This window comes from Acinetobacter sp. YH12132, from assembly GCF_013418645.1.
GTDB lineage: Bacteria > Pseudomonadota > Gammaproteobacteria > Pseudomonadales > Moraxellaceae > Acinetobacter > Acinetobacter indicus.
The window spans coordinates 173,015-229,760 of sequence record NZ_VPBR01000005.1; the positions used below are offsets into that span (position 1 = coordinate 173,015).

Annotated in this window: 59 protein-coding genes (1 of these 59 only partly in view); 31 read left to right on the forward strand and 28 right to left on the reverse strand. The window is 48.0% G+C overall.

The features are described from left to right. Positions 1–123 carry the start of a macro domain-containing protein gene (locus FTU67_RS07825; RefSeq protein WP_016659595.1) on the reverse strand. 369 nt of this gene lie to the left of the window's left edge, so 123 of the gene's 492 nt are visible here — the first part of the coding sequence; its start codon is at positions 121–123; the stop codon falls past the left edge of the window. A gap of 428 nt (positions 124–551) precedes the next feature. Here FTU67_RS07825 and FTU67_RS07830 point away from each other — a divergent pair, with 428 nt between their 5' ends. Continuing rightward, on the forward strand, positions 552–731 hold the full coding sequence (locus FTU67_RS07830) for a hypothetical protein (RefSeq protein WP_104472119.1): 180 nt from the start codon (positions 552–554) through the stop codon (positions 729–731). Between the two features lie 13 nt (positions 732–744). Here the strand turns inward: FTU67_RS07830 and ptsP are convergent, their stop codons facing one another. Both ptsP and FTU67_RS07840 read right to left on the reverse strand, forming a co-directional pair. Beyond that, the gene (ptsP, locus tag FTU67_RS07835) at positions 745–3,042 is read right to left on the reverse strand and encodes a phosphoenolpyruvate--protein phosphotransferase (protein WP_005182028.1); all 2,298 of its coding nucleotides are present in this window, start codon (positions 3,040–3,042) and stop codon (positions 745–747) included. Between the two features lie 85 nt (positions 3,043–3,127). Then, a complete protein-coding gene (locus tag FTU67_RS07840) occupies positions 3,128–3,610 on the reverse strand; it encodes an RNA pyrophosphohydrolase (RefSeq protein WP_005182032.1) in 483 nt (160 codons plus the stop codon). Positions 3,611–3,793: 183 nt separating this feature from the next. On the opposite strand from FTU67_RS07840, the gene FTU67_RS07845 reads away from it, so the two are divergent. Then, complete coding sequence (locus tag FTU67_RS07845; RefSeq protein ID WP_005182034.1) at positions 3,794–4,453, forward strand: HAD family phosphatase; 660 nt, start codon at positions 3,794–3,796, stop codon at positions 4,451–4,453. 183 nt (positions 4,454–4,636) lie between these two features. Further along, a complete protein-coding gene (locus tag FTU67_RS07850; protein ID WP_005182035.1) occupies positions 4,637–4,885 on the forward strand; it encodes a DUF2789 family protein in 249 nt (82 codons plus the stop codon). 76 nt (positions 4,886–4,961) lie between these two features. On the opposite strand, the gene ovoA is transcribed toward FTU67_RS07850, so the two are convergent. The 3 genes from ovoA to FTU67_RS07865 form a co-directional block, all read right to left on the reverse strand. Then, the gene (gene ovoA / locus FTU67_RS07855; protein ID WP_180061618.1) at positions 4,962–7,136 is read right to left on the reverse strand and encodes a 5-histidylcysteine sulfoxide synthase; all 2,175 of its coding nucleotides are present in this window, start codon (positions 7,134–7,136) and stop codon (positions 4,962–4,964) included. A 136-nt stretch (positions 7,137–7,272) separates the two neighbouring features. Then, positions 7,273–8,139, reverse strand: a complete 867-nt coding sequence (locus FTU67_RS07860) for a LysR family transcriptional regulator (protein WP_005182039.1) — start codon at positions 8,137–8,139, stop codon at positions 7,273–7,275. Between the two features lie 205 nt (positions 8,140–8,344). After that, positions 8,345–8,581 carry a DUF2061 domain-containing protein gene (locus FTU67_RS07865; protein ID WP_005182043.1) on the reverse strand — a complete coding sequence of 79 codons (237 nt, stop codon included), beginning with the start codon at positions 8,579–8,581 and terminating at the stop codon, positions 8,345–8,347. Between the two features lie 257 nt (positions 8,582–8,838). Between FTU67_RS07865 and leuC the strand changes: the two genes are divergently transcribed. The 4 genes from leuC (at position 8,839) to leuB (ending at position 12,783) form a co-directional block, all read left to right on the forward strand. Beyond that, a complete protein-coding gene (gene leuC / locus FTU67_RS07870; RefSeq protein WP_180061619.1) occupies positions 8,839–10,272 on the forward strand; it encodes a 3-isopropylmalate dehydratase large subunit in 1,434 nt (477 codons plus the stop codon). A 75-nt stretch (positions 10,273–10,347) separates the two neighbouring features. Further along, complete coding sequence (leuD, locus tag FTU67_RS07875; RefSeq protein ID WP_045795487.1) at positions 10,348–10,998, forward strand: 3-isopropylmalate dehydratase small subunit; 651 nt, start codon at positions 10,348–10,350, stop codon at positions 10,996–10,998. A 101-nt stretch (positions 10,999–11,099) separates the two neighbouring features. Beyond that, positions 11,100–11,663, forward strand: a complete 564-nt coding sequence (locus FTU67_RS07880; protein WP_016659592.1) for a hypothetical protein — start codon at positions 11,100–11,102, stop codon at positions 11,661–11,663. Between the two features lie 40 nt (positions 11,664–11,703). Next, positions 11,704–12,783, forward strand: a complete 1,080-nt coding sequence (gene leuB, locus FTU67_RS07885) for a 3-isopropylmalate dehydrogenase (protein ID WP_005182055.1) — start codon at positions 11,704–11,706, stop codon at positions 12,781–12,783. An 80-nt stretch (positions 12,784–12,863) separates the two neighbouring features. On the opposite strand, the gene FTU67_RS07890 is transcribed toward leuB, so the two are convergent. Then, the gene (locus FTU67_RS07890; RefSeq protein WP_075167248.1) at positions 12,864–13,259 is read right to left on the reverse strand and encodes a hypothetical protein; all 396 of its coding nucleotides are present in this window, start codon (positions 13,257–13,259) and stop codon (positions 12,864–12,866) included. A gap of 163 nt (positions 13,260–13,422) precedes the next feature. Continuing rightward, positions 13,423–13,644, reverse strand: coding sequence for a translation initiation factor IF-1 (gene infA, locus FTU67_RS07895; protein ID WP_001284370.1), 222 nt, complete (start codon positions 13,642–13,644; stop codon positions 13,423–13,425). Between the two features lie 230 nt (positions 13,645–13,874). Between infA and FTU67_RS07900 the strand changes: the two genes are divergently transcribed. Beyond that, complete coding sequence (locus tag FTU67_RS07900; protein WP_104470737.1) at positions 13,875–14,882, forward strand: AraC family transcriptional regulator; 1,008 nt, start codon at positions 13,875–13,877, stop codon at positions 14,880–14,882. A 140-nt stretch (positions 14,883–15,022) separates the two neighbouring features. Here FTU67_RS07900 and truA read toward each other — a convergent pair whose 3' ends face one another. The 5 genes from truA to asd form a co-directional block, all read right to left on the reverse strand. Next, positions 15,023–15,820: a tRNA pseudouridine(38-40) synthase TruA gene (gene truA / locus FTU67_RS07905; RefSeq protein WP_016659589.1), complete on the reverse strand. Its 798-nt coding sequence runs from the start codon at positions 15,818–15,820 to the stop codon at positions 15,023–15,025. 18 nt (positions 15,821–15,838) lie between these two features. Continuing rightward, complete coding sequence (locus FTU67_RS07910; RefSeq protein ID WP_104489936.1) at positions 15,839–16,807, reverse strand: asparaginase domain-containing protein; 969 nt, start codon at positions 16,805–16,807, stop codon at positions 15,839–15,841. A gap of 46 nt (positions 16,808–16,853) precedes the next feature. Next, a complete protein-coding gene (locus FTU67_RS07915) occupies positions 16,854–18,287 on the reverse strand; it encodes a fimbrial protein FimV (RefSeq protein WP_180061620.1) in 1,434 nt (477 codons plus the stop codon). 65 nt (positions 18,288–18,352) lie between these two features. Next, positions 18,353–19,765 carry a FimV family protein gene (locus FTU67_RS07920; RefSeq protein WP_171502416.1) on the reverse strand — a complete coding sequence of 471 codons (1,413 nt, stop codon included), beginning with the start codon at positions 19,763–19,765 and terminating at the stop codon, positions 18,353–18,355. A gap of 125 nt (positions 19,766–19,890) precedes the next feature. Continuing rightward, positions 19,891–21,009, reverse strand: a complete 1,119-nt coding sequence (asd, locus tag FTU67_RS07925; RefSeq protein WP_005182074.1) for an aspartate-semialdehyde dehydrogenase — start codon at positions 21,007–21,009, stop codon at positions 19,891–19,893. 194 nt (positions 21,010–21,203) lie between these two features. Here asd and FTU67_RS07930 point away from each other — a divergent pair, with 194 nt between their 5' ends. Beyond that, positions 21,204–22,331, forward strand: coding sequence for an endonuclease/exonuclease/phosphatase family protein (locus FTU67_RS07930; protein WP_016659584.1), 1,128 nt, complete (start codon positions 21,204–21,206; stop codon positions 22,329–22,331). Between the two features lie 339 nt (positions 22,332–22,670). Here FTU67_RS07930 and lpxL read toward each other — a convergent pair whose 3' ends face one another. Continuing rightward, complete coding sequence (gene lpxL, locus FTU67_RS07935) at positions 22,671–23,606, reverse strand: LpxL/LpxP family Kdo(2)-lipid IV(A) lauroyl/palmitoleoyl acyltransferase (protein ID WP_016659582.1); 936 nt, start codon at positions 23,604–23,606, stop codon at positions 22,671–22,673. Between the two features lie 100 nt (positions 23,607–23,706). Continuing rightward, positions 23,707–25,617 (reverse strand): ATP-binding cassette domain-containing protein, encoded by a 1,911-nt coding sequence (locus tag FTU67_RS07940; protein ID WP_075174964.1) that lies wholly within the window; start codon positions 25,615–25,617, stop codon positions 23,707–23,709. Positions 25,618–25,652: 35 nt separating this feature from the next. On the opposite strand from FTU67_RS07940, the gene FTU67_RS07945 reads away from it, so the two are divergent. From FTU67_RS07945 to FTU67_RS08000, 12 genes are all read left to right on the forward strand, one after another. Then, a complete protein-coding gene (locus tag FTU67_RS07945) occupies positions 25,653–25,898 on the forward strand; it encodes a SlyX family protein (RefSeq protein WP_005182087.1) in 246 nt (81 codons plus the stop codon). 220 nt (positions 25,899–26,118) lie between these two features. Further along, positions 26,119–27,141: a hypothetical protein gene (locus FTU67_RS07950; protein WP_005182088.1), complete on the forward strand. Its 1,023-nt coding sequence runs from the start codon at positions 26,119–26,121 to the stop codon at positions 27,139–27,141. A 70-nt stretch (positions 27,142–27,211) separates the two neighbouring features. After that, a complete protein-coding gene (locus FTU67_RS07955) occupies positions 27,212–27,661 on the forward strand; it encodes an ammonium transporter (protein WP_005182089.1) in 450 nt (149 codons plus the stop codon). A gap of 33 nt (positions 27,662–27,694) precedes the next feature. Then, positions 27,695–30,331: a type I DNA topoisomerase gene (gene topA, locus FTU67_RS07960; protein WP_005182090.1), complete on the forward strand. Its 2,637-nt coding sequence runs from the start codon at positions 27,695–27,697 to the stop codon at positions 30,329–30,331. Positions 30,332–30,424: 93 nt separating this feature from the next. Next, positions 30,425–31,228, forward strand: coding sequence for an NYN domain-containing protein (locus FTU67_RS07965; protein ID WP_005182091.1), 804 nt, complete (start codon positions 30,425–30,427; stop codon positions 31,226–31,228). Positions 31,229–31,232: 4 nt separating this feature from the next. After that, the gene (locus tag FTU67_RS07970; protein WP_180061621.1) at positions 31,233–31,991 is read left to right on the forward strand and encodes a hypothetical protein; all 759 of its coding nucleotides are present in this window, start codon (positions 31,233–31,235) and stop codon (positions 31,989–31,991) included. A 56-nt stretch (positions 31,992–32,047) separates the two neighbouring features. Then, entirely contained in the window at positions 32,048–33,187 is a 1,140-nt protein-coding gene (locus FTU67_RS07975; protein ID WP_180061622.1) for a glycerate kinase, read from the forward strand. A 44-nt stretch (positions 33,188–33,231) separates the two neighbouring features. After that, positions 33,232–33,588, forward strand: a complete 357-nt coding sequence (locus FTU67_RS07980; protein WP_252725356.1) for a hypothetical protein — start codon at positions 33,232–33,234, stop codon at positions 33,586–33,588. A 68-nt stretch (positions 33,589–33,656) separates the two neighbouring features. Next, a complete protein-coding gene (locus FTU67_RS07985; protein WP_168399964.1) occupies positions 33,657–35,648 on the forward strand; it encodes an ATP-dependent helicase in 1,992 nt (663 codons plus the stop codon). 92 nt (positions 35,649–35,740) lie between these two features. Then, positions 35,741–35,992: an RNA-binding protein gene (locus FTU67_RS07990; protein WP_005182105.1), complete on the forward strand. Its 252-nt coding sequence runs from the start codon at positions 35,741–35,743 to the stop codon at positions 35,990–35,992. 178 nt (positions 35,993–36,170) lie between these two features. Further along, complete coding sequence (locus FTU67_RS07995) at positions 36,171–36,674, forward strand: DUF6586 family protein (RefSeq protein WP_180006785.1); 504 nt, start codon at positions 36,171–36,173, stop codon at positions 36,672–36,674. 102 nt (positions 36,675–36,776) lie between these two features. After that, on the forward strand, positions 36,777–37,055 hold the full coding sequence (locus FTU67_RS08000; protein WP_005182110.1) for a hypothetical protein: 279 nt from the start codon (positions 36,777–36,779) through the stop codon (positions 37,053–37,055). A 60-nt stretch (positions 37,056–37,115) separates the two neighbouring features. Here the strand turns inward: FTU67_RS08000 and FTU67_RS08005 are convergent, their stop codons facing one another. The 4 genes from FTU67_RS08005 to FTU67_RS08020 form a co-directional block, all read right to left on the reverse strand. After that, positions 37,116–38,834, reverse strand: a complete 1,719-nt coding sequence (locus FTU67_RS08005; protein ID WP_075167257.1) for a cation:proton antiporter — start codon at positions 38,832–38,834, stop codon at positions 37,116–37,118. 147 nt (positions 38,835–38,981) lie between these two features. Continuing rightward, positions 38,982–39,137, reverse strand: a complete 156-nt coding sequence (gene rpmG, locus FTU67_RS08010) for a 50S ribosomal protein L33 (RefSeq protein WP_003654787.1) — start codon at positions 39,135–39,137, stop codon at positions 38,982–38,984. A 16-nt stretch (positions 39,138–39,153) separates the two neighbouring features. Next, on the reverse strand, positions 39,154–39,390 hold the full coding sequence (gene rpmB, locus FTU67_RS08015; protein WP_000048256.1) for a 50S ribosomal protein L28: 237 nt from the start codon (positions 39,388–39,390) through the stop codon (positions 39,154–39,156). Between the two features lie 164 nt (positions 39,391–39,554). Beyond that, positions 39,555–41,018, reverse strand: a complete 1,464-nt coding sequence (locus FTU67_RS08020; protein WP_005182115.1) for a coniferyl aldehyde dehydrogenase — start codon at positions 41,016–41,018, stop codon at positions 39,555–39,557. 115 nt (positions 41,019–41,133) lie between these two features. On the opposite strand from FTU67_RS08020, the gene FTU67_RS08025 reads away from it, so the two are divergent. The 7 genes from FTU67_RS08025 (at position 41,134) to yddG (ending at position 46,784) form a co-directional block, all read left to right on the forward strand. Next, complete coding sequence (locus tag FTU67_RS08025; RefSeq protein ID WP_005182118.1) at positions 41,134–41,844, forward strand: TetR/AcrR family transcriptional regulator; 711 nt, start codon at positions 41,134–41,136, stop codon at positions 41,842–41,844. A gap of 70 nt (positions 41,845–41,914) precedes the next feature. Then, a complete protein-coding gene (purU, locus tag FTU67_RS08030) occupies positions 41,915–42,781 on the forward strand; it encodes a formyltetrahydrofolate deformylase (RefSeq protein WP_005182122.1) in 867 nt (288 codons plus the stop codon). Between the two features lie 206 nt (positions 42,782–42,987). Further along, the gene (locus FTU67_RS08035; protein WP_016659573.1) at positions 42,988–43,773 is read left to right on the forward strand and encodes an energy transducer TonB; all 786 of its coding nucleotides are present in this window, start codon (positions 42,988–42,990) and stop codon (positions 43,771–43,773) included. A 20-nt stretch (positions 43,774–43,793) separates the two neighbouring features. Further along, positions 43,794–44,417 carry a MotA/TolQ/ExbB proton channel family protein gene (locus FTU67_RS08040; RefSeq protein ID WP_005182127.1) on the forward strand — a complete coding sequence of 208 codons (624 nt, stop codon included), beginning with the start codon at positions 43,794–43,796 and terminating at the stop codon, positions 44,415–44,417. After that, on the forward strand, positions 44,417–44,821 hold the full coding sequence (locus FTU67_RS08045; RefSeq protein ID WP_005182129.1) for a biopolymer transporter ExbD: 405 nt from the start codon (positions 44,417–44,419) through the stop codon (positions 44,819–44,821). Before FTU67_RS08040 ends, FTU67_RS08045 begins: the two co-directional genes overlap by 1 nt. Before the next feature lie 158 nt (positions 44,822–44,979). Beyond that, positions 44,980–45,894, forward strand: coding sequence for a DMT family transporter (locus tag FTU67_RS08050; RefSeq protein WP_127799009.1), 915 nt, complete (start codon positions 44,980–44,982; stop codon positions 45,892–45,894). Then, complete coding sequence (gene yddG / locus FTU67_RS08055) at positions 45,894–46,784, forward strand: aromatic amino acid DMT transporter YddG (RefSeq protein ID WP_160241633.1); 891 nt, start codon at positions 45,894–45,896, stop codon at positions 46,782–46,784. Before FTU67_RS08050 ends, yddG begins: the two co-directional genes overlap by 1 nt. A gap of 43 nt (positions 46,785–46,827) precedes the next feature. On the opposite strand, the gene FTU67_RS08060 is transcribed toward yddG, so the two are convergent. After that, a complete protein-coding gene (locus FTU67_RS08060) occupies positions 46,828–48,075 on the reverse strand; it encodes a YihY family inner membrane protein (RefSeq protein WP_005182132.1) in 1,248 nt (415 codons plus the stop codon). Positions 48,076–48,187: 112 nt separating this feature from the next. On the opposite strand from FTU67_RS08060, the gene wrbA reads away from it, so the two are divergent. Next, positions 48,188–48,784 carry an NAD(P)H:quinone oxidoreductase gene (gene wrbA / locus FTU67_RS08065; protein WP_016659569.1) on the forward strand — a complete coding sequence of 199 codons (597 nt, stop codon included), beginning with the start codon at positions 48,188–48,190 and terminating at the stop codon, positions 48,782–48,784. 287 nt (positions 48,785–49,071) lie between these two features. Further along, the gene (locus FTU67_RS08070; protein ID WP_016659568.1) at positions 49,072–49,263 is read left to right on the forward strand and encodes a hypothetical protein; all 192 of its coding nucleotides are present in this window, start codon (positions 49,072–49,074) and stop codon (positions 49,261–49,263) included. Positions 49,264–49,331: 68 nt separating this feature from the next. Here the strand turns inward: FTU67_RS08070 and FTU67_RS08075 are convergent, their stop codons facing one another. The 4 genes from FTU67_RS08075 to FTU67_RS08090 form a co-directional block, all read right to left on the reverse strand. Next, entirely contained in the window at positions 49,332–49,727 is a 396-nt protein-coding gene (locus FTU67_RS08075) for a hypothetical protein (protein WP_016659567.1), read from the reverse strand. 217 nt (positions 49,728–49,944) lie between these two features. Continuing rightward, complete coding sequence (locus tag FTU67_RS08080) at positions 49,945–50,520, reverse strand: xanthine phosphoribosyltransferase (protein ID WP_005182137.1); 576 nt, start codon at positions 50,518–50,520, stop codon at positions 49,945–49,947. A gap of 89 nt (positions 50,521–50,609) precedes the next feature. Beyond that, positions 50,610–51,323: a DUF3108 domain-containing protein gene (locus tag FTU67_RS08085; RefSeq protein ID WP_005182145.1), complete on the reverse strand. Its 714-nt coding sequence runs from the start codon at positions 51,321–51,323 to the stop codon at positions 50,610–50,612. A 153-nt stretch (positions 51,324–51,476) separates the two neighbouring features. Then, positions 51,477–52,160 (reverse strand): hypothetical protein, encoded by a 684-nt coding sequence (locus FTU67_RS08090; protein WP_016659565.1) that lies wholly within the window; start codon positions 52,158–52,160, stop codon positions 51,477–51,479. A 239-nt stretch (positions 52,161–52,399) separates the two neighbouring features. Between FTU67_RS08090 and FTU67_RS08095 the strand changes: the two genes are divergently transcribed. Beyond that, entirely contained in the window at positions 52,400–53,278 is an 879-nt protein-coding gene (locus FTU67_RS08095) for an energy transducer TonB (RefSeq protein WP_180006786.1), read from the forward strand. On the opposite strand, the gene FTU67_RS08100 is transcribed toward FTU67_RS08095, so the two are convergent. From FTU67_RS08100 to miaB, 4 genes are all read right to left on the reverse strand, one after another. Then, positions 53,275–53,565, reverse strand: coding sequence for an antibiotic biosynthesis monooxygenase (locus tag FTU67_RS08100; protein ID WP_163169943.1), 291 nt, complete (start codon positions 53,563–53,565; stop codon positions 53,275–53,277). The two genes, FTU67_RS08095 and FTU67_RS08100, sit on opposite strands and share 4 nt — an antisense overlap. Before the next feature lie 88 nt (positions 53,566–53,653). Then, a complete protein-coding gene (gene ybeY, locus FTU67_RS08105) occupies positions 53,654–54,136 on the reverse strand; it encodes an rRNA maturation RNase YbeY (RefSeq protein WP_005182166.1) in 483 nt (160 codons plus the stop codon). Positions 54,137–54,155: 19 nt separating this feature from the next. Next, the gene (locus FTU67_RS08110; RefSeq protein ID WP_016659561.1) at positions 54,156–55,229 is read right to left on the reverse strand and encodes a PhoH family protein; all 1,074 of its coding nucleotides are present in this window, start codon (positions 55,227–55,229) and stop codon (positions 54,156–54,158) included. Positions 55,230–55,270: 41 nt separating this feature from the next. Then, a complete protein-coding gene (gene miaB / locus FTU67_RS08115; protein ID WP_005182171.1) occupies positions 55,271–56,725 on the reverse strand; it encodes a tRNA (N6-isopentenyl adenosine(37)-C2)-methylthiotransferase MiaB in 1,455 nt (484 codons plus the stop codon). Positions 56,726–56,746 lie beyond the last annotated feature (21 nt).

Below are 56,746 nucleotides of genomic sequence, written 5' to 3' on the forward strand. Positions count from 1 at the left end.
CGCCGGCCAGTGTTCGCGCAGACTTAAAGCCAGTCCGGTGGCAAAGTTATCATTTGGGGCAACACCGTGGGCAATGGCACGGGCTTGGCTCAATAAAATATCTCCAGAAACTTCATAAATCATACTGTGAACTCCTGTTTTGGAATAGGCTGTTTGAATTGATCTTCTAGCTTCATCTTAGCCTATCAGGAAGTTTTTTCTAGCGTGCTATATAACTGCTAAGTCTTTGCAAAATAATAAAAAATATAAGATTTTGTGGTATAATTATAGGGGCAGAGCAGCTGAATCTACTTTCATTTTTTGACTGAAGAATGTTCAGAAAAACACTGCAAAATTTTTCTATACCGTTTCTTTTATTGTTACATGACTGTCGCAAAATTGCTGCTGAATTGTCCAAAAAAATGTATGATTGACTCCCCATTCCAAAGGGATGTCGACGGGAAACAAAACGCAGTTTTAAGGCTAAAATGCGCTTGAATTTTGCGCAAATGTACCCATCAATACAGCGCAGGAACACCTGCATTCAAATCATGAACCGGAAGGATAAAGTGATGGCAAAGAAAAAACAGCCAGAAGTGATTCAGCATAACTTCGTGGCCAAATATATGCATGAGGTCAACAAGAGCCAGGTTTTTGTCGACCGGAAAAAGAATGCCAAACGCGGCTATAGCAAACACAAACAAGGGCGATATTCTGATGATTATCGCCCTTATTCATTCTGTCTGGTTTAAATAAAAATATAGCTTAAGCGCCAACAATCCGGGTAGAGGCCTTGACCATATCGCCCAGACCATGGGTTTTAAAATAATATTCCATCCAGCTTTTCACCATCAGCGAATTATTCATTTTCAGCACCCGTTCCAGCTGCTCCTGTGCTTCGCTCATCGGCACATGGCAAATCGCTTTACGCACGCGCAGAATGTTACTCGAACTCATCGACAGGGTATTAAAGCCCATCGCCATCAACAGCACCGCAGATAGCGGATCACCGGCCATTTCACCACAAATGCTGACCGGTTTATCGTACTTGTGACATTCCTTGACCAGACGGGTCAGCGCGCGCAGCACCGACGGGTGAAAATGCGAATAGACGTTGGCCACGCGTGGATTATTACGGTCTACCGCCAGCAGATACTGGGTCAGGTCATTGGAGCCGACCGAGAAGAAATCGACCAGTTCGGCAAATTCATCAATCTGTAGCAGCACACTGGGCACTTCTACCATAATCCCGATACGCGGCTTGTTGATCTTGACCTGTTCTTCTTCCTGTACCGCATGCCAGTCACGATCCAGCAGATACAGCGCTTCTTCAACTTCATTGACGCTGGTGACCATCGGCAGCAGGATGTGCAGATTGTTCAGGCCGATACTGGCTTTGAGCATGGCGCGAATTTGCGAAGAAAAAATTTCCGGATGATCGAGGGTGAAGCGAATCCCGCGCCAGCCTAGTGCCGAGTTTTCTTCTTCAATCGAGAAATACGGCAGGTCTTTGTCTGCGCCAATATCCAGGGTACGCATTACCACCGGTTTATTGGCAAAGTGGCTCAGCTGCTGGCGGTAAATGGCACGCTGTTCTTCTTCGCCCGGGAAACGATCCCGCAGCATAAACGGAATTTCAGAGCGGTATAGGCCGACCCCTTTGGCACCACGTTGTACCCCGCGTACCACATCAATCATCAGACCGGTATTGACATACAGTTTGACCGTCACGCCGTCTGGGGTAACGGCGTCCTTGGTTTCATACTGTTTCAGGTCTTTGGCAATCAGTTCTTCTTCTTTCTGAATTTCTTTATAGCGGGTGCGTAAACGCCGTGGCGGATTAATAAACACCCGGCCCTGATGCGCATCGACAATCATTTCTACGTCATCGAGGGTGTTGATCGGCAGTTCAGTCACCCCGACCACGGTTGGAATACCCAGTGCGCGCGCGACAATCACCATATGTGAGTTCATGGCGCCTTCGGTGGTGACAATTGCGGCAATTTTATCGACCGGTAATTCCACCAGTGCCGCGGTCGAGATTTCTTCACCAATCAGAATACTTTCATCGGTCAGTTCGCGGTGGCTGGCATCGGCTTCCTGCAAATAGGCCAGAATACGCCGGCCGAGATCTTTTAAGTCGGAAACCCGTTCACGCAGGTAGTCATCTTCCATCTGGGCAAACTGGGCAATGTGGCTGTCAATGACAATCCGCACCGCACCTTGTGCCCAATTGCCATCCCGAATCAGTTCTTTAATTTCCGCCGGCAGGGCATTTTCATCCAGCATACGCAGGAACACGCTAAACAGGGCGCGTTCTTCGGCCATCAGCGCATCCTGCATTTTGTCATCCAGCGCCTGAATTTCCTGACGCACGGCATCCAGCGCAGTGTCGAGCAGTTTCAGTTCTTCGCTGATGTCATCGGCTTCACGGTCAGGTACCGCCGCCAAATCTGCTGGTGGATAGAGAATGACCGCGCGGCCAAGCGCAATCCCGCCCGAGCCGGAAACGCCCTGGAAGGTTTTGTAGGCCGGCAGATTGCTGGGTTTACGAAAGACATCAATATTGCCAACGGCATGCGCATGCGCAATCACGCCAGAGAGCTGGGCGCAGAGCGTGACCAGAAAGGATTCAGCCGCTTCGCTAAAGTCCTGACATTCCTTGTTCTGCACCACCAGTACGCCCATGACCTTACGACGGTACATGACCGGTACGCCGAGGAAGGAATTATAAATTTCTTCGCCGGTTTCCGGTAAATACAGGAAGCGTTCATGTTTCGGTGCATCGTCCAGGTTGACGATTTCTTCACGCTGGCCGACCAGCCCCACCAGACCTTCACCGGTATGCAGAGACACATGGCCGACCGCTTCAGGATTCAAGCCCTTAGAGGCCATCAGCAGATAACGCTGGTTGCGCTCGTCAAGCAGGTAAATGGAGCAGACATCGACATGCATAGCTTCAGCAACCTGATTGACCATAATGTCGAGCGATTCATGCAAACTGGTGGACGCATTAATTTCCTGCACAATGCGTCTTAGGGTATCCAGTTGCATATTCGACATAAAGTCTGCTCCAAATCAGCGTTCCAGTTCTGTTCTCTTTATAGCAAGAGTCGTTTAAAAAATCTGCATGATCATACAGCTTTTTTCAGGCTTTCTTAGATGGCAATTGATGACATAATTCCACCATCGCCTTGCGGTACACATCGCGTTTGAAATTCACGACCTGACCCAGTGGGTACCAGTAACTGACCCACTGCCATTGATCAAACTCGGGCGGATCGGACAGGTTGAGCTGAATCAACTGGGCCGAGGCCGTGAGTTTGAGTAAAAACCATTTCTGTTTTTGACCAATACATACCGGATCGGAATCGGGCCGGATGTAACGGTGCGGCAAACGGTAACGCAGCCAACCTTTCGTTTGTGCGATAATTTGAACGTGTTCGGGCAGTAAGCCAACTTCTTCTCTCAGCTCACGATAAAGTGCCTGCTCAGGGGTTTCTCCATGCTGGATACCTCCTTGTGGAAATTGCCATGCATTGTGTCCAATGCGTTTTGCCCATAAAACCTGTCCAAAGTCGTTTGCCAAAATGATCCCGACATTGGGTCGGAAACCTTCTGAGTCGATCATTTGGCTACCTAAATATTCTGTAAATTATGCCTTTGCTCCCGGGGATTTTTATTTCTGTATCCAACACGAAAAAAAGCAAAGTTTAAAAATGTTAAAATTGCTATGATCTTAACGAATTTCTATCGACTAGCGGAGATAGATTTACAAATTTTTTCTTAAATTTCAGTTTTTACGAGTATTTTCATGAAATTGGCGCTATTTGATCTCGATCACACCTTGTTAAATACAGATTCGGATCATTCCTGGGGTGAGTTTTTAGTCAATGAAGGTCTGGTCGATCCGGTTCATCACCGCGCCATGAATGACAAATTTTATGAAGATTACAAAGCTGGCCAGCTTGACCCGATTGCCTATAACGAATTTGTATTCGAATTTCTGACCCAGCACGAGTCACACTACCTGACCGAACTGCATGAGTTGTTTATGCAAAAAGTGATTCGTCCACAAATGCGCCCGGAAGGTTTTAAGGCGATTCAGCGTCATCGTGAGGCCGGACATGCACTGGTCGGCATTACCGCGACTTCGGATTTTATTACTGCGCCAATTTTCCGTGAATTTGGCATTAGCGAAATCATTGCCACCAATGCCGAAGTGGTCGATGGCAAATATACCGGTAAAGTGATCAATACCGCCTGTTATCAGCAGGGCAAACTGGTACGTCTGGAACAGTGGCTGGCCGGACGTGAGGTGACCGAATCCTGGGCTTATTCAGATTCAATCAATGACCGTTTCTTGCTAGAATATGCAGACCACGCCATTGCGGTGAATCCGGATGATCGTCTGCGGGCCTTGGCGGTCGAGCAGGGCTGGGAGATTCAGGACTGGTCGATTGCTGCTGAATAAAAGCGCAGTTTATCTACACCAAGATCAGCAGACAGGGCCGCTATAACTGGCCCTGTTTTTGGTCTGTGCTGGTTGTCATCTATCTTGCAAATTTATGAAAAGGTGATTTTTTTTTAACAGCACTAGGATTTGCAGTTTTATATGCTATGGTGAAGACAAGAACAACAACAGGGAGATTCACGCATGCGCCAAACCCGACCAAGAATGACCAATCTGTTTGAACAACTGGGCCTGGACTCCAGCGAACAGGCGATTCAAGATTTTATCGGCCAGCATCAACTGGCGGCGGAAATTCATATTATGGATGCAGAATTCTGGAGTGATGGTCAACGTCAGTTTTTAGCTGAAAAAATTGCCTCGGATGGGGAGTGGGCCATTACGGTTGACCAGCTAAATGAAGCGCTGCATGAAGACTCTGTGCCTCGCCGTTAAATCGTTCGTTCAAATCTCCAGATCATCAGGCCAAATCCGGAATTTGGCCTGATCCCTCACTTTCTTTTCTATCCATTTAGGCAATCCGTTCCCAGAAGCTGACCTGCGCATAGGTATGCTGAAACTTGCGCTGGGTTTCCCGAATCACAAAAGGGATGTCCTGCGGTTCAGTCATTAAACGGAAATGCGGCTCTAGCAAGGCTGTTAAGCCATCCAGACTGCTCCAGTTTTCGCCATCTTTTTTAAAGCCACCCAGCCATTCACTGCGGACAGTGTGTTCTTCCATCCAGGTATAGGGTGAGCTGAGCATCAGAATGCCGCCCATATTCAGCCGTGTATGAATCTGGCTTAAAAACTGCGCCGGATGATGCAGCCGGTCAATTAAGTTGGCTGCCAGAATAAAATCATAGCCTCTGAAAATCGCTTTAAGATTACAGGCATCACCCTGGTAAAACTGGACTTTGTCCCGGACCTCCGCCAGTCCAAGCTGGGCTAAATCACAGGCATGATAATCCACCAGTTCACCTTCGGTGCAGATACTGTAATGCAGGGTTTCGCCCTGTGCCAGTTTGACGCCGTTCTGGATAAAGCGCGCTGAAAAATCAATCCCGACCACTTCATCAAAATAGCGGGCCAGTTCAAAGCTGGCGCGGCCGGTAGCACAGCCAATATCCAGTGCTTTACGGCGTGGTCTGTCGGCCAGCTGGGTCAGGGCCAGTTGCACCAGTGTCTGGGCAAAATTGGCTACGCCAAAATATTCACGGCCATACTGAAATTCCAGATATTCAGACACCAGCCGGTCGGTTTCATATTGTGATTGAATGGCCAGCGGCTCCTGATCAGAAACCACATAACGGAAACCGGCATGCTGGAAAAAATGCCGGCGAAAGGCATAGCGTGAGGCCAGTTCGGCTTCATTGCCGGCAGAAATCCAGGAACCGCCTTTGAGCAGATTATGCCGGCCATCAAAGGTCGGGGTGCTGAAATCATCATAAATCGGATGCACCACAAAACCGGGAAATGGATAAATCGGGGTTTCGGTCCATTGCCAGACATTGCCGCGCAGGTCATAAAAATCGCCATGCGGGAAGGTATTGACCGGACAGGAGGAAGCACCATAGGCCAGCGCCAGATTGGCAGGTGCAGACGGCTCATTTACGCCAGCCAGCTGTACCAGCCGATACCATTCCTCTTCGGTGGGCAGTCGTACTGGCTGACCAGTTTGCTTCGCTTTCCAGTGGCAAAAGGCTTTGGCCTCATGATAATTCACCTCCGCCGGCCAGTCCCACGGCATTGGTACTTCTTCGGTCAGCAGCCGGAGTGACCAGTCCGGCCCGTGTTTACGCCAGAAGGGCGGATATTCGGCCTGGGCAAAGCTGCGCCATTGCCAGCCTTCATCTTCCCAATAGTTTGTGTTCTGATAGCCGGCATCTTCAACAAAGGCCAGAAATTCCTGATTGCTGACCAGATAGCGGCTGGCCGCAAACGCCGCTACCTCTGCCTGATATTGGCCATATTCATTGTCCCAGCCGTAAACCGGGTCGTGCCGCTCCTTACCGAGCTGTACCCGGCCGGCTGCCACTGGAAGCAACGCATTCTCTGGTGCGGTGTTAGTCAGGATATTTGGCCGCCATGGTGGCTGTGTCTGGACATAGTCAAGGGCATGCTGGCGAATCAGCACGGAGGAGGTTTCCAGATGAATCCGCTCGTGTTCAATGCCCATCAGAATCGACCACCACGAATGCTGCCAGTCAATTGGCGTGCTTAGCGGTGCCTTTTCAATAATTTCCAGCACCGTGGCACGCACCTGATCGCGGTAGTGTTTGACCTGCGCGGGTGTCGGCCAGTCATAACGGCTGTCATCCAGGTCATCCCAGCTCATCTCATCCACACCCACCGCAAAGATGGATTCAAAATGTGGATTGATACGCTGTTCAATCAGTTTGCTGAGCAGCAGTTTGTTGATGAAAAATGTCGCGGTATGGCCATAGTAAAAAATCAGCGGATGGCGCAGCGCAATCGGCTTGTGATAAAAGGCCTCATCGCCGTTGAGGCAGCTAAACAATGATTCATAACAGTCAAAGGTTTGCAGAAAATACTGCTTGAGGGTGGCACGTAGCGTATCGGCCTGCATAACATCCAGCCGTGGACTGGGCTGTAAAGGCGGTGCACTGCCGGCTAGGCGCTGCTGGAGCGCCTGGGCTGAACTGAACGAAGGGGAATAGGCAAGCGGGGAAGTGGTCTGGTTCATCACTCTGCTCCTGCATCATTTTTATAAAGATCCTGGTGTCTTGTGCGGGCACCTTGTCTTTTCAAATTACGCCAATTTGGAGCAGCGTGCTGTTTTGTTCAGTAACTGTACAGAAGGATGCGACCGGTCGATGAACCTAGTCCGGCTGCTGCATAAAGTTAACCAGCGCCTGCGCCGCTTTGGACTGTGTGCGTCCCGGATGCCAGACCATGCCCAGCTGGCGGTTCATTTCCAGATTAATATCCAGCTGTTGCAAGTCCTGATTAATCAGGGTTTTCGGTAACACTGACCAGCCCAGTCCAATCGACACCAGCATGCGGATGGATTCCAGCGGGTTATTGCTCATGGTGATCTTCGGCTTCACGCCCTGTTTTTCAAACTCGGCCAGGGTAATCTGGCTGGTATAGGTCTGTGCTGCTGGTAGCAGGCTCGGGAACTGGGTTAAATCTTCCAGTTTCAGTCTTTTCTGCTGGGCCAGAGGATGAAAAGGCGCAGCCACAAACACCAGCGGATCATTCCAGATGGTGACATATTGCAGCCGGTCATCACCTTGCGGTGGCAGGGTTAAAAAGGCCAGTTCCAGATCACCGGCCAGCACCTGTTCATGCGCCTGTTCCGAATCGACAAAATGCACATCTAAGGTGACATCGGGGAAATCTTGGACATAGCGACGCAAATGATCGGGCAGATGATGCAGGCCAATATGATGACTGGTGCCAATTTTCAGGCGACCCTGCACCTGGCCCTGTTCATGGCTTAAAGTATGATGAATATCGCCCAGTTCATTTAGCCAGTTTTTGACTTTGGGTAACAGCGAATGCGCAGCATGGGTTGCCTGCACGCCACGGCCGGCCGATTCAAACAGCTTGACCCCAAAATATTCTTCCAGGCTGTGAATGCGTTTGGTGACTGCGGGCTGGGTAATAAACAGCTGATCGGCGGCCAGAGAAATCGAACCGGTTTCCATGACTTTTACAAAAGCTTCAAATGCTGCAAGATTCATCGCAATCACCTATAAAGATTTTTTATGCTTAAAATTATTATTTAGAAATTTTTAGAATTAATCAAAGATTATTTTTCTATAAATTGAAGTTCAACAACCATAACTTGAATATAAATATTTTAAAAACAGTCATTTAAGTTATATTAAAATAAAAAAGATCATCCTGAAGATGATCTTTTGGGAGGAACACCGGGCGAAAAATAGGCTAGGCGGTGATTTCCTCTGTGCCGTCTTGTGCTTTCTTTTCCCACATGCGTTCATGAATAAAATAGGCCACCGCCTGTACTGTTGGTTCCAATAAGCTTAAGGTAATGGCCATCCACAGACTGCCGGTAACGAAATAGCCGACAAGCATGGCCACCGTAATGTGCATCACATAGTAGCTAAAAGTCTTTTTAAACATTCGCTGGTTGTTTGCGACAAAGTTTTGAATATGCGCCATGATGATGTTCCTCGTATCTACAATTCAGTGCTGATAACATCATCATAGTCAGTACGAATTAATTTGTAAAAACGAATATTTTGTAAAATTCAATCGGAAAATTGAATTTTTAATCAGATGTTAATCTGAGCAAAAATCAATTATATTTATTCCATAAAGTTTTTTAATTGATAAAAATGATAAATTAGATTTATGTAATTGTGTGGTTATAATCGAAATTAATGACAGAATTACCCAGTCCAGTGGAGCACATCGACATGGCAGGCGAAACCCAAAAAGCAAAAACATTATATGACAAATTGTGGGATGACCACTTGGTAAAACAGCGTGATGATCGTTCGGCTTTATTGTACATCGACCGTCATTTGTTGCATGAAGTCACCTCTCCACAGGCCTTTGAAGGTTTGCAACTGGCTGGCCGTCAGCCATGGCGTTTAAGTGCCAATATTGCGACTCCGGACCATAACGTACCGACCTCGAAAAAAGAGCGTGAGCAGGGCGTAGCGGGTATTGAAGATGATACTTCGCGTATTCAGGTGCAAACCTTAGACGATAACTGTAAGACTTTTAATATCGTTGAATTTGATATTAACGATATCCGTCAGGGGATTGCTCACGTGGTTGGACCAGAGCAGGGTTTAACCTTGCCGGGAATGACGGTGGTATGTGGCGACTCGCATACCGCGACCCATGGTGCCTTTGGCTGTTTGGCACACGGGATCGGAACTTCAGAAGTTGAGCACGTGTTGGCCACGCAATGTTTAATTCAGAAGAAAATGAAAAACATGCTGGTACGCGTAGATGGTCAGTTGGGTCAGGGCGTGACCCCGAAAGATGTGGTGCTGGCGATTATTGCCAAAATCGGTACAGCAGGCGGTACGGGCCATGCCATTGAATTTGGCGGTCAGGTGTTCCGTGATATGTCGATTGAAGGCCGTATGACCGTGTGTAACATGGCAATTGAAGCCGGTGCACGTGTCGGTATGGTCGCGGTTGATGAAAAAACCATTGAATATGTAAAAGACCGTCCTTATGCACCAAAAGGCGAGCAATGGGATCAGGCTGTGGCGTACTGGAATACCTTACATTCCGATGCCGATGCGCACTTTGATACTGTCGTGGTATTACAGGGCGAAGAGATTGAACCACAAGTGTCTTGGGGTACTTCACCTGAAATGGTCATTCCGGTTTCTCAGGCAGTACCAACTTTGGAACAGGCCAAAGATGAGGTACAACGCAATGACTGGACCCGTGCTTATCAATATATGGGCTTAACTGCTGGTCAGGCTTTGGCTGATATCCAATTAGATCGTGTTTTTATTGGTTCATGCACCAACTCGCGTATTGAAGATATCCGTGCTGCGGCAGATGTGATCAAAGGCCGTAAAGTGGCGCCAAGCATTAAACAGGCGATGGTGGTACCGGGTTCTGGTTTGGTCAAACAGCAGGCGGAAGCAGAAGGTTTGGACAAGGTCTTCCTTGAAGCCGGTTTTGAATGGCGTGAACCAGGCTGCTCGATGTGTCTGGCCATGAATGCCGACAAGTTACAGCCAGGCGAGCACTGTGCATCGACCTCAAACCGTAACTTTGAAGGTCGTCAGGGCAATGGCGGTCGTACCCATCTGGTCAGCCCGGCCATGGCAGCGGCAGCGGCAATTGCCGGTCACTTTGTGGATGTTCGTTCATTCTAAGTTTAAGCCCTCATCCCAGGCCGCTCCTTGCTGGAGCGGATGTGAGAGAGACTACGGATTCATTGGAACATAAATATGAAAGCTTATACCGTTGAACAGGGTATCGTTGCACCTTTAGACCGTGCCAATGTCGATACCGATTTAATTATTCCAAAACAGTTCTTGAAATCAATCAAACGTACCGGTTTCGGTGACAACCTGTTTGATGAATTGCGTTATTTAGATGAAGGCTATCCGGGTCAGGACAATTCAATCCGTCCTAAAAACCCAGATTTTGTCTTGAACCAGCCGCGTTATCAGGGCGCCAGCATTTTAATTTCACGTGCCAACTTTGGTTGCGGTTCCAGCCGCGAGCATGCGCCGTGGGCTTTAAGTGAATACGGCTTGCGTACAGTCATTGCCCCAAGTTTTGCGGATATCTTCTTTAATAACTGCTTTAAAAACGGCATGTTACCGGTGATTTTAACCGAAGCGCAGGTTGATCAGCTGTTTAAGGAATGTGCAGCCAATGAAGGTTATCAGTTAACTATTGACCTTGAAGCACAGGAAGTCCGTACGCCAAACGGTGAAGCGTTCAAGTTTGAAGTTGATCCATTCCGCAAGCATTGCCTGTTAAACGGTCTGGATGATATTGGTTTGACCTTGCAAGATGCCGACGATATTCGCGCGTATGAGGAGAAAACCAAAGCCGCGCGTCCGTGGGTGTTTGCGGAAATTCAAGCTTAAGTTATTTCGTAAATAGGCATAGCACGGGCGTCGAACTCTTGTTAACATTCAAGGCATAATAATTTAAATATTCTGCTTTTTGATGAGGTTGGGCTCGGGCTATGTTGAAGGTTTTTCGTCGGCTTGCTGTATTGGGGGGAGTGGCTACGCTGTTAACAGCATGTCAAACCTGGGATACAGCACGTCTAAAACAGGTAAAAGAGACACAGGCATCCCAATCCAATGCACGTATTTATTGTTCAGGTACCGAGCATTGCGAGTTTGAACGCTTGAACCGGGTCATGATCATGGATGCTGAAAGTCAGCGTCTGAGTCGTGAAGCCATCAAGCAGGGACTGGTGCGCTTGCAGGCAGATTCACTACGACAGCCTAATCCGCTATATCTGTCGGTTCCAGCTAAACAGCATGAAGTGGTGATCCGGTTCTATCCGATTTCCCGTGATCAGGCCGAAACCCTGCACGTCATTCATCAGTTTAAGCCGCGTCAAACGTACACTTTTAAAATGTACCGTGACCGCAGCAAGCATAAAGGCAGTCTGCTGAATGTTTCGGCGCCAGAGCCGCTGTGTGTGGATCTTTTACAAAACCAGAAAATTATTCGACGTTTCTGCAAACCTTATAATGTCTTACATGGACTGGGGGAATTTGTGGAACAGAAAATTTAGTCTCCACAGTCGTTGACTGCTACAGGAAATGGAAAAACTCATGTCAAAACATATTTTGATTCTTGCCGGTGACGGTATTGGCCCAGAAATCGTCACAGCAGCGGAGCAGGTACTTACGCGTGTTAATGAAAAGTTCAATCTGGGCTTGACGTGGGAACAGGGATTGTTAGGTGGTGCCGCGATTGATGCGCATGGTTCACCTTATCCGGATGTGACGTCTGAACAGGCGAAAAAAGCCGATGCTTTATTGCTCGGTGCAGTTGGTGGTCCAAAATGGGATACGATTGAGCGTTCGATCCGCCCGGAACGTGGCCTGTTAAAATTACGTAGCGAATTAAACCTGTTTGCTAACCTGCGTCCAGCGATTCTGTATCCGCAACTGGCTGATGCGTCTAGCTTAAAGCCGGAAATTGTATCGGGTCTGGATATCCTGATTGTACGTGAACTGACGGGTGGGATTTACTTTGGTCAGCCACGTGGTATTCGCGAGCTGGAAAATGGCGAGAAACAGGGCTTTAACACCGACGTCTATGCTGAATCAGAAATCAAGCGTATTGCCAAAGTGGCTTTTGAAATGGCCAAACTGCGTGGTGGTAAAGTCTGCTCGGTGGACAAAGCCAACGTGCTGGAAGTGACTGAGCTGTGGAAGCAGACCGTGACCCAGCTACATGCTGAACAATATCCAGAAATCAACCTGTCCCACATGTATGTCGACAATGCTGCAATGCAATTGGTACGTGCGCCAAAACAGTTTGACGTACTGGTAACCGGTAACCTGTTTGGTGACATCCTGTCTGATGAAGCAGCAATGCTGACCGGTTCTATCGGTATGTTGCCATCAGCGTCGCTAGATGAAAATGGCAAAGGTATGTATGAGCCATGTCATGGTTCAGCACCAGACATCGCTGGCCAGAACATTGCCAACCCGTTGGCGACCATCTTGTCTGTGGCAATGATGCTGCGTTATACCTTCCGTGAAGAAGCTGCCGCGAAAGCGATTGAAGATGCAGTGGGCAATGTGCTTGATCAAGGTTTACGTACGGCTGACATCATGTCTGAAGGCATGAATAAAGTGGGTACTCAGGAAATGGGTCAGGCTGTGGTTGCGGCATTGGGCTAAGTCTCGACAGCAAATCAAAAAACGCAGCTGCAGGCTGCGTTTTTTTATGGCTATTGAATAGCTAGGTCTAGATTCAGCGCTTAACAGGTGCGACCGGTATAGTGTACAGAGCGGGCAATATTCTGTTCCAGCCGGAACACAATCTGGCAGTGCAGGTTAACATCATAGCTGTTGGCTGGGCCAATGGGCGCTGGAATATGGGCTGGACCGGTGGCCGGGGCATTCGCTACAGGAATCGGAATGCTGATTGGGCGTATAACGGTGTAGGTGAGCGCCTGTGGGCTGATTTGTGGTGAACTGACCTGTTCGTAACCGAGCAGGCTTAAATCGAGCTGCTGGCGAATCTGCTGGCTGGACTGGCCGACAAATTGGGCCAGATAGGCATCACGTTCAGCACGGGTACTGGACGGCGTGGTTACACAAGCAGAGAGACTGAACGCGAGGAGCACCAAAGCAACGGAGCGAGAGACAAACATGCGCGATCTCCATTGAATAAAACTTTATTCTAGGCAAGGACAGCCTAAAAATATGTGTATATTCGATAAGCGGCAGATCTTGATACCATTCTTCGCTGTTACACAGCATCAGCAGCCAATAAAAAAGCCACTGTTAAAGGTGGCTTTTTGCTTGCGCTAAAACTTAGCGTGCACGATAGGTAATACGACCTTTCGTTAAGTCATAAGGCGTCATTTCAACTTTCACGCTGTCGCCAGTTAAAATGCGAATATAGTGCTTGCGCATTTTACCTGAAATATGGGCAATCACCTCGTGACCGTTTTCTAAACGTACACGGAACATAGTATTAGGAAGCGTTTCGGTGACAACGCCTTCGAACTCGATGAGTTCCTCTTTATTGGCCATAGCCTACCTGATGATCAAATTGGAAAGGCGCAAATTATAGTCAATTTTTTTGAAAAAATCAAGGTGAAACCCGCCGCAGATGAATCATCTGTCAGTAAAATAAGCGAACAAAACATTTAAATTTTTTCTACAAAAAAACGTGGTGGATGGTTGTCAGTTTGGTCAATCACAGTTAATCTAAAATCAATCTTTTTAAGTATAAATGAAGAACATACAAGGAAGGTCTTTGCGTGGGTCAGCTAACTGATGCATCGGTTGTATTGCGATTAGGCTACCAAGCGATTCGTCGTGCCGGTTTGCCAACCGAAGAAATATTAACAAAAGCAGGTGTCGCACTTAATCAGGTTGAGGCCAATGATCGTACGCCTTTGGGCGCGCAGTATGCGTTTTGGGTGGCGGCAGAAGAAGTCAGCCGTGATCCGGATATTGGTTTGCATCTGGGTGAACATTTGCCGCTCTATCGTGGTCAGGTGATTGAGCATCTGTTTATTTCTTCGGAAAATTTTGGTGAAGGTTTAAAACGGGCGCTGGCTTATCAGCGTTTAATCAGTGATGCCTTTGATGCCAAACTGGTGATTGAAGATGACCGCTGTTATTTAACCAATGGTCAACAGCCGTGGGCTGACAATATTGTCAATCGTCACTTTTCTGAATGTGCCATGTCGGGCATTTTGCGTTTCTTCAAGTTTATTACCGAAGGCAAATTCCAGCCGCTGTATATCGACTTTAATTTCCAGCAGGGCGCTGCCGATGATGAATATTTCCGGGTCTATGAGTGCCCGGTCAGTCTGGGGCAGAATGAAACACGGTTGTATTTCGAACCTTCCATTTTAGAATACCCGCTGTGGCAGGCCGAGCCAGAGCTGTTGCAGTTACATGAGCAGCTGGCGCTGGAGAAACTGCAGGAACTGGCGCGTTATGATCTGGTCGGTGAAGTACGTCGGGCGATTGGGTCGACCCTGGAAAGCGGGGAAACCACATTGGAAACCGTGGCTGCACAGCTGAATATTACGCCGCGTCGTTTACGCACCCAGCTGAGTGAGGCCAATACCAGTTTCCAGCAGATTCTCTCGGATTATCGTTGTCGTCTGGCCAAAAAGCTGCTGGCCAATACCAATGAAAGCGTGGAGCGGATTGTGTATCTGACCGGATTTTCTGAACCGAGCACCTTTTACCGGGCCTTTAAACGCTGGACCAATGAAACACCGGTCGAGTACCGAAAACGTAAGCAGCGTTAAGCATCTCCGCAGCCCCCCTTGATAAAAGGGGGATTTTGTTTGGGTTGCGCCTTGATGCAAGGGTGACTTTTATTTTTAAAGCCTGGAAATGGCGGGGATAAAATCCTTCCTGGCTAAAAGGGAGGTAAGACGGAATACAATTATTCCGGCATATTCAGCCAATGCGGACCTAAAGGTACTTGAGGTAAGTCAAACTGCTCTGGATAGTGCGCCTGGATAAAGTACAGGCCATCGGGTGGGGCGGTAATACCGGCTGCTTTACGATCCTGTGCGGCAAAAATCGTATCAATATGGTCAATATCATACATACCTTGGCCAATTTCCAGCAGACAGCCCATGATATTCCGCACCATATGATGCAGGAAACCATCGGCCTGAATATCGAGCACCAAATAATGCCCGTGACGGATCAGGCGGCAATGGCTGACGGTGCGGACCGGCTGATTGGACTGACAGGCTGCGGCACGGAAACTTTCAAAATTATGAGTGCCTTCAAACTTTTGCGCAGCGGCAATCATCTTGTCGACATCCAGCGCATAGTAGGCATGGGTGACCTGTTTATGCAGCAGGGCCGGGCGCTGTGGATGGTTATACACCACATAACGGTAGCGGCGCGCACAGGCCTTAAAGCGGGCATGAAAATCCATGTCCATGGCTTTAATCCACTGAATCGCAATATCTTTGGGTAACTGGCTATTGGCGCCCATCAGCCAGCCGCGCTCAGGGCGAATGGCGGCCGTGTCGAAATGTGCCACCATATTGGTGGCATGCACGCCGGCATCGGTGCGGCCAGCGCCATGCAGGATAATCGGTTCATCGGCAATTTTGGAGAGGACCTTTTCCAGCGTTTCCTGCACGCTCGGGACGCCTGGTTGCTGGGTTTGCCAGCCCCGGTAGCGAATACCACAAAATTCAATCCCGACCGCAAAACGTTGCATATTCACCTCAAATTGGCCTTAGTCATACCAATGCTGTTGCCATTGTTCTCTGCGCGGGTATTGTAAATACATTTTTAATGCTTTTGCATACAGATCTGCATGTCCAAAGCCATCATTGACTAAAATTTTACTGTTCTGGATCCAGCTGCTGATCGCATAACGCTGATCCAATGGGCCAAATGGCACTTGGGTGGTCAGAATCACGGCACAATCTTGCGTCTGTAAGGACTGTAGCAACGCCAGTAGTGCTTCATCTACAGCCAGGTTGCCGGTACCAAAGCCTTGTAAAATCAGGCAATGCGGTGGCTGCTGGGCGATCAGTTTCAAATTGGCGAGCTGCTGCTCTAAACCAATCGGCTGCATCATCACACTCATGCAGTTGAAATGCTGTGCTTTGTCCAAATCTGCAGTCTGTACCAAGTAGGCGGTTTGTTCTTTTTGATTTAAAGCACTGCTGGCGGCCTGACCCTGAAAGGCATCCAGCTCGGTGGTGTGGCATTTTAAGGCGCTGCGACCATGGAAACATTGATGATGAAACGCCAGATACACGCCAACCGGCAATTGCAGCACCGATTCCAGGGCGAAATGCAGGTTATCCAGCGCATCACTGAAGTCACGGGTGTTCTGTCCATCTATGGTCAGCAGTGGATATTGGCTGCCAGTCAGCACCACATGTGCAGACTGCGCGATAAAGTGTGCCAGCACGGCACTGGCATAGCTTAAAGTATCGGTACCATGAATGACGACAAAATGCTGAAACTGTTGTAACTGTAGCTGCTGGATAAACTGCACCAGACGTAACCAGTCGATCGCGGTACAGCGGCTACTGTCCTGAATCACCGGCGCCACAAAACATTCTACCGATAGATGCAGCGGTAGCACATGACGCAGCTGGGGGAGAAACTGCTCTGCGGGCATGGGGCTGAGTGGCTCACCGACACAGCCAAAGGTGCCGCCCATATAAATTAATGCAATTTTTTTCATCATAAAAAAAGCAGCCAAGGATGACTGCTTTATCTTAGTGAGATTTACTTTAAGAAGCTATTTGATTGAGTAACTGCGTGGCGTGTTGCTGCTGTGCTGTAGAATAGTTTGCTTCTTTTTCTGCCAGCAGGGCACGGGCCGCATCATAGGCACCCAGCTCAATATATTGCTGAGCCAGCTCCAGATTCAGCTGGATTTCATTGACTTCGGCCAGTTCCGGGAAGGACTGAATCAGTGGATCATGCGGATCAACCGCGGTTGCCGCCACGGCAGCCATAGCGGGTTCTTCAACCATTGGTGCTTCAGGCGTTGCTGGTGTCGCTTCAATGGTTGGTGCGCTATCTAGGTCAAACTGGAACAGCGGTGCAGTGTCTGCTGGTGCGGTAACCGCAGGTTCTACCGGCTGTTCAGCCACCGGTGTAGGACTGATCGAGAAATCAAAATTAAATTCTGATTTTTCTTCCGCAGGTGGGGTGGTGACAGCTGGTGTGGTCGCAGGTGTGGCTTCAGTTGCAGTCTTTTCCAGCTCAAACGAGAAATCCAGTGCCTGAGGTTCTTCTGCAGCCGGAGTCACTGGCTCAACCGGTGTTACCGGTGCAGCTTGGGTTGGTGTTGGTTCCAGCTCAAACGAGAAATCTAATGCCTGAGGTTCCTGCGCTGCTGCTGGAGCCGGTTCGATCGGTGTAGCTGCTTGTGTGCCGGCAGCCGAGTCAAAAGACAGATTAAATTCAAGAGGTTGAACTTCTTCTGCTTTTGCTGGCGCAGGGGTGTTAACAGGCTCAGCCGGAGTACTTGGGGTAAATTCCAGATCTGCTACCGGAGCACTTTCGGTTTTTGCGACTGGCGTTTCGGTTTTGAGTGACTGTTGTAACTGGTCAAATGACGTGCTGGCTGTGCTTGAATTGCTGGATTGAATCAGTGCATCAAAATCCGCAGGGGTTTGTGTTTTTGCGCTAACTGGTGTTTCAGAAAACGCTGCAGTAGTTGGCGCTGCAGAGGCCGGTGTTTCTTCTTTGGTTTGAGAGGCTTTCTGGGCTTCGATTCTGGCTTCAGCCTGAACCAGAATATCTTCCAATCCCAGATTTTTCAGATGATCCAGCAATTGGCGGGTGGCAAATTCATCTTTTTGGGTCAGATGCACATCCAGTAACAGCAGATACAGCTCATGCAACGACGGGTCGCGTTTCAGGGCCTGATTAATCTGCGCTTCGGCCGAGAAAAAGTTACGGTCACGAATCTGGGTTTCAATGGTCTGGCGTAAATCTGCCGGAAGTGGTGTGCTTCCTTGTGGTTCGGCAACAGGCTCGGCCACTACAGTGCTTTTAACCGTAGTTTTTTTCGTAGTGGTGCTTTTTTTGGCCTTGGTTTTACTGGCTGCAGCCGGTTTTTTTGCTGCTGGTTCGGATTCTTTATTGGCTTCACGCTTTTTTAACACCAGCGCGATGACCAGTAACAAAATAAATGGAATCACATAAATCAGCATGTTGCTACCCCTTAGGCAGAGAGGAATAAACCATCTCTCCTGAAAAAATCATGTTGAGTAATACGTTAGAGTTTTGGCTTATTTTCGGCTTGTTGCTTTTTCAACTGTTGTTGCAATTCAGCAAGACGCGCATTGAGTAATTGAATTCTTTGATCCTTCTGACTTAATGCCAATTCTAACTGTGTTACGTTTCTCTGTAATTTAACGGTTTTCTCACGCGCTGTCATAACTTTTAGTGACAACTCTTCTGAGGTTTGCGCGCTTTGTGTGTTCTTTTTGGCAGAACCTTGGGCAGAATCTTGCTGATTTTCTGCCACCAGACTCATTTCGGCCTGACTGATCCGGTATTTGGCCTTGCCAGACTGGCGTGAAGGCTGGGTTGCCGGGATTGGCACGGTCTTTTTCGCGGCTTTTTGCCCGCTGCTGACGGCCTGTAAATTCAAGGTTGCACCGCGGCGTAAACGGTTGGCATCGCCCTGAATAAAGGCATGTTCATTGTGGGCTTTAATCTGCTGCATCACTTCGCCGACCGGCTGCTGGTTCTCTGCGGCAATACGTGAGGCAATGGCCCATAGCGATTCATTGGATTGCACCACATGCCGTGCTGTGGTTGATGCTGGCGCAGATGGAGCAGGTGCTTTGGGTGCTGTAACTGGTGCCGGCTTTGCCGGTGCTTGCTGTTGCTGAGCTTTTAACTGCTCGGCATATTTCTTGACCAGTGGATCTGCTGAAACCGGAGCAGCTGTATTTACGGCAGCTGTGTTGCCCGCGTTATGTGTAGAGGCCGGTTGAGCTGATGTCGCCGAAGTCGATGGCGTAACCGCTGACACAGGGCTTGCAGCCGGCTGTGCTGCTGCGCTGACAGCTGGTGTGGTTGATGGACTTAAAGCCGGTGGCGGGCTGGCTTGAATCGCTAGGGGTGCTTCTACACTGCGCGTGGTGCTGGCAGATGCCGTGGCTGTGGTATAGGCGGTACTGGTCGGCAAGTTTAAGGCAATGTCCCGTTCATTCACGACCATGACCGGTGTTAGTGGCTGCTCTTTCGGTTGCAACTGCGCGCGTTGTTCTGCCAGGGTACTACGTTTTAGTGAGGTTTTAATATGCTGTAAACGCGTGGCCGAGCCTTCACGAATTTTGACCACAATATTCAGTTCGGTATCGGTCAGTGGCCGAGAAGAGGTAATGGTAATCACCCCGTTGCCGGCACCATCACGTCGGGTAAAGAAATTTAAATGACCCGGTGGACGATGGCTGGCACCAATGGCCATCAAGTCTTCTGCCGAGGCCAGACTGACTTCAATTGGCGCATTGACATTGGACTGACGGAAGTTCATTTCAGCATACAGCAATTCCCCAGGTGCTGACTGAATCTGAACAGGATCGACATTAATCGCATGAATATGTTGTGAGGCAAGAATAGCTAAAATCGCGATCTTTAATTTGTTATATACGGTCATCTTAATCGTTAGCTCGGTCATTTATCGCATAGCGAAAAGAATAGATTAGCGAGTTGTAAGTCGATTGTAAAATATTTACAGGCTAGTTACATAAAAAGCCGATCTTTTCAGATCGGCTTTTTGTAATTTACTTTTGCTTAAAAGGCTTACGCGTTTTTATAGTCAATTAAGATGCGTAGCATACGGCGTAATGGTTCTGCCGCACCCCAAAGCAACTGGTCACCGACGGTGAACGCGCCCAGGTATTCTTTACCCATGTTCAGCTTGCGTAAACGGCCCACAGGAACAGTTAAGGTACCGGTTACTGCAACAGGGGTTAAATCTGTCATAGAGGCTTCACGGGTATTTGGTACCACTTTCGACCAGTCATTGGCGCTGGCGATGATATCTTCGATTTCATCCAGAGGTACATCTTTACGCAGTTTCAGGGTAAGGGCCTGAGAGTGACAACGCATGGCACCAATACGGACACAGTGACCATCAATTGGTACGATTTGCTGGTTGCCTAAAATCTTGTTGGTTTCAGACTGACCTTTCCATTCTTCTTTCGACTGGCCATTTTCCAGCTGTTTGTCGATGTATGGAATTAAAGAGCCAGCAAGCGGTACACCAAAGTTGGCTGACGGGAAACCTTCGCCACGTTGCAGTTCAGCAATTTTAGAGTCGATGTCCAGAATTGGAGAACGTGGGTCATCTAGCAGTTCTTTGGTGTTGTTATACAGGTAGCCCATACCGGTGATCAGTTCACGCATGTTTTGCGCGCCTGCACCAGAAGCAGCCTGATAAGTCATCGAGGTTGCCCATTCCACCAGATTGTTCTGGAACAGACCGCCTAAGCCCATCAACATGAGTGAAACCGTACAGTTACCGCCCACAAATGTTTTGGTGCCTTTCACCAGACCGTCTTTAATCACGTTCATGTTCACCGGATCAAGTACGATAATTGCTTCATCATCCATACGCAGGGTAGATGCTGCATCAATCCAGTAACCGTTCCAGCCTTCAGCTTTCAGTTTCGGGAACACGTCTGAGGTATAGTCGCCACCTTGACAGGTAATAATGACATCCATTTGCTTCAGACTGTTAATGTCCGTTGCATCCATAAGTGCTGGGGCAGTTTTACCGCCAAACGCTGGTGCTTCACCACCGGCATTACTGGTAGAGAAATAAAATGGCTCAAAATGAGCAAAATCATTCTCTTCAACCATACGTTGCATAAGGACGGAACCTACCATCCCGCGCCAACCGACCAGACCTACTTTCATGTCACTTTGCCTCGGTGCGTAAAAAAACAAAAAGGAGTATGAGTGTATCAAAAGGGGACACAACTGCAAGCTCTACATAATCAAAACATCATTATTATTGAGTGAAATAACTTGTTTGTGTTACATACAAAATTGATAACGTTAGATTTCTATTTAAAAAAAACGAGAAAAATGAACTTTCTAAGTAGGTGCATATGATTTGGGTGGAAATGCTGGCCATTTTCGTCATCTGGATCAGCTTCTGGTCGCTGATTCCGCGGGATGAATGGTGGTTTCGAGGTGCCGATTTTCCCAGATTGCAGGTTCTGGTGCTGGGGATTGTGGCCTTTGTGCTGATGCTGCTGTGGGATGCGGCCTGGGATACGCCGCGCTATGTGATTTTAACCGGTCTGATTGCCGCTCTGGCGTACCAGCTGAAAATGGTGCTGCCTTATACCTTTATCTGGAAAAAGCAGGTCAAAAAGGTCAAGCCGGAGCAGCTGAACCCTGATCAGCAAATTTCGTTAATGGTCTCCAATGTGCTGACCACCAACCAGAAATATCACCTGCTCATTGCTGAAATCCGGAAATACCAGCCCGATTTGGTACTGACGCTGGAAACCGATACGGTCTGGCAGCAGCAGCTGGCGGTGATTGAACCGGATTATCCTTATCGCGTGCCGGTGCCGCTGGACAATTTATATGGCATGCATCTCTATAGCCGCCTGCCCTTAAAAGAGACTGAAGTGAAATTTATCCTTAGCGATGAAATTCCGTCAATTCATACCACGGTCATCTTGCGTTCAGGCCAGCCGGTGCAGCTGTATTGTCTGCATCCAAAACCGCCGAGTCCGACTGAAGCCAAAGATTCGACCCTGCGTGATGCCGAGCTATTAATTGTCGGCGATCAGATTAAAGATCTGGATGAAAGCTGTATTGTGATGGGCGACCTGAATGATGTGGCCTGGTCCCGCACCACACGTCTGTTTCAGCGCATCAGTGGCCTGCTGGACCCGCGCGTCGGCCGGCATTATGTCAATACTTTCCATGCAGATTATCCCTTATTGCGCTGGTCGCTGGACCATGTGTTTCACAGTACCGATTTTGCCTTGGTGGAGATGAAGCGTTTGCCACATATGGGCTCAGATCATTTTCCGGTCTATGTGGTGTTACAGACCGGTCGGGTGTTTGAGCACATTCAGGAAGAGCTGGAACAGACTGAAGCCGATGAAGAAGAAGCGCAGGAGGCGATTCAGGAAGGCATTGAAAAAGCCGAGCGGGAAGAAAAAATCGTGACCGATGATTTGGCTCAGGATTATAAGCAGGGCAGCAAGACGCCATGAAATTTGAGGAAAAGTGTAAGAAATGGCTTACACAGATTTAGGCCGATGGCCAATAGCTGAAACCGAGCAAGCTGCGTATTCTAAGCATATCGGCAGATGGAGTTGGGAAAGGAGAGTCCCGTTAAGGAAGTTGAAGCCGGTGGATTGTCATCATGGAGATGATGCAGGAATGGAAAGCCAGAGATAACAACAAAAAAGTTTTGAAAGCACAACCTCATAAGCCCGAGTTTTGCAGGATGCAGAACTCGGGTTTAACTTTATGGGCTGTCGTGTCCTGGTATTTTGATCAGCATATGGTATTTGACTCGCAGAAAGATTGGCTTAATACAGCTGTATTGCTTAGTACAGCTGCTCATAGCCTTGTGGACGGGTCTTAAAACGGCGATGAAACCACATATATTGAGTCGGCGCGATGCGCAGCTGACGTTCAATAATCAAATTAACACGCGTCGCATCATCGACTTCATCCTCACTTGGTAAACGCTCAACCGGTGGCTCAATCAAGACATGATATTTCGGATTTTTAAGATCACCATGGCGGTAGAAATACAGCGGAATTGCGGCGGCTTTGGTCATTTTCAGTAAACGACGATGCGCAGTCACGGTGGCTGCCGGCACGCCAAAGAATGGCGCCATTACGCCTTGTTTCAGGCCAAAATCCTGATCCGGACTGTACCAGATGGCATGGCCATTTTTCAGGTTGCGTACCAGACCACGCATATCATCATGGTCAATCTGATGGGCATAAATGGTGGCCCGGCAGCGGTAAATCAGCATATCTAACAGCGGATTGTTCTGCGGACGATAGACCACATCAGGTTCAAAATACTGGGCACATAAATAGCCGCCAGCATCAAGCAGGGTCGAGTGGGTGCCCAGCAACAAGACGCCTTTGCCTTCCGCTTGCGCCTGCTGAATATATTCCAGACCTTCAATACTGACCCGGCCCTGGAACCATTTCGGGCTATACCAGGCATTTAGGGTTTCAAATACGCCAATCATCTGGTCAACAAAAACCTGGCGCGCGTTGTCCTGCACCTCTTGCGCAGACCATTCTGGAAAGCAAAGCTCCAGATTGCGGACAGTGGTTTTACGGCGTGAATGCAGATAGCGAAACGCCAGCTGGCCCAGCCACTGGCCTAAACGGTACTGAATGGCCCACGGCAAGATTGCCAAAATCATCAGGAAGATAATACCGATCCAGATGCTCCAGTATTTCGGTAGCAGAAAGGACCATTGAAATTCACCAGGTTGATAATCTTGCGGTTGCGGCATAGTGACGTTTTAAAATGAAGGTTAAATGCAGTGTAGCATGAACGATTTTGAAGATAAAAAGCATCTGCCGCTGTCCGGCAGATGCTGTGAAGCGGGTGAATTAACCGCCTTTGCTCATATTTTCCAGCTCATCCCAGCGTTCCAGTTTTTCCAGCAGGATTTCTTCAATTTCTGCCAGACGCTGCGAGGCTTGGGTTGCAGCTTCGGCATCGGATACAAACCAGGAACCATCAGCCAGTTTCTCTGACAGTTCAGCCTGTTCTGTTTCCAGCGCTTCAATTTCAGCCGGCAGCTGGTCCAGCTCACGCTGATCTTTATAGCTGAGTTTCTTTTTCACAGGCGCCGGAGCAGCTTCTACTTTTGCTGCTTCTGCCTTGGCCTGGGCCTTTTTCACCGCCATTTTCTGGTCAACCACGGTTTGATCCGGACGCTGCTGTAAATAGTCCTGATAGCCGCCGACATATTCTTCAATATGGCCTTTGCCATCAAACACCCAGGTCGAGGTGACCACGTTGTCCATAAAGGCACGGTCATGCGAAATCAGCAGCAAGGTGCCTTTGTATTCAGCCAGCATTTCTTCCAGTAGTTCCAGCGTGACCATATCCAGATCGTTGGTCGGCTCATCCATCACAATTAAATTGGATGGTTTCAGCAAGAGTTTGGCCAGTAGCACGCGGTTACGTTCACCACCGGACAAGGCTTTGACCGGGGTACGCGCACGTTCCGGGTTAAACAGGAAGTCTTGCAGATAGCTGTAGATATGACGGCGCTGTCCATTGACATCAACAAAGTCGGAACCTTCAGAAACGTTGTCCTTGACCGATTTTTCCAAATCGAGCTGGTTACGCAGCTGATCAAAATAGGCAATTTCCAGTTGGGTGCCAATTTTAACGGTACCGCTGTGTTCCACTTCATCCAAAATGGCTTTAATCAGGGTGGTTTTACCGACCCCGTTATCTCCGACCAGACCAATCCGGTCGCCACGCATGACAATGGCCGAGAAGTCTTTGATTAGCGGCTTGCCATCATAGCTGACGCCCAGATGCTCAATATCAAAGACCAGTTTGCCTGAACGCGCAGCTTCCTGTACCCCCATGTTGACTTTGCCTTGTTGGAAGCGACGCGCTTTGGATTCTTCGCGTAAGGCTTTCAGGGCACGAACACGACCTTCGTTGCGGGTACGACGCGCTTTAATACCCTGACGGATCCAGGCTTCTTCTTCGGCCAGTTTTTTCTCAAACAGGGCATTCTGTTTTTCTTCTGCTTCCAGCTGCTGGGCTTTGAGATCCAGATAGCGTGAATAGTTGCCTTCATAACTGCGCAGAATCCCGCGATCCAGTTCGACAATACGGGTCGCCAGACTGTCAACAAAGGTCCGGTCGTGCGAAATAAACAATAAGGTCAGGTTGTTCTGATCGAGCAGGAATTTTTCCAGCCATTCGATACTTTCAACATCTAAATGGTTAGTCGGCTCATCCAGTAACAGGATGTCCGGTTGGGTCAGCAGGGCACGGGCCAGCAGCACGCGGCGTTTACGGCCACCGGAAAGATCTGCCAGATCGGCATTCGGGTCCAGCCCCATTTTGCTTAAAATAGAGTTGACCTTGTTTTCCAGTGCCCAGCCATCAAGCTGATCCAGTTTGTGTTGCAGTTCACCCATGCGCTCGCAGGCGGCCATATCGCCCAGTACGCAGGCATCATTGGCGGCATGATAGGCACGCAGGACCTCTGCTGCTTCACCGGCACCATCGGCGACAATATCGGCAACCTTGCCCGAATCCATCGGGACATCCTGGGTGAGCATGGACACGGTTAAGCCATTTTGAATCGAGACTTCACCGGCATCGGGCAGTAAGCTTCCTTCAATCAGTTTAAGTAAGGTAGACTTACCTTCACCATTACGGCCGATCAAACACACTCGTTCGCCACGTTCAAGAGTAAAGTTCGCGCCGTCGAGCAGGGCGGGTCCACCAAACGCGAGTTGGACATCCCTTAGGGTAATATAGGCCATAGTGTTTCCTGAAAAATCTCAAATGAGGATTTAAAATGACTAAACAACAAAATCTAAATGATCAGGCGTCATTTTCCGCACCCATTGAAGATTTGCAAGTCCGAATTGCATTTTTAGATGATTTAGTTGAACAGCTGAATGAGCAGGTGACTAAACAGAATCTGGAAATTGCCGACCTCAAGAAACAAATGCAGCTGCTTTATCAACGGGTTGAGTCAGCTGACCTGTCTGAAGGCATTGCTCCCTTCGATCCGCTGACCAATATTCCGCCGCATTATTAATCCGTCAATTGCTAGAACATTCCGCACAATCTATTGATAAACCCGCAGCCTGAATGCGGGTTTATTTTAAGGTATCCATATAAAGAAGATACTGGTAGATCGGTTTAGCTCCAGCCGCTTTTGAGGCAGCGATCACAGCGCCGCAATAAAAAAATTTGACCTTTATCTCACTTCCGGCTCTAATGCCCACTTTCGGCTCTCAGATCCTTTATTTTTTGTCATGACCCAGAAAGTTGTACTTTTAGATCTTGAACAGAATATGCCTACGGCACAACTGCTGCGCGATATTCTGCAGCATTATTCGACACTCTACCTGTTTAACTGTGCCGGACGCTTTGAGTACGCGCTGGATGACCTGACTGAACTGGCCAGCTGGATGAATAGCGCTCAGGTGGTGGTACTGGACACCCCAGAAGCACCGCATAAAGAGTTTGAATATGCCGTGGTGGTCGGGCAGTTAATGGCATTACTTGAGCCAGATAGCCATGTCGAAATTATTTCGGCCCAGGACAGCAGCGATATTCTGGTGCAGATGCTACAGGCCTCGAATATCAGTGCCCATCTGATTTTGATTCAGCCAGAAGATGCGGCGCAGCCACTTCATACGCCAAAATACAGCTTGCCGAGTATTGCCACCATCCAGCAAAAACCGTATTTGCAACTGGTCAAAAAATACTGTGATGCTCTGGCAAAAATGAGTGGTAAACCGAATACGGTCGAGAAGCTGAAAAACTCTCTCAGCAATATTTTGCAGGTGGTGCCGGAAAAAGCCCAGCGTCTGGTCGGTTTGTTAATTAATCTGAAAATTATCAAGCGTTATGATGAGCAAATTGCCTTTCGCAAGAAGGTGCTGAAACAGTGGATTCAGCTGGATTTAAATGCCTCTGCTGAAAAAACACCGGTGGCCAGCAGTTTGGATCAGGCCTTAAAACAGTTACAGTCGACAGAAAGCGGAGCTGCTCCTGTTATTGAACAGGACTCTGTCGCCGCGCCGATTCAAAGTGCGCAGCAGCCGCTGTTTAAAAACTTTGACCAGATTGATCCGGTACAGCTGGAAGTGGCGCGTAAACTGCGCGAACTGAAAGCCGATAAACCCAAAGATATTTATGCCTTGCGTGACCTGTTAGAACAGATGTTTCCCCAGTCCGACGTGCGGTTATTGCTCAAGGAACTGCTGGAAAAAGGCTATATCTACTGGAACGGGCATGAAGTGGTCTATAGCCACGAAATGTTCCTGAATTAATTTTATCGTGCAAACTTGCGTTTTATATGGCGCTTATGCAACTCTAATAAAAGAACATAAAGGTTGAGCTATGGAAAATACTGGAATTTGGGTGGCACTGGCCATCATCATTTTTGTGCTGGGCTCGATTTTTGGTTTGCGTGTCAGTCCAAGAGAAAAAGCCCTCGGCCTGATGCGTGAAAAAGCCCGCAAGATGGGCCTGCATCCGCGTCTGGTGGCTGCGCCGGACTGGACCAAAATTCCGATGGCCACAGAAAGCCGTGCCAGTATGGTGGCCTATTATAGCGTACTGATTCCAGAGGCCCGCTTGCCGTTAATGCGCGCCCGGGTGGTCGATCAGCAGCTTGAACTGGTGCATGGTGAGGAAAAATTTAATCATACACCCGTTGCATTAAAGGGCATTTATGCTATTGATATGCAGGCAAACTGTGTAGGACTCTATTGGGATGAAGAAGCTGATCTGAAAGCCACCCAACTGGATGACATCAAGGCATATTTACATTCTTTGGCTGAACTTTAATTTAAAACATTTTCACAGGAACTACGGTTAACTATGGCGAACGCTCCTCGCTCCACATCGAAAAGCACTACAGCAAAATCTGCCGATGGCGCTAAACGTGCCTTGGTGATTGTGGAGTCGCCTGCAAAAGCGAAAACAATCAACAAATACCTCGGTTCGAATTACATTGTAAAGTCGTCGGTCGGTCACGTGCGTGATTTGCCTACAGGCGCCAGTAAAAGTACAGAAAAGAAAACCACCACACGTGCCAAACTGACCGAAGCACAAAAAGCAGAAAAAGCTCAGCAGGCCTTGGTCAACCGCATGGGGGTAGACCCGGAGCATGGCTGGAAAGCCCAGTATGAAGTGCTACCGGGCAAGGAAAATGTTGTTGCTGAATTGAAAAAACTGGCATCGCAGGTCGATGAAGTCTATCTGGCAACGGATTTGGACCGTGAAGGGGAAGCCATTGCCTGGCATTTAAAAGAAGTCATTGGCGGTGATGATGCGCGTTATCAGCGTGTGGTATTTAACGAAATTACCAAAAATGCCATTCAGGAAGCCTTTAAGCATCCGGCACGTCTAGACACCAATAAAGTCAATGCGCAGCAGGCGCGCCGTTTCCTGGACCGTGTGGTTGGCTTTATGATTTCGCCATTGCTGTGGGAAAAAATTGCCCGTGGTCTGTCAGCCGGTCGTGTCCAGTCAGTAGCCGTCAAACTGGTGGTAGAGCGTGAACGTGAAATTCGTGCCTTCATTCCGGAAGAATACTGGCAGGTATTTGCCGATACCAAATCTGCACAAGATGATATTCGTCTGGAAGCAGTCAAGCAAAATGGCAAGACCCTAAAGCTGCGTAACAAGGCTGAAACCGATGCCTTGCTGAACCTGATTAAAGATGCAGACTATACGGTGGCTGCACGTGAAGACAAGCCAACCAAGGTGAATCCGAGTGCGCCATATATCACATCAACGCTGCAACAGGCGGCCAGTACCCGTCTAGGTTTCTCGGTCAAGAAAACCATGATGTTGGCACAGCGTCTGTATGAAGCCGGTTTTATTACCTATATGCGTACCGACTCGACGTTCCTGAGTGATGACGCCGTGAATATGGTGCGTACGCATATTGAATCCGAGTATGGCCAAAAATATTTACCGGCCAAGCCAAACCGCTACGGCAACAAAGCCGGCGCGCAAGAGGCTCACGAAGCGATTCGTCCATCCAATGTCGGTCTGAAAGGCGACAGCCTGGCTGGTGTCGAGCGTGATGCCCAGCGTTTATACGATTTAATCTGGCGTCAGTTTGTGGCCTGTCAGATGACTCCGGCCGAGTATTTATCATCGACCATTCTGGTCAATGCCAATGGGGTAGAACTGAAAGCCAAAGGCCGTACCCTGGTCTTTGATGGTTTTACCAAAGTACGTGGTCAGAACAAGTCTGATGATGATGTATTGCTGCCTGCAGTGAAAGTCGGCGAAGTGCTGAAACTGCAAAAGCTGGACCCATCACAACACTTTACCAAGCCGCCTGCACGTTTTACCGAAGCCTCGCTGGTGAAAGAACTGGAAAAACGTGGCATTGGCCGCCCATCGACCTATGCGGCGATTATTTCCACCATTCAGGACCGTGGTTATGTCAAGCTGGAAAACCGCCGCCTGTTTGCGGAAAAGATGGGTGAAATTGTCACCGACCGTCTGGATGAAAGCTTTAACAACCTGATGAACTACGACTTTACCGCGGACTTAGAAGGTCAGCTGGATAAAGTGGCCGATGGTGAACGCAACTGGAAAGATCTGCTCGACAGCTTCTATGGTGATTTTAAAACCCGTTTGACCAATGCACAGGGCGAACAGGGTATGCGCCGTAACCTGCCGGTGGAAGTGGATGCCGTGCATTGTCCGGAATGCGAACGTCCAATGCAGATTCGTACCGGCACTACCGGGGTATTCCTCGGCTGTTCCGGTTATAACCTGCCGCCAAAAGAACGCTGTAAGGGCACTCTGAATTTAACACCTGTAGAGTCTCTGGCAGCCCTGTCAGATGATGACAGTGCTGAAACCGCCGACCTGATGTCGAAAAAACGCTGCCCGATCTGTGAAACTGCCATGGATAGCTACGTGATTGATGGTGGCCGTAAATTGCATATTTGCGGTAATAACCCGGACTGTGCCGGTTTTGAGCTGGAAGAAGGCGAGTTCAAGATTAAAGGCTATGATGGCCCGACCATTCCATGTGATAAATGTGATGGCGAAATGCAGCTGAAAACTGGCCGTTTTGGTCCATACTTTGCCTGCACCAGCTGTGACAATACCCGTAAAGTCTTGAAAAACGGTCAGCCTGCGCCGCCGCGTGTCGACCCCATCAAGATGGAACATTTACGCTCGACCAAGCACGATGACTTCTTTGTCCTGCGTGATGGCGCTGCCGGTCTATTCCTGGCGGCCAGCAAGTTCCCGAAAGTGCGTGAAACCCGTGCACCGAAGGTGGCGGAACTGCGTACGGTTGCTGACCAGCTTGATCCAAAATATCAATTCATTTTGCAAGCACCCGATGTAGACCCAGAAGGCAACCCGACTCTGGTGAAATTCAGCCGTAAAAATCAGGCGCAATATATTGGCTCTGAAACCCCTGAAGGCAAGCAGACCAAATGGAGTCTGGTATATCAGGATGGCAAATGGGTTGAAGCCTAAAAGCTAAAAATAAAAAATGCCGACATCAGTCGGCATTTTTTATGTCAAAATCAACTCCACAATAAATTTGAATAATAAGCGCTTGGGGAACCGGTGGATATCCAAACAAAAAAATTTGCGGTGTTAATTGATGCCGATAACTCTTCGATTCACGCTATTGCTTCGGTGCTTGAAGAAGTCGCCAAATATGGCATTGCCAGCGTGAAACGGGTCTATGGGGACTGGAGCAGTGAAACCCTGAAAAAGTGGCGTGATGTGCTGTTGCCGCATGCCATTACCCCGGTACAGCAGTTTGCCTATACCAAAGGCAAAGATGCCACCGACATGATCCTGATTATTGATGCCATGGATTTACTCTATGCCGGAGCGCTGGATGGTTTCTGTATTGTATCCAGTGACAGTGACTTTACTCCGCTGGCTTCGCGGATTCGTGAAAATGGCCTGAGTGTTTATGGGTTTGGCAAAAAATCCACTCCGGAAGCCTTTAAAAAAGCCTGTGATAAATTTATTTATATTGAAAACCTGATCTCTGAAAATGAACTGAAAAATGCTGAAGAAGATGAAATCAGCCCGGTTCAGGACAAAAAGAACCTAGAAAGTGCAAAAAACTCCGAGCTAAAATCCAGCACTGTGCCGAAAGAAAACCCGGCTGCAGAGATGATGGATCGCGCCACACTGAATCTGATTTATAAAGCAGTCAAAGACAATGCCGATGAAAATGGCTGGGCCAATCTGGGCATGGTCGGGCAATATATCAGCGCGGTAAAACCGGATTTTGATTCCAGAAACTATGGCCGGGCCAAGCTTTCCGGACTCATTAAAACTCTGAATCTATTTGAAACCAAAATTGAAATGAGTCAGATGTATCTGAGAAAACTCAAAAAACAGAGCGCTTAAGCCGATGTGGAAAAAGATTCGTATCCTGATCTTGTTGCTGATTCTTTTCATTGTGGCGGTAAATGCCTATCGTGACCAGAATCAGGACTGGAATAAACCAGTGCGGGTGCTCTTGCATCCGGTGAATGCCGATGGACAGGACAGCACCCAGCGTTATATCCAGCAGCTGTCTAACAGCAGTTTTCAAACGGTGCAGCAGTATTTGCAGCAGGCCGCGGCACAGTATCGCCAGCAACCGGTATATTTTTATCTGCAGCTTGGCCGGGAACTGCAACAGTTGCCGCCACAGGTACCGGAACAGGCTTCTTTACTCGATAGCATCATCTGGAGTCTCAAGTTCCGGTTTTATGCCTGGCGTCAGCATCAGTCAGTTGATGGCGCACCGCATGTGACCCTGTATTTAAACTATTATGATCCAGCCCATCAAAAAGCTTTAAAACATTCTACCGCGCTGGAAAAAGGCCGGATTGGTTCGGTTAACCTGTTTGCCGCCGAGCGTCAGACCCAGCAGAACCATGTGGTGCTGGTGCATGAATTACTGCATGCTTTTGGCGCCCGTGATAAATATGATCTGGCCACCGGACTGCCGATTTATCCGCTGGGTTATGCCAACCCGCAGCAACAGCCACGCTATCCACAGCAGAAAGCTGAGTTAATGGGCGGGCATATTCCGCTAAGTAGCAGCACCAGCAAAATGCCGGACAGCCTGCAATACACCGTCATTAATGACCTGACCGCTGCGGAAATTGGCTGGCTACGCTAATATGCGGATAAGTCAACACTTATCCACAATGGACACCCACGCTGGGGATAAACCACATGCCACTTCGTTTTGTGATTGCACCAGATTCCTTTAAAGAAAGCCTGAGCGCAGTACAGGCCGCCCAGGCCATGCAGCGCGGAATCTTGCGGCAGTTTCCGGATGCAATCTGTCGCTTGGTACCGCTGGCCGATGGCGGTGAAGGCACCGTCGATGCCCTGTTAAATGCATGTACCGGGCAGAAAGTTTCGTGTCGGGTACGCGGTCCTTTGCCGCAGCAACAGGTTGAAAGCTACTTTGCCCTGATTGACGACGGCAAAACTGCAGTCATTGAAATGGCCAAGGCCAATGGTATTCATCTTATTCCGTTGGCGCAGCGCAATCCGGCGCTTACTTCTACTTATGGCACTGGCGAGATGATCCGCCAGGCGCTGGATCTGGGCGTGTCTAAAATCGTGATTGGACTGGGCGGCAGTGTCACCAATGATGCCGGCAGTGGAATGGCGCAAGCGTTGGGGGTGAAATTTTTAGATCAGGCTGGCCTGGAGGTGCAACCTTGTGGCGGCAATTTAAAGCAGATCTGCGAGATTGACCTTAGTGCTTTGGATGCCCGTTTGGCAACCACCGAGATGCTGATTGCCAGCGATGTCAATAATCCGCTCTGTGGGGAATATGGTGCCTCGGCCATTTTTGGACCGCAAAAAGGTGCCACACCGGAGCTGGTCAAAATTCTCGATCAGAACTTGGGTTATTTTGCCAATCTGGTTGAAACAACGCTCGGGGTTAATGTGCAACATCAGGCCGGGGCCGGTGCAGCGGGTGGACTGGGCTTTGGCTTGCTTGCTTTTGCACGCGCAAAAATTCAGTCAGGTGTTGAACTGCTGATTCAGCAAACCGGGTTGACTGAAAAAATTACACAGGCCGATGTGGTCCTGACCGGCGAAGGGAAAATTGATCGGCAGACCTGCATGGGCAAAACCCCATTTGGCGTGGCACAGGTTGCGAAAAGCTTGAATAAACCGGTCTATGCGTTTGCAGGAATGATTGGTGAAGATATTGAGCCACTGCTGGAGGCGGGATTTACACAGATTATTGGTATTAATCCACCTGATATTTCAGTAGAAGATGCGATTCGAAATGCGGAAAATAATTTAACCGACAGCGTCGAAAATGTCATGCGATCGCTAAAGAAAGCTTGATAAACCCAGATGCCAATAGGGTTTAAAAAATGATAAATAGGGAAATGATGAAAAAGATCATCTTGGTTTTGATATTGAACTGCATCACCGTACACAGTTTTGCAAAACCGGCCTACCGCGAAAATATGCAAAATTATCTCAGGAAAAATCCTGTACAGCAGTACTCACAGCCGAGAGAGCTGTCCTTTAATTTTGATGAGATGCATCTGAGTGTTTTAAAAAATCTGCTGGCAATTGAAAAGAAGGTCACGCTGATTGTGGATTCAGATGTCGACATGAATCATCAATTTTCCCTTCATTTACGCAATTCGAACTTTCTTGAATTTTTGGACATGACGGCCAGACAGCTGGGTTTGCAATACGAGGTACTCAATTCGAAAACGATCCGGGTTTACAAATAGGCTAGTTTTTATGTTGATAGGATGCTTATGATAAGATCTCGCTTTGAATTTTCGAGAAATGATTTGGTATGTCACTTGCGCAGCTCATCGACGAGTTAAATCCCCAACAGAAAAATGCAGCCACCACTGAAGCAAAGCACAGTTTGGTCTTGGCTGGGGCAGGCTGTGGCAAAACCAAAACCATTGTGGCGCGTGCGGCTTATCTGATTGATCAGGGCGTTCCGGCCAACCAGATTCAGATTTTAACCTTTACCCGCCGTGCCGCTGCCGAAATTGTAGCGCGGGTCGAACTGGCGCTGGGCGAGCAGGCCAAGGGCTTGCGTGCTTCGACCTTCCATACCTTCTGTATGTATCTGCTGCGCCGGATTCCAAAAGCCTTTGGGCTGGAACAGTTCTCGATTATTGATCGTGATGACCAGATCATGATGTTCCGTTTACTGCGTGGTAAAGATGACAAGAAAAATCCAAATGCCTTGCCCAAGCCGCAGCAGCTGTGTGACCTGTATTCTTTTGCCCGTAACACCCGGCAAAAACTGAGTATTGCCCTAGAAAAGCAGCTGCCGGAATGTCTGGATTATAAAGATCAGATTGCCGAGATCATGAAAGAATATGAAGCGCGCAAGCAGGCGCGTCATTTTCTGGATTATGACGATATTCTGGCAATTGTCGCTTCGGCGCTGGCCCAATCAGAGGGGCTGGTCGATTATGTCGCGTCGTTGTGCCAGCACATGCTGGTCGATGAAATGCAGGACACCAATCCTTTGCAATGGGCCTTACTAGAGCCGTTAAAAGAGCGGGTGCAGCTGTTCTGTGTTGGTGATGATGCGCAGTCGATTTACGGTTTCCGTGGTGCAGACTTTGAAAACATTCATCACTTTAAAGAACGTGTTCCGGGTGCCCAGATTTATAAGCTGGAGCGCAACTATCGTTCAACCCAGGAAATTCTGGACCTGTCGAACTGGTTGCTGGATCAAAGTCCGATCGGCTATGACAAACGGCTGGAGGCATATCGCGGCAGCGGCTTAAAACCGCGCATGCACATTTTTCCGAATGAGTTTGATGAAGCCAAATGGATTGCCATTGATATCAAAGAGCGTCACTTTATCCATGGCGCAGCATGGCAGGAGCATATGGTGCTGGTGCGTTCCAGTTTTGCCGCGCGGCATATTGAAGCGGCCTTTATTGCCGCCAATGTTCCGTATCGTTTTATTGGCGGCATGAAATTACTGGAATCGGCACACGTTAAGGATTTGCTCAGTCTGCTGCGGGTCATTGCCAATCCGGCCGATGATATTGCCTGGATGCGTTTTCTGACCCTGTGGAATGGCGTGGGAGATGTCGGTGCCAGTAAACTAGCACAGCAGTTATTGTTGAATCCGGAAATGGAGCAGATTGCGGAAAAGCTGGAGAAATTTGGCCGGATTCCGGATAAAACCATTTTGATTATGAAGCAAATGGCGGTACTGAAACAGGAAGTCGACGTCTGTGTCAGTCTGGCGATTGAGGCACTGGTGGAGCAGCTGGAACAGAATTACGCCAAAAAAGACTGGTCAAAACGGCTTAAAGATTTTGATCTGGTCAAGCAGCTGGCCAGCAAACACGGTCAGCTCAGCGAGTTTCTGGAAGAATATGTGCTTGATCCGATTTCGATTAGCGAGATTGAACGTCAGTCAGATGATGATGTGGTCACGCTCATTACCATTCACTCGGCCAAAGGTACCGAGCAGAAGGTCTGCTATGTGGCCAATGTCACTGCCGGGCAGTATCCACATGCACGGGCGCAAGGGAATTTTGACGAAGTTGAAGAAGAACGCCGGGTGCTGTATGTGGCTTTAACCCGGGCGCAAAACGAGCTGATTCTGACCAAGCAGAACATCAGCTGGTGGGCCAGAGATACGGTCGATGAACAGGGACGTACTGTGGAAAGCTATTTTCTGAACGATTTGACCCGTAACCTGTGTCAAAGTGAAACCCATTATAAAACCCGTGAACAAACTGTTAAAAGTGCACTGATCGAACGCCAGAAGATTCGTTTAGATTTTGGGATTGATCTCGATTAAACTAGAGTCATGTGTTGTGCAGCTTGATGCACAATCTCCAGAGTAGAGTAGGCGCATGCTTTTGGATGATTTGGCCTATTTGGAAAAAGTAAATGAAAATTCTTGTACGTAATTTAGAGCGTTCTATCACCGATGCTGAACTGCTGGCGCTGTTTCAGCCGTTTGGCACAGTCGAATCTGCGGTGATTGTTAAAGAGGCTGACAGTGGCAAGTCCAAAGGGTTTGGCTTTGTGGAAATGCCGCATGGTCGTGAAGCCGTCAAAGCGATTAAGGGCCTGAATACCCTGAAAGTCAAAGGTGCTGGCATTCGCGTTAAAGCTGCGGAAGACAAGCCGAAAGCTTGAACATCAACAGGAGTCCTTAGTGGCTCCTTTTTTAGCGCTGCATTTTTCTCTATTTAAACTTATCGTAGAAAATATCGATGCTGATGATAGCGCTCATATGTATTTTTTGTTGGGCATTTGGACGCAGAGCGTTTAAGCTTAATGTTGAAATAAAAGCCAAAATTTAGGAACGCTATTCATGTCCCGTGTTGCTCGCTTTCATGCCGACCGTACCAATCAAAAACTGTATTTTGCCCGTCTTTCATGTCAGCAAGCCGAACAAACCGAACATATCCAGCAGGCGCAGGCACATCGCGAAGCAGCGGTGTTTCATCTGCATGGTGCTGTACTGGCCTTTTTGCAGGAACTGATGCGTTACTACCGCCTGAATGAGCTGCAGCCGACTTTAAAATCAATTGAAGAAGCGATGGCGGCCAAAGGTCAGGTATCGCCTGAAGTGGTGATTCTGCAAAAACTGGCCAAAGAAGGCTTTATTGCTGAATTAAAACGCGCTTATCGTCTTTGTCAGTATACGCCGGAGCCAAGCGCACCGGAACCGGAAGATGAGACTTCATCGAACCTGATTATTAAAGTCACTCAAACCCCGCAAGCATGGCTGCCAGATACCAAAATCCTGCGTGAATGGCATCGTGAGCTGATGCAGTTAATTGATGGTTTCAGAAATGAAATGGTGGAATTCTAAACCCGACCAGTGTCCCTTGAATTCTGAAAACCTGACATCATATTAACTATCTAAGCGATGCAAAGAGTCCATCTTTGCCACCATGTTGAACATGGAGGAATTATGTCTATAGAACAGTTAAAAGCCTTATTTGGAAATCAGGACGCGATTTTGGAATTGGTTCAGCTTGAAGGTGGTGAGTTGGCATTGCGTAATGCTGGTTCAGAACAGGAACCTCTGGTCAAAATCCAGTTTAATGATGAAGTCAAAGCCCTGCTGGGAGATCAGACGCCAATTGTCGCCCAGCACATGATTCAGGCCGCATTATTCGGGCTGCTGGAAAAGCAGGTCAATGAATGGCAGGCCGAAGTGGTTGATGAGCAGCCGAAGTATCTGAGCTAGTCGGCTCATGCTCTGGAATGCAAAAGCGCACCTGAAGGTGCGCTTTTTTGTGCCTGAGGCTTAATGTGAGGGTGGTTGATGATGGGCAATTTCAATCTGGTTTAAAATATGATTGCTCATGTTCTTGGCCATTTCTTCTTTGGCAAAGTACACCTCACCGATATTGTCACGGCGAATGACTTCGGCTTCTTCTTTGCTTTCCGCGCAGATCAGCACCTGAATTTGCGGATTCAAAGTAGTCGCAATATCAACAATTTTATGAATATCAATAATGTCCATCGGTGAAATCACCAGTAAACGGGCATGTTGAATATGTGCCTGAATCAGTACTCCAGGCTCAGTGGCCACACCAGATACCGCAGCAATGCCTTTTTCCCGCAGGTTTTCAACAATCTCACGGTTTTCTTCGGCAATCACCACCTTGATATTTTCCGCCATCAGGTTTTTGGTAATACGGCGGCCGACTTCACCATGGCCAATAATCACGACCTGATCCCGCAGATAATCTTGTGAAACTTCATCGGGTAACATCGCCAGCGGGTCGCCACTGCGTTCCAGCAAACGGGCTAGATGTGAGCGCTCGCGAATCCAGCGCTGTACCGGTTCAATCGCCGAAAACAGGAAGGTGTTTAAGGTAATGGAAATCAGGGCACCGGCCAGAATCAGGTTTTGACCTTCTAGAGACAGCAGCTGTAACGATACGCCGAGCGTGGCCAGAATAAAGGAGAATTCACCAATCTGCGCCAGTGAAGCACCCACCGTTAATGCAGTGTTAATCGGGTAGCGGAAGAACAGGACTAGGGCCATGGCGGCAATGGTTTTACCAATCATGATAATGCCGACCACTGCCAGCACATGCAGCGGTTCTTCCAGCAGAATCCGCGGGTCAAACAGCATCCCCACCGACACGAAGAACAGGATCGAGAAAATCTCCCGTAGCGGCAGGGTTTCTTCTTCAGCACGATGGCTAAAGTCAGACTCTTTCACCACCATACCGGCAAAGAAGGCGCCCAGTGCCATCGACACACCAAAGACTTTATAGGCACCAAAGGCAATTGACACGGCCGCCGCGACCACAGTCAGGGTAAACAGTTCACGGGAACCTAGACGCGCCACCACCTGCATAATCCAGGGTACCAATCGTTTTCCGACAATCAGCATAAAGGCAATAAAGCCGGTGACTTTTAACAGGGTAATGCCCAGTGTCAGCCAGATGTTTTCATCAGCTGCACTACCGGCAAGTGCCTGTCCACCCAACAGGACCGCAGTAGCCGGTAACAGTACCAGCACCAGTACCATCACCAGATCTTCGACCAGCAGCCAGCCCACGGCAATCTTGCCGTTGACCGAGTCTAGCAGGCCGCGATCCCCCAGTGCTTTGAGTAGAACTACCGTACTGGCACAGGACAGGCTAAGACCGAACACCAGTGCAGAGCCGAAACTCCAGCCCCACATCATCGAGACTCCAATCCCCAGTAAAGTGGCGACAGTAATCTGCAGGATGGCACCGGGCAGGGCAATCCGTTTGACTTGCATCAGGTCATTGAGCGAGAAATGCATCCCGACGCCAAACATCAGGAACATCACACCCAGTTCAGCCAGCTGGTTGGCCAGGTGAATATCACCGACCACGCCGGGCGTATTTGGACTAATCAGGATACCGGCCACCAGATAACCGATCAGGGGCGGTAAACGTAAACGGGCGGCAATATAGCCGAACAGTAAGGCCAGTCCAAAGCCGACAGCCAATAAGATAATAAGTTCTACATCATGCGGCACTAACAACTCCTTAAGCCAAGGTTAAGGGTAAAAAAGACAAGCACAGAGAGTGCCAGATTGAAAAGATCAGGAAATTTTAACAACTGGAAGAAAAAAAGTGCAAAAAAAACGACCTGCAGAGAGGTCGTTTTTTTCAAAAAGCCAAAATTATTTGATTTTAGCTTCTTTGAAGATTACGTGTTGACGGATTTTTGGATCAAATTTTTTGATTTCCATTTTTTCCGGCATAGTACGTTTGTTTTTAGTCGTGGTATAGAAATAACCTGTACCAGCTGTAGAAACTAAGCGAATCTTATCACGCATTGTCCTGACTCCTTACTTAGATCTTTTGACCTTGAGCACGTAGGTCAGCAACAACCTTTTCAATGCCCAATTTGTCGATAATACGCATACCTTTAGTGGTTAAACGAAGACGTACAAAACGTTTTTCGCTTTCTAACCAGAAACGGTGGTGGTGCAGGTTCGGCTCGAACCGGCGCTTAGTTTTGTTGTTGGCGTGTGAGACGTTGTTACCAACGACTGGACGCTTGCCGGTAACTTGGCAAACCTTAGACATGGTGTAACTCCATTGATTTAGCCAACAGCAAATCTGTATGGCCAGTCAAAAATAAACGGATGAATTCATTCAAGGGGCGTTTTATACCAAAAATGCGCTTAAAAGACAAGCGATTTTCAGGAAAACGCAGCATGAGCCATGCTAATAGCTCATGCCTTGATCATTTAGCGAAGAAGCATCTTTGAAATTAGTCTGTGAATCGGCTTATTGAACGGCGGCAGGATGTATTTCAAGCTATACAGCTTCGGATTAGACATCACCGAGCGTTCATGCGACAAACTGAAGAATCCTTCGGGACCATGATATTTGCCCATCCCTGACGCACCGACACCACCAAATGGTAAGTCATCCTGTGCGACATGGGTCAGTACCATGTTTTGTCCGAAATGCCCTGAATGGGTACGCTGTGCGACATAGTCGGCACGCGCCTGATCAAAGTCGAAGTAGTATAATGCAAGTGGACGCGGACGGCTATTAATAAACTCGATTACATCATCAATTTGTTCATATTCCATGATGGGCAGCAGTGGTCCGAAAATTTCCTCTTTCATGATGCGCATTTCGGTGGTGACCCCGGTCAGTACGGTCGGAGCGACTTTGCGTACATCGTCCAGCAGTTCATTTTGCGGATTGATTTCAATCAGTTGGGCGCCCTGTTCACGGGCATTGTCTAAATAGCCCTGCAGCCGGTTGTACTGCTTGTCATTAATAATGGAGGTGTAATCCTGATTGTCGCGCAGACTTGGATACATCTGCTTAATATATTGTTCATAATGACCCAGGAATTCGGCGGTTTTGCCTTTAGGCAGGAACATATAGTCCGGTGCCACGCAGGTCTGTCCGGCATTCCAGAGTTTACCAACCGCAATCCGCTCGGCAACATCGGCCATATCACTTGATGGATGCACCAGCACGGGCGATTTACCGCCCAGCTCTAAAATCACCGGCACCAGATTTTCGGCTGCCGCCGCCATCACGGTTTTACCGACATTGGTCGAACCGGTAAAAATCATTTTATCGAAGGACAGATGACTAAAGGTATCGGAAATCGCACCGCCGCCGGTAATGACCGCCACCAGTTCCTGCGGGAAAGCTTCAGCAATGGCATTTTCCAGCACACGGCCAAAATGCATCGAGGCACTGGAAATTTTAATCATGGCGTGGTTGCCGGCTGCTAAAGCGCAGATTAACGGACCGACCGACAGTAACAGCGGATAATTCCACGGTGCAATAATGCCGACCACACCCAAAGGCTGGTATTGCACCCAGGCTTTGGCCGGCTGATGAATAATTCCGACATGTCGCTTGGATGGTTTCATCCAGCCACTGAGGTTTTTGCTGTAGTATTTGATATGTTCAAGGCAGGTGAGTAATTCGCCAATTTTGGTCTCGCCCATCGAACGGTTACCATAGTCTTCATTAATTGCTTCGGCAAACTGATCCTGATATTTAACCAGCACCCGTTTTAACCGTGCCAGACGGTCAATCCGTTCTTTGGCGGTTGGCAGCGGATAGCGCTGATAGGCGTATTTCTGCAGGGCCAGAACATCATGTAAACGTTGTGCATCAAGGTTATGGGGCGTGCTGTCGGGAGTGGTCATCGAAGTTGTTTTTGTTTGACTGTTCATGGCGTGTTACCATTCGATTGAATCAATTAATTTAGTTTTTAGAGTATTTACTCTAAATAGTCAAGTTACTTTATCTGTTAGTTTCTTAACAGTTTGAAAGAATGGTTACTTTAGGATGTCACACTCGAAAACGGTGAAAACCAAAGAACGTATTTTGCAGTTAAGCCTGCAACTTTTTAATGAACGTGGCGAACGTGTCGTGACGACCAATCATATTGCAGCTGAATTGGGTATGAGTCCGGGTAATTTGTACTATCATTTCCGCAATAAAAACGAAATTATTAAAGAGCTGATGGAGCAGTATCAGGCCGAAACCCTGAGCATGCTGGCCTTGCCAGATGACCGTCCGCTGGATGCCAACGATAAGATTCATTACTTTCAGGTCCTTAGCAGCCAGTTATGGAACTACCGCTTTTTGCATCGGGATGTCTATCATCTGGTGGAAAATAACGAAGATTTCCGCAAAATGTATCCGCGTTTTGCCGGACAGGTGATGCAGCAGGGACAAAAAATTTATAAAGCTTTCGTGGAAGCCGGTTTAATGGAAATGACCGACTCGGAAATTGAAGCCTTAATTATTAACCTGTGGATTGTGCTGACCAACTGGACCAACTTCCTGTATATGTCGGGGCATATTACCGACTCGAATACGCTGGAAGAGAAGTGGGTCTGGCAGGCGCTGCGTCAGATGGTATTCCTGGAAGGGGCGTATTTGCGTGGTGAAAGCCGTCAAACCTATGAAGGCCTGTTACAGACCCTGGGTTCATCGGAACTGTTTGCCAGCTTATCTTCAAGCAAGAATACAGAAACTGATTCCCCTATTTAGTCTGTTAAGGAAACGCGCTAGAATAGCCGGCTTATTTTTTCAATTTAACTGATTAGTGATATAAACCAACATGAATATGACGACTGCGAATACTGCACGTTTACTGATTACTTGTGAGGATAAGCCAGGTATCGTGCAGGCTGTATCGAGCTTTTTGTATCATCAGGGAGCAAATATTACCGCACTTGATCAATACGCGACTGAAGCTCAGGGCGGGCGTTATTTCATGCGCGTTGAATTCGAGCTGGATCATCTGCAAAGCCGTCGTGAAAGCCTGATCCAGACCTTTGCCAGCAATGTGGCCGAGCGTTATGAAATGCAATGGCGTCTGGCCTTGGTGGCCGATGTGAAAAAGGTCGGTATTTTAGTGTCTAAAGTCGATCATGCCTTGCTGGAACTGTTATGGCGTCATGCGCGTGGTGGTCTGCCGTGTGAAATCACCAAAGTGGTGTCGAATCACGAAACTTTACGTGAAGCGGTTGAGAACTTTGGTATTCCATTTGAAGTGGTGCCGGTTAACAAGGAAAATAAACGCGAAGCCTATGCCAAAATTGATGAATTGATGCAGGGCAATGATGTACTGGTGCTGGCACGTTATATGCAGATTCTGGATGAAGAATTTGTCAGCAAATGGGAAATGAAAGTGATCAATATTCACCATTCCTTCCTGCCAGCTTTCGTTGGCGCCAACCCGTATCAGCAAGCCTATGACAAAGGCGTGAAACTGATTGGGGCAACTGCGCACTATGTGACCGCGGATTTAGACCAGGGCCCGATTATCGAGCAGGATGTGGAGCGTGTCAGCCACGATTTTACGGTCGAGCAGCTGCGTGAACTGGGTCAGGATGTGGAGCGTAACGTGCTGGCGCGTGCAGTGAAATGGCATCTGGAAGACCGGATTATTGTCGATGGCAATAAAACAGTGGTATTCCAATAAGTTGTTGTGAATCAGCAGATTTAAAGGCATACTTTTAGTATGCCTTTTTTATTGATTATTTGAAAAAGCCATTAAAATAGCCAAATTAATTGTTGCAAATGAAAACACTTCTCATTTATCATTGCGGTACTTTAATTGTGCTAACCGATGAGCTTGATAGGTCAAATCTGAAACTGGCTATCACCTCTTTAAGGTAACTGAGTTTAATGAGTCCATCTTCTACTCCCATGATGCAATCTCCTCATCCCATGAAAAAGAAAGTGCTGTCTGCACTGGTGGCCGTGGTTATTGGCCATATCGGGGTGTTGTGGGCGGTTAGCCAGATGGAATCACCGGAACTGAAACCGATTGACAAGGAGCCGCTAAAAGTCCGCTTTGTCAAAATTCAGGAACCCCCAAAACCTTTACCGCCACAACCAAAAGCAGAACCAAAACCGGCACAGCCTAAGCCACCAGAAGTCAAAGAAGTGAAGGTGGTTGAAAAACCATTGCCACCACCACCGAAAAAAGTGGAAAAAGTCCAGCAGGTGAAAAAGGCCGAAGCGCCAAAACCTGTGGTCAAACCGGTTGAGCCAACGCCGCAGCCAACGCCAACCGTTACCACCACGGTTTCTGAAACCAAAGTGGTGAAACCGGCACCGCAACCGGTGGTACAGCCTGCGCCAGTAGCGCCGCCTGCACCAGCTGTGCCAGCAACCAAATCGGTATCAATTGGGGGCTCGGGCGTGCAGTGGAGCCGCTCACCAAAACCATCGTATACCAACCGAGATTTACAGGGTGAAACCCGTAGCGTTGTGGTCTTAATTGAAGCCAATGAAAAAGGCTCAATTACCAGTGCGCGGATTACCCGTTCAAGCGGCATTGCTGCTTTAGATGAAAAGATTTTACGCGCTGTGCGTAGTGCAAAATTCAAACCGTACAAGGAAAATGGCGTTGCTTATCCAATTCGTGCCGAGCAACCCTTTGAATTGACATTGAATCCTAACGGCTAACTTTAATCAGGAGTTCGAGTATGAACTTTTCAGTTTATTGGCAACATGCAGATGCAGTCAGCAAAACACTGTATTTCGTGTTACTGGCAATGTCGATTGCGACCTGGACAATTTTTGTGCTGCGTCTGATGGGCACCCGCCAACTTAAACAGCAAGCCTATGCTCAACTCGCTCAAGCGCTGAACAGCCTGAAAGCCAAATTTGCGCCTTTAAGTTTTGAACAGCGCAAGGCCGTGGCAGAGCAGGCGCTGTTACGCCAGATTTCGGCAGAAAAAGCCTCTGCAGAAAAAGGCGTATCGGTACTCGGAACTATTGCATCGCTGGCACCGTTTGTCGGTCTGTTTGGTACTGTATGGGGGATTTTCCACGCGCTGGTAGCGGTGGGTAAAAGCGGTCAGGCTGGCCTTGCTCAAGTGGCGACGCCTGTCGGTGAAGCACTGATCATGACCGGTTTTGGTCTGGCTGTCGCAATTCCAGCAGTTATTGCCTATAACATCTGTAGCCGTTTTAACCGGACCTTGTCACATGAACTGCAAGATCATGCACACAACCTGTTAATTGACACCATGCTGCAGCAGGATTCTGCGACCGCTCAGGCTGAAGTGAAAACTGCACAGCAAGGTTTAGTGGGAGGTCAGGCTTAATGGCATTTCAATTGGGTGAAGACAACGATAGCGGCATGAATGAGATGAACCTCATTCCGCTCATCGACATTATGCTGGTCTTGATGATCATCTTCCTGGTGACAGCGACCGTTGCCAACCCATCAATACCATTAACCTTGCCAGAAACCACGGCAGAAATTATTGATCCACCACCACAGGCGATTACCGTTAGCATTAATGCTTCGGGTGAAGTGGCCTGGGATGATCAGATCATCAGTCTGGATGAGCTGGAAAACCGTTTAAATGCGGCAGGCGAGCAGGAACGTAAGCCAACGGTACAATTACGTGCCGACAAAGATGCCCGTTATGATACCGTTGCCCAGGTAATGTCACGTGCGAGTGAAGCCGGACTCAGTGATATTGCCTTTGTCAGCGATAACTAAACGTGACAGGCCAGACTCAGGACGACCCATCACGGGTCGTTTTTTTATGGCAGCTGTTTATGTGTAAATTGCAGGAAAAGCGTGCAGCACATATTTTAAATGCCTGCCAATTCAATTAAGGTAGGCTAGGGAAAAACGAGAATTTTCAAGGAATTTTGGTGAAACAACGACAGGCACTGGATGCCAGAGCAGCCAGTATAATGTTTGTGCTGTGTATTTTCTGGGGACTGCAGCAGGTGGTGCTAAAAATTGCCGCGCCTGATATTTCACCGCTAATGCAAATGGCGCTGCGTTCCGGGATTTCTGCGCTGCTGGTCTGGCCGTTAATCCGGCTGGCTCAAGGTGTGCATTTATGGACACCGACGTATTTGTATCCGGGCTTGCTGGTCGGGCTGCTATTTGCCGCCGAATTTTTTATGCTGGCTGAAGCCATCCGCTTTACCTCGGCCTCCCATACCGTGGTGCTGCTGTATACCGCGCCAATTTTTGTAGCTTTAGGCCTGCACTGGAAGCTGCCCAGTGAACGGCTTTCCCTGCTGCAATGGAGCGGTATTCTGCTGGCTTTTCTGGGCATTGTGGTGACTTTTTTGGGGCGTGACAGTCAGCTCAGTGCCGCAACCAGTTCCATGCTCTATGGCGACTTTCTGGCTTTATGTGCCGGTATTTTATGGGCGGCCACTACCATAGCGGTGCGCTTAACCCCGCTGGCCGAAGCACCAGCCACCCAAACCTTGTTCTATCAGCTGCTGGGCGGTTTTATCGTGCTATTCCCTTTGGCCTACTGGTCCGGACAGGCGGTGGTGCACTGGAGTCCGGTCGCTATTGGCAGCCTGTTGTTTCATGCCATTCTGATTTCTTTTGCCAGTTATTTAATCTGGTTCTGGTTACTGAAAAACTATCTGGCCTCACGCTTGGGGGTATTTTCTTTTTTAACCCCATTATTTGGGGTGCTGTTCGGCGTGTGGCTGCTGGGTGAGCAACTGGAACACAGCTTTATTATGGGTGCTATCCTGGTGATGCTGGGCGTGGTTATGGTCAGCGCACAGGGCTGGTTCAAGCGGCGCGTGGCCTGATGCTGAGCCAATCACAACGCTTTACTGCACTGGGCTTGAGCTCACTGCTGATCTGGGCCAGCCTAGTAGGTGTGGTCAAGCTGATTAGTGAGCAGCTCAGTCCGGTGCTGGCACTTGCGCTTATTTATAGTGTCAGTGCGCTGGTGATTCTGCTGCACCAAGGTTGGCCCAAACTTAGCCAGATGCCGAAAATCTATCTCTGGGGGAGTGGGGCATTATTTGTCAGCTATGAAATTCTGTTCCTGCTGTCGATTGCTTTATCGACACAGCGCGAACAGGTGCTGATGATTGCCATGATCAATTATCTGTGGCCGCCGCTGAGTATTGTGCTGGCGATTCTGGCCAAACAGCTGCGTTATCACTGGGCGGTAATTCCAGGCTTTTTGCTGGCCGTACTGGGCTTGATGCTGGTGGTCAATCCGGAGATCTGGAACTTGGCCCAGCTCTGGAGCGTACTGACGGAAAATCCGTTGGCTTATAGTCTGGCATTTTTAGCGGCCTTGTTATGGCCCTGCTACGGGGCGCTGACCCGAGCCTATGCCCAAGGCAGCAATGCAGTGTCACTGTTTTTTGTGGTGACTGCGGGTTTGCTGTGGGCGCTGCATGTAGGACTGGATGAGCCATGGCAATGGCCAAGCCTTTCGCTATGGGGATGGATTGTGCTGGCCGGTGCCCTGATTGGGATGGCCTATCATAACTGGAACCAGAGTATTCAGTTTGGCCGTATTCAGCTGCTAATTCTGGCCACCTATTTTATTCCAGTGCTGTCTTCATTGATCTCGATGTGGCTGTTGCAGCTACAGCCTGGCTGGGTGTTCTGGCTCGGCTGTAGTCTGGTCAGTCTGGGTGCGCTGATCTGCTGGAAAAGCACCAGCGAAATTTCCGCTTAGCTGGCGCTTATTTCCCGGCCTTAAAGATCAGCAGGTGCTACCTCTATTTTTCTTCAAAAATTTTCGACAATGGAATCGACAGCTTGGCTGCCAGATAGTCATCGGCTTCAATCAGCGCCGGTCCGAGTTTCTGCATCCATTCATCATCCGGATGAATATTGCCGACATCTTTGCGCTGTGGTAGAGGATAAGGCAGCTGGGTATAAAAACTCCAGAAATTGACCTGCGATAAATTTCGTACCAGCACCAGTTCATCGTTATCGGTGCGTTTAATCAGGTTTTGCTGCTCCAGCATCCAGATATAATTCGGTAAACGGCCAATTTCATCGCGGCCCAGTACTTCCAGTGCTTCCTGCTCGGTCACGCTTTCGCCTTTTTTCTGTTTTTGATAAAACAGCTCCAGCAGGTCCAGCAGCATAATCATCGGATGGCGTTTCTGGTCTTTGCCGGAATTAAAAGCGGTGAGGGCAAAGCTGATTTCCACGCCCAGCAAAATAATATTCCACGACAGAAAAATCCACAGCAGGAAAATCGGCACGGCAGCAAAGGCGCCATAGACAATTTCATAACTGGTGAAATTCGACATGATAAAGCCGAACAGGTTTTTTAATGCCTCAAACACCACCGCACTAAAGACGCCGGCAATCAGCGCGGCTTTAATCGGCACATTGCGGTTGGGAATGGTCCAGTACAGAATAAAAAAGCCGACAATGGTCAGGGAAAAGGAAATGATCCACAGAATAAAAGCACCGTTGACCTCATAACCGGCAAAGTTATTGCTCAGTACATTCATCGAGGCAACGGTAGATGACAGCACAAAGGCGCTGCCAAGTAAAATCGGCCCCAGCGAAATAATGGTCCAGTAGCGCATAAAGCCCATAATCCCGCCTCGGGTTTCTTTTACCCGCCAAATCCGGTTAAAGGCAGTTTCGATACTGGTCAGCATCAGTACAGTGGTAATGAACAGGAACAGAATCCCGATAATGGTGAGATTGCTGGATTTATCGGTAAAGGCATTCAGGGCCTTATCAAAGGCGATGGTGGTTTTGGGCAGAAAGTTGCTGTAAATCAGCTGCTGTAACTGCTGACGCGCCGGTTCTAAAGCTTTAATCGAGGAGATGATGACCAGAAAAACCGTCAGCATTGGCACCACCGCAAACAGTGTGGTATAGGTGAGCGAGCCGGCCTGTTCACGACAGCGGTCTGCTTCAAAACGGCGTAATACAAACAGCACGAATTGAAACCACTGGTGGTCATAAAAGGGCAGCTTTTTTAAATACTCAACAATCATGCGGCTAAAGTCTCGATTTTTTTAGTGATCTTTCTGTGTTTTCCTGTGCCAGCTTAACCAAAAATACAGCAAAATACCGTATAGTTTTCTTTTTTACTCTACAGATAACATTATGCAACCCTATGTTTTAGTTCTGTATTACAGCAAATATGGCAGCACCCGTGAAATGGCCCATCTGATTGCCAACGGGGTAGAGGCAGCAGGCGTAGCGGTAAAAATACGTACAGTACCGAATATTGCCGCGGTGGTCAAAACTGCCGAGCCGAGTATTCCGGCCGAAGGTGATATTTACTGTAGCCTGGATGACCTGGCCAACTGTGCTGGTCTTGCGCTTGGTTCGCCGACCCGTTTTGGCAATATGGCCTCGGAAATGAAATTCTTCTGGGATCAGACCACCAGTCTGTGGCTAAGCGGCGCCCTGCACGATAAACCGGCCTGTGTATTTACTTCTTCCGGTTCACAGCACGGTGGCCAGGAAAGCACTTTGCTGACCATGCTACCGCCGTTATTTCATCATGGCATGATGATTATGGGACTCAGCAATGCTCATCCGGCTTTATCCAATACCAAAACCGGCGGTACACCGTATGGTGCATCGCATGTCAGTGGCCCGCGTCATGACCAGAGTTTAAGTCAGGATGAAAAAATCTTGTGTGCAGCACAAGGGCAACGTTTAGGCGAAATGGTGAAAAAGTTACAGGGAATGTAATCTTCTGAATCATTAACTCAGGTGTAAAACGAACAGAATGTTTTACACCTTGATTGTATTTGAGCTTCATTGGCTGCAGCGGTTTGAATATTTTTATTCACGAAAAAACTAATTACTTTTCACGCAAAATCACTATTTGTAGTGATATTCAGTCTTTCACTTTTCACATTTAATAGCCACTTTTAAAGCAGAGTTTTCTGTCACGGTTCACACAGCATTTTTCGTGCAGGTATATGTATCAAGCACAATGGACTGCTGTAATAATGAGAGATTGAGGAAAAGTGGAAATGAATAAGTTAACGTTAATCGGTATAGTTGTATTGAGTTTAGGCTGCTCGTGGTCGAGCGTAGCTGCAACTGAAATTGTGCATAGTCTGAACTTCCCACAAGAACAACAAGCCCAAAAACAACCTGCAGAAGTTCAATATTTAGCAGCTCAAAAGCCAGTAATTGCAGCCGAAAATGTGCAAGTAAAATAATAAAAAGATGTGATAAAAGTGCTGTTTTATACAGCACTTTTTTATATGAAAATCTGTGTTTGGTATGTTTAAGATTGGTTAGGTTTGATTTGTTCTTTAAAACGGTGTTTGCATTTCAGACAATGAAAATCAAGAAAGATATTTTGGTCGACAATTACACCTGCTTTTTTACCAAAGCGATGCCCTAAAAAGCCGCCAGTGATCCCAACACTAATTGCACCCACAAAGGTACCAATGGTACCGCCCATAATCACCCCCAACGGTCCGGCCACGGTGCCTATGGCAGCGCCTAAAGAGGCACCGGAGGCGGCCCCGCCGACAGTTCCGGCTGCTGTTCCGGCCGACCCGAGCAATACTCCGCCAATTTTTTGTAAGTTTTGTTCGTGGTTGCGCTTTTCAACCTGATTTGAGCCACATTTCGGACAGACGATACTGTGTTCCATCAACGGATTGTCTTGTGTCATGAGTGTAGAGTGCCTTCTAAAAATGCTGGGTCAATCCAAAGAGCCAATAGCTTAGGACAAAAGGCGTTAGCTGACCTTGGTCAAAACGCTCAGAATTTGCCGTTAGGCTTATGCTAAGCCATTCGGTCTGGAGCGTGGTAGAGAATTTTGTAAATCACATCGCCATAAAAAAAAGAGCACCTGAGTGCTCTTTTAGATATAAATTGCAGACAAAGTCTTAGTCGCGAACAAATTCAACCGTACCATTGGCCAGTGACTTCACACGCGCCAGAGATTCAACCCGGTAGCCTTTTTCCAGGAGCAGGTCACGACCTGGCTGGAAGGATTTTTCAATCACAATACCAATACCGACCACTTCCGCTTGGGCCTGATGAATCAGGTCAGCCAGACCTAAAGCCGCCTGACCATTGGCCAGAAAGTCATCAATCACCAGCACTTTGTCGCTTGAGCTGATGTGCTTGTTTGAAATCGCGATGGTGCTTTCGACCTGTTTGGTGAATGAAAACACTTTAGAGCGATACAGGTCATCTTTTAGGGTTAAAGACTGATATTTACGTGCAAAAATCACGGGAACGCCCAGCTCTAAACCTGCCATGACTGCCGGTGCAATACCTGACGCTTCAATGGTAATAATTTTGGTGATGCCGGCATCTTTAAACAAACGCGCAAATTCTTGACCAATTTGCTGCATCATGACCGGATCAATTTGATGGTTTAGGAAAGAATCGACTTTCAGAACTTCTTCAGACAGAACGATACCTTCAGCTAAGATTTTCTGTTCTAGTGCGTGCACGGGAGAATCCTCAACAGCAGGTGCTTTTTAAAGCAAAAGCGTATTTTAAAAAGCACCTGAAAAAATGCAAGCAAAAATCGAGAAAATGATTAACTTGTTGGGCCTTTATAGCCGGTTAACAGCAGGCCATAAGAGTTCTTCTTGTCCAGATGGGTCACTTTCACCGGTAAGTAGTCCAGTTTTGGCGCTAACCAGAAAATGGTTTCACGGCCCGGCTTGTCATGCTTAATCGCCACTTTAATGGTGTCAAAGGTGCCATAATTGGTTTTTACGCTTTCACTGCCTTGGCGTACAAATTTACGTGCTTCGACCTCCTTGGCATCGGCCAGGTAATAGGTCGATTTGAGCGAACCATTTTTTAAGTCTTCACGAATCTGCAATTCGGCATTTAGCTCATCGAGTACACCGGCTTTCCAGGCAAATGAACGCGACTCTTTGTCTTTTTTGGTATTAATTTTTTTCGCAGCCGGATTAAAGTGAATACTCATGGTGTTGTTATGAATCAGGATTTTGCTGCTGCGGCTAAAGCTGGAAGAACCAATTTTGCCATTTTCAAAGGTGAAGCGGCTGGTTTCCGTGGCCGAAGCAATCCCGCCGGCTTTGGCGGCAAAAACATAGTTCCACTGATTGCCGGATTTGCTTAAGGTTCGGGTCGCAGAGCCAAGGTTTTTGCCGTTATAGCTGAACTGATAACTGGCTTGGAATGGACTCATGGCAAAAGTCTGGTTTGAGAACCCTGCAAATAACAGTGCAGTCGAAACTCCCGCTGCCATGCCCATCGTTTTCAATACGTGTTTAGCCATAAGTAAATTGTTTCCTATTGCTGTAAATAAGCGCACATTGTGCTTTGTTCTATTATGCGCTTGAATGATGAAGAGAAAATTTGCAAATATGCACTTTATGTAACGCTTGTGTAGCAATCCTGATCGGCATCTGCAATCTCTCTGTTTGAGCTTTTAGCTCTTTTTCTGTTTGATGGGCGTCACTTCTGTGGCCGTTTGTGCTTCTTCGGCTTCTTCACGATCGCGATCTTCAGCAATTTTTCGAAATAGGGTGGTTAGGTTGACATTGCCCATGACCACCAGTTCGGCTTCACGCAACACCGCATGATTGACATGCACTTTGCCCAGAGTGTCAATGATCGAGCGGTTCTTGCCCAGCCAGCGGTTCAGGTCTAAATGTAATAGATCATCTTTAACTTTAATCACATTCAGTTTTTGCAGAATCATGCCCAGTGGATCTTTGTTCAGCACTTTCTGATAGAAGAACAGCGCAAACCGCACACCCAGCTTATGCAGGATGCTTGGATATTTGGCTTCAATCACCTGGGTATCACTAATCTGTTCAAATACAATCAGCTGGACATTTTTATTCAGTTCCATCTGCACCAGTTTCAAATCTACCGACAAAGTAATATACAGCCCGTTGTAGTCCAGGGTCGCATACAGACGCAGCCAGTCGTCATGTAAATCGGCATGTAAGTCTTTCAGCATTTTGACATTGTCGGTGACAAAGCGCTGAAAGGTCGCATTCAGAAAAACCTGAGACATTGGAAATTCGCGCTCATCTTCAATAAATCCTTCAGCCTTCTGATACATCTGACGTAAACGTTTTGAAATGAGAGAGATAAGAGGGGACATACAGGGCATTCCAATGGGTTAATCTTTATTAACTTTGCAGAGATCTTGTCGAATTGTATTAAAAATACGCCAATTGAAGCTTGCAGTTTAGCAAAATAAACTGCACCATTTTCAAGATTTTATTTATCGTGACACGACATGTTGACGAGTGTCTCGCTTTTTTTCAAAAGTAAAAACCAGTCTTATTTTATCTCGTTTTATACGATTTGGGGAATCCGCGATTTTGTCGGATTAATGTGATGTTAAAGAAATTTCATTTTGCACCTTTGACGCAGCAGTGGTGGAAAGATCCACTATTTGGCACCGTACTGACGCTGGCGGCACTTTCGCATCTGGCTGTGTTAACGGTGCAATTTGTCATGCCACAGCAAAGCGATGCCGCGGTCAAGGAAATTGCAGTCAGCTTAAGACCAAGTGCCACCGAAATTAAGGATGCCGACTTTTTAGCACAGGCCGACCAGCAGGGTTCTGGCACCTTCCGGGAAGCGCACCGCATGTCCAGCGATATGCTCGCACCAATGATTGAACAGAGTGCCGGTGATCAGCAGCTGGAAAGTCTGGAGCGTTTGCAGCAGCAGCGTGAACTGAGCTTTGAAGAAAAAGTGCTAATGACCACCTTAAGCTGGCAAAAGCAGGCGGCGGAAAACCAGCGTAAAAAAGCGCTGGAAGAATTAAACAGCCAGTTTCAGGCCAAAGCGGCGATGGTGGCCAGTCTGGAAGCGCAGTATTTACAGCGTCAGCAAAATTTCAGCCGTCAGCAGAAAATTAAAACCGTAGATGGAATTCAGGCCAAGCAGGATGTCGCAGCCGGTTATCTGGAAAGATTCCGTCAGAAAGTCGAATTTTATGGTAACCGTTATTATCCGGAAGCGGCCAAGCAGCAACAGTTGGCCGGTGAGGTGCGTTTAATGGTGATTTTAAATGCCAACGGTGGGATTCGTGCGATTCGTTTAATTGAAAGCTCGGGGCATACCATGCTGGATGAAGCTGCCAAGGCTTCTGTGCGTAAAGCTGCTCCTTTTGGTGCCTTTGATGCCAAGATGAAAGATATTTCCGAGCTACGCATTATCCGGACCTGGCGTTTTGACCCGGCTGAGGCGGAGTTTGAGGTGCGCTAGCGTTTGTAGTGACGTAATACTTCACAAACTTCAACACTGAAATTTTCATACCAAGTGTTATGTCCGAGTTGTTGTGCGACTTGGTGTTCCGCATCTAAATGCCAAGCGTGTATATCTGAAAGATCATGCCAATAGGATAGGGCGATTTCAGATAAACCTTCTGTTAATGCTTCAAAATGAATGCAGCGGAATTGGCTTAAGGCTTTCTGACGTAACTGCTGTGCTGTGGCAAAATACAGAGGATCAAGTGTTTTAATTTTCGCTTTAAAAATAACAACGTATTTCATGATTGTGGCTTATCTATTTTTATTCATCTCATCATAAAATAAACCCTATAAAAAAAGCGAGCCTAAGCCCGCTTCTTCATTTTTTACTTTAATCGCGTTCTAAATACGGGTTTTCAAAACCGAGCTTATCCAGAATTTCAATTTCAATGCCTTCCATTTCTTCAGCATCTTCATCTGAAGTTTCATGGTCATAACCCATCAAATGCAAGGTGCCATGCACTAGCATATGGGTGAAATGGGTTAGCGGTGCTTTGCCTTGCTCATTCGCTTCGCGTAGCACCACCGGAATACAGATCACTAAATCCCCAATGGGGAAGGCATCAAGAAATTCGGCCATTTCATCGGGCAGTTCACTTGGGAAAGACAGCACGTTGGTCGGTTTGTCTTTCTGGCGATATTCCAGATTCAGTTTATGGCTTTCTTCATTGTCGACACAGGCGATCCCGATTTCACAGTCACTTTGGGTGCCAATATGTCGCAAGGTGGTTTCTACAACTTTTTTGATATAGCCACGTTTCAAGACCAGTTCAGGGGCTTGAACATCCTGTTGTAGAGAAAGACTCAGTTTCAAAATATATCCTTAGATCAGTTTAGTCCTGCGCATCGGCCTTGGCATCGTTTTCTGCAATCAGCGCTTCCTGACGGGCTTTGCGTTCGGCACGGGCTTCTGCACTCAGACGTTGTTGCTCACTGTCCCAGCCTTCGTAGGCTTCAACAATTTTCTGCACCAGTTGATGACGCACCACATCACGTGAATGGAAACGGGTAATATGAATTTCCTTGACGTGCTCCAGCACGCGCAGGGCATGCGCCAGACCAGACTGCTGACCACGCGGTAAATCGACCTGAGTCACGTCACCGGTAATTACGGCACGTGAGCCAAAGCCCAAACGGGTCAGGAACATTTTCATCTGTTCTGGTGTGGTGTTCTGCGCTTCATCCAGAATCACAAAAGAATGGTTCAGGGTACGACCACGCATATAGGCCAGCGGCGCGACTTCAATCACCTGACGTTCAATCAGCTTGGCGACTTTTTCAAAGCCGAGCATTTCATATAACGCGTCATACAGCGGGCGCAAATACGGGTCAATTTTCTGGGTTAAATCACCCGGCAGGAAACCGAGTTTTTCACCGGCTTCAACCGCAGGGCGAACCAGTAAAATCCGCTGGATTTCATTACGCTCCAGCATATCGACGGCTGCAGCTACCGCCAGGTAGGTTTTACCGGTTCCTGCTGGGCCAATCCCGAACGAAATATCGCTTTGTAAAATACGCTGCACATAACGTTTCTGGTTGGCACCGCGCGGGTTAATCCGGCCTTTGCGGGTCTGTAACCAGACCGCATCTAAACCGGTATGTTCCTGCTCTTCATCAATCTGCAATTCACGGTCAGTCTGGCTGCCCTGAATCATCATGTGTAAGGTGTCGGCACTAATCTGGCTGGAATTTTCCGATTCTTCATATAAACGCTGAAGCAAGAGCTCGGCTCTCTCAACTGCATCTATTTCACCATCAATAAAAAAGGCATCACCTCGATGAGAAATTTGCACATCTAGACGCTGTCCAATCTGTTTCAAGTGGCCGTTATAAGCACCGAGCATGCTTTTGAGACGTTCCATTGAAATGCCAGGAAAATTTACTGTACGTCGAATTGCTGCAGTCAAGAGAATTCCTTATTCAGAAGTAGTCGTATTGTTTCCTTACATTACGCCACGTCTGGTTCAAGATTCAAGAGTTCACCATAAACTAAATTTAAAGTTTTAATCTCGGTAATCTCAATCTCCGCAAAGCGTCCGACCCAAGCCGGATCACCAATAAATGTTACCAAACGTGTATTGTCCGCCGTGCCGACCAGCACATTCGGATCTTTGTTCGACACGCTCTCAATTAACACACGTTGCACGGTGCCGAGCATGGCATCAGTTTTGTCAATACTGGACTGTTTAATCCATTGCTGCACTTTGGCCAGACGTTCTTTTTTGACATCTTCCGGAGTGTTGTCCGGCAGTTCAGACGCCGGGGTGCCCGGACGTTTTGAATAGACAAAACTGTACGAATGGTCGAAGTCCATATCTTGAATAAACTGATAGGTTTCTTCAAAGTTCTCGTCGGTTTCGCCCGGGAAGCCAATAATAAAGTCAGAAGACAAATGCATGTCCGGACGCACTTTACGTAACTTGGCAATTTTTTCGATGTAAACATCAATGGTGTGGTTACGCTTCATGGCCTGTAATACATCATTGGAGCCACTTTGTACCGGCAAGTGCAAATGCGACACCATTTGTGGCAAGTCGCGGTAGCATTGAATCAGGTCATCATTAAATTCTAGCGGATGCGAAGTGGTATAACGTAAACGGCCAATCCCCGGAATTTCGGCGACCAAACGCAACAGGTCAGCAAAGGTACAGATGTTGCCGTCAAAAGTTTCACCGCGGTAACCATTCACGTTCTGACCGAGCAGTGAAATCTCACGCACACCTTTTTCTGCTAAACCGGCAATTTCCGCCAGTACGTCATCGAGTGGACGTGAAACTTCTTCACCACGGGTATAGGGCACCACGCAGAAAGAACAGTATTTGGAACAGCCTTCCATAATCGACACAAAGGCTTTAAAACCTTCGACGCGCGGTTCTGGCAGGAAGTCGAATTTTTCAATGTCCGGGAAGGAAATATCCACCAGCTTGATTTTTTCTTTTTTCGGTTTTTCAACCTGATCATTATGCTGATCCAGCATTTGTGGCAAACGGTGCAAGGTTTGTGGGCCAAACACCATGTCGACATACGGCGCACGTTTTTGAATATTGTCACCTTCCTGAGAAGCAACACAGCCACCCACGCCAATCACCAGATCCGGATTTTTTTCTTTCAGTTTGCGCCAGCGGCCCAGTTCCGAGAACACTTTTTCCTGTGCCTTTTCGCGGATGGAACAGGTGTTCATCAGCAGGATATCGGCATCGGCCGGATTGCTGGTCAGCACATAGCCGTGAGAATCGCCTAAAAGATCTGCCATACGATGACTGTCATACTCATTCATCTGACACCCTTGCGTTTCGATGTACAGCTTTTTCACTGAACCGTCGGCTGGGGTGTGCTGTGGCTGGGTAACAGTGTTTTCTGAGGCAGCTTTGGCACCATTTGGAATGAAGGTTTGAACCGTCATGTAGGCTCCTGAAGGATAAAA

Bases quoted from the DNA above. Each gene is read 5' to 3' on its own strand.
- FTU67_RS08020 (WP_005182115.1), bottom strand. From the start codon at position 41,018: ATGAACAGTCAAACAAAAACAACTTCGATGACCACTCCCGACAGCACG.
- FTU67_RS07920 (WP_171502416.1), bottom strand. From the start codon at position 19,765: ATGACCGAGCTAACGATTAAGATGACCGTATATAACAAATTAAAGATC.
- FTU67_RS07970 (WP_180061621.1), top strand. From the start codon at position 31,233: ATGTGGAAAAAGATTCGTATCCTGATCTTGTTGCTGATTCTTTTCATT.
- FTU67_RS08025 (WP_005182118.1), top strand. From the start codon at position 41,134: ATGTCACACTCGAAAACGGTGAAAACCAAAGAACGTATTTTGCAGTTA.
- wrbA (WP_016659569.1), top strand. From the start codon at position 48,188: ATGCAACCCTATGTTTTAGTTCTGTATTACAGCAAATATGGCAGCACC.
- FTU67_RS07995 (WP_180006785.1), top strand. From the start codon at position 36,171: ATGTCCCGTGTTGCTCGCTTTCATGCCGACCGTACCAATCAAAAACTG.
- FTU67_RS07850 (WP_005182035.1), top strand. From the start codon at position 4,637: ATGCGCCAAACCCGACCAAGAATGACCAATCTGTTTGAACAACTGGGC.
- rpmG (WP_003654787.1), bottom strand. From the start codon at position 39,137: ATGCGTGATAAGATTCGCTTAGTTTCTACAGCTGGTACAGGTTATTTC.
- FTU67_RS07990 (WP_005182105.1), top strand. From the start codon at position 35,741: ATGAAAATTCTTGTACGTAATTTAGAGCGTTCTATCACCGATGCTGAA.
- FTU67_RS07955 (WP_005182089.1), top strand. From the start codon at position 27,212: ATGGAAAATACTGGAATTTGGGTGGCACTGGCCATCATCATTTTTGTG.
- FTU67_RS07880 (WP_016659592.1), top strand. From the start codon at position 11,100: ATGTTGAAGGTTTTTCGTCGGCTTGCTGTATTGGGGGGAGTGGCTACG.
- FTU67_RS07980 (WP_252725356.1), top strand. From the start codon at position 33,232: ATGATGAAAAAGATCATCTTGGTTTTGATATTGAACTGCATCACCGTA.
- FTU67_RS08045 (WP_005182129.1), top strand. From the start codon at position 44,417: ATGGCATTTCAATTGGGTGAAGACAACGATAGCGGCATGAATGAGATG.
- FTU67_RS07865 (WP_005182043.1), bottom strand. From the start codon at position 8,581: ATGGCGCATATTCAAAACTTTGTCGCAAACAACCAGCGAATGTTTAAA.
- FTU67_RS07845 (WP_005182034.1), top strand. From the start codon at position 3,794: ATGAAATTGGCGCTATTTGATCTCGATCACACCTTGTTAAATACAGAT.
- lpxL (WP_016659582.1), bottom strand. From the start codon at position 23,606: ATGCCGCAACCGCAAGATTATCAACCTGGTGAATTTCAATGGTCCTTT.
- FTU67_RS07975 (WP_180061622.1), top strand. From the start codon at position 32,048: ATGCCACTTCGTTTTGTGATTGCACCAGATTCCTTTAAAGAAAGCCTG.
- FTU67_RS08035 (WP_016659573.1), top strand. From the start codon at position 42,988: ATGAGTCCATCTTCTACTCCCATGATGCAATCTCCTCATCCCATGAAA.
- FTU67_RS08075 (WP_016659567.1), bottom strand. From the start codon at position 49,727: ATGACACAAGACAATCCGTTGATGGAACACAGTATCGTCTGTCCGAAA.
- FTU67_RS08070 (WP_016659568.1), top strand. From the start codon at position 49,072: ATGAATAAGTTAACGTTAATCGGTATAGTTGTATTGAGTTTAGGCTGC.
- asd (WP_005182074.1), bottom strand. From the start codon at position 21,009: ATGAAAGTAGGTCTGGTCGGTTGGCGCGGGATGGTAGGTTCCGTCCTT.
- FTU67_RS07830 (WP_104472119.1), top strand. From the start codon at position 552: ATGGCAAAGAAAAAACAGCCAGAAGTGATTCAGCATAACTTCGTGGCC.
- FTU67_RS07945 (WP_005182087.1), top strand. From the start codon at position 25,653: ATGACTAAACAACAAAATCTAAATGATCAGGCGTCATTTTCCGCACCC.
- leuC (WP_180061619.1), top strand. From the start codon at position 8,839: ATGGCAGGCGAAACCCAAAAAGCAAAAACATTATATGACAAATTGTGG.
- FTU67_RS08000 (WP_005182110.1), top strand. From the start codon at position 36,777: ATGTCTATAGAACAGTTAAAAGCCTTATTTGGAAATCAGGACGCGATT.
- leuB (WP_005182055.1), top strand. From the start codon at position 11,704: ATGTCAAAACATATTTTGATTCTTGCCGGTGACGGTATTGGCCCAGAA.
- FTU67_RS07985 (WP_168399964.1), top strand. From the start codon at position 33,657: ATGTCACTTGCGCAGCTCATCGACGAGTTAAATCCCCAACAGAAAAAT.
- topA (WP_005182090.1), top strand. From the start codon at position 27,695: ATGGCGAACGCTCCTCGCTCCACATCGAAAAGCACTACAGCAAAATCT.
- FTU67_RS07940 (WP_075174964.1), bottom strand. From the start codon at position 25,617: ATGGCCTATATTACCCTAAGGGATGTCCAACTCGCGTTTGGTGGACCC.
- ptsP (WP_005182028.1), bottom strand. From the start codon at position 3,042: ATGTCGAATATGCAACTGGATACCCTAAGACGCATTGTGCAGGAAATT.
- ovoA (WP_180061618.1), bottom strand. From the start codon at position 7,136: ATGAACCAGACCACTTCCCCGCTTGCCTATTCCCCTTCGTTCAGTTCA.
- FTU67_RS08100 (WP_163169943.1), bottom strand. From the start codon at position 53,565: ATGAAATACGTTGTTATTTTTAAAGCGAAAATTAAAACACTTGATCCT.
- truA (WP_016659589.1), bottom strand. From the start codon at position 15,820: ATGCAACGTTTTGCGGTCGGGATTGAATTTTGTGGTATTCGCTACCGG.
- FTU67_RS07840 (WP_005182032.1), bottom strand. From the start codon at position 3,610: ATGATCGACTCAGAAGGTTTCCGACCCAATGTCGGGATCATTTTGGCA.
- FTU67_RS08085 (WP_005182145.1), bottom strand. From the start codon at position 51,323: ATGGCTAAACACGTATTGAAAACGATGGGCATGGCAGCGGGAGTTTCG.
- FTU67_RS08060 (WP_005182132.1), bottom strand. From the start codon at position 48,075: ATGATTGTTGAGTATTTAAAAAAGCTGCCCTTTTATGACCACCAGTGG.
- FTU67_RS07910 (WP_104489936.1), bottom strand. From the start codon at position 16,807: ATGATGAAAAAAATTGCATTAATTTATATGGGCGGCACCTTTGGCTGT.
- FTU67_RS07950 (WP_005182088.1), top strand. From the start codon at position 26,119: ATGACCCAGAAAGTTGTACTTTTAGATCTTGAACAGAATATGCCTACG.
- FTU67_RS08095 (WP_180006786.1), top strand. From the start codon at position 52,400: ATGTTAAAGAAATTTCATTTTGCACCTTTGACGCAGCAGTGGTGGAAA.
- FTU67_RS07860 (WP_005182039.1), bottom strand. From the start codon at position 8,139: ATGAATCTTGCAGCATTTGAAGCTTTTGTAAAAGTCATGGAAACCGGT.
- FTU67_RS08040 (WP_005182127.1), top strand. From the start codon at position 43,794: ATGAACTTTTCAGTTTATTGGCAACATGCAGATGCAGTCAGCAAAACA.
- infA (WP_001284370.1), bottom strand. From the start codon at position 13,644: ATGGCCAATAAAGAGGAACTCATCGAGTTCGAAGGCGTTGTCACCGAA.
- miaB (WP_005182171.1), bottom strand. From the start codon at position 56,725: ATGACGGTTCAAACCTTCATTCCAAATGGTGCCAAAGCTGCCTCAGAA.
- FTU67_RS07890 (WP_075167248.1), bottom strand. From the start codon at position 13,259: ATGTTTGTCTCTCGCTCCGTTGCTTTGGTGCTCCTCGCGTTCAGTCTC.
- yddG (WP_160241633.1), top strand. From the start codon at position 45,894: ATGCTGAGCCAATCACAACGCTTTACTGCACTGGGCTTGAGCTCACTG.
- FTU67_RS07930 (WP_016659584.1), top strand. From the start codon at position 21,204: ATGATTTGGGTGGAAATGCTGGCCATTTTCGTCATCTGGATCAGCTTC.
- leuD (WP_045795487.1), top strand. From the start codon at position 10,348: ATGAAAGCTTATACCGTTGAACAGGGTATCGTTGCACCTTTAGACCGT.
- rpmB (WP_000048256.1), bottom strand. From the start codon at position 39,390: ATGTCTAAGGTTTGCCAAGTTACCGGCAAGCGTCCAGTCGTTGGTAAC.
- FTU67_RS07915 (WP_180061620.1), bottom strand. From the start codon at position 18,287: ATGCTGATTTATGTGATTCCATTTATTTTGTTACTGGTCATCGCGCTG.
- FTU67_RS08090 (WP_016659565.1), bottom strand. From the start codon at position 52,160: ATGTCCCCTCTTATCTCTCTCATTTCAAAACGTTTACGTCAGATGTAT.
- purU (WP_005182122.1), top strand. From the start codon at position 41,915: ATGAATATGACGACTGCGAATACTGCACGTTTACTGATTACTTGTGAG.